At 42.3% G+C, this 47,888-nt stretch carries 45 protein-coding genes, 1 tRNA gene and 1 riboswitch; of the genes, 31 read left to right on the top strand and 15 right to left on the bottom strand.

What is annotated here, in order from left to right; all coding sequences use genetic code 11:
* The 4 genes from H3V11_RS11170 to H3V11_RS11185 all read left to right on the top strand — a co-directional run.
* A partial coding sequence (locus H3V11_RS11170) for a YadA family autotransporter adhesin (protein ID WP_370570188.1) occupies positions 1 to 1,676 on the top strand: 1,676 nt, incomplete at its 5' end.
* A 100-nt stretch (positions 1,677 to 1,776) separates the two neighbouring features.
* Positions 1,777 to 2,922: a DUF2827 domain-containing protein gene (locus H3V11_RS11175; RefSeq protein WP_110413709.1), complete on the top strand. Its 1,146-nt coding sequence runs from the start codon at positions 1,777 to 1,779 to the stop codon at positions 2,920 to 2,922.
* 3 nt (positions 2,923 to 2,925) lie between these two features.
* Positions 2,926 to 4,056: a DUF2827 domain-containing protein gene (locus H3V11_RS11180; protein ID WP_198190487.1), complete on the top strand. Its 1,131-nt coding sequence runs from the start codon at positions 2,926 to 2,928 to the stop codon at positions 4,054 to 4,056.
* Between the two features lie 106 nt (positions 4,057 to 4,162).
* Complete coding sequence (locus H3V11_RS11185) at positions 4,163 to 5,350, top strand: DUF2827 domain-containing protein (protein ID WP_198225031.1); 1,188 nt, start codon at positions 4,163 to 4,165, stop codon at positions 5,348 to 5,350.
* Positions 5,351 to 5,353: 3 nt separating this feature from the next.
* Here H3V11_RS11185 and H3V11_RS11190 read toward each other — a convergent pair whose 3' ends face one another.
* Positions 5,354 to 6,292 carry a D-2-hydroxyacid dehydrogenase gene (locus H3V11_RS11190; protein WP_198225033.1) on the bottom strand — a complete coding sequence of 313 codons (939 nt, stop codon included), beginning with the start codon at positions 6,290 to 6,292 and terminating at the stop codon, positions 5,354 to 5,356.
* A gap of 103 nt (positions 6,293 to 6,395) precedes the next feature.
* On the opposite strand from H3V11_RS11190, the gene H3V11_RS11195 reads away from it, so the two are divergent.
* Both H3V11_RS11195 and mnmE read left to right on the top strand, forming a co-directional pair.
* Positions 6,396 to 6,722, top strand: coding sequence for an FKBP-type peptidyl-prolyl cis-trans isomerase (locus H3V11_RS11195; protein ID WP_025329671.1), 327 nt, complete (start codon positions 6,396 to 6,398; stop codon positions 6,720 to 6,722).
* 72 nt (positions 6,723 to 6,794) lie between these two features.
* Positions 6,795 to 8,171 (top strand): tRNA uridine-5-carboxymethylaminomethyl(34) synthesis GTPase MnmE, encoded by a 1,377-nt coding sequence (gene mnmE / locus H3V11_RS11200; RefSeq protein WP_198225035.1) that lies wholly within the window; start codon positions 6,795 to 6,797, stop codon positions 8,169 to 8,171.
* 80 nt (positions 8,172 to 8,251) lie between these two features.
* Here mnmE and H3V11_RS11205 read toward each other — a convergent pair whose 3' ends face one another.
* Positions 8,252 to 8,461 (bottom strand): DUF1653 domain-containing protein, encoded by a 210-nt coding sequence (locus tag H3V11_RS11205; protein WP_198190489.1) that lies wholly within the window; start codon positions 8,459 to 8,461, stop codon positions 8,252 to 8,254.
* A gap of 166 nt (positions 8,462 to 8,627) precedes the next feature.
* Here H3V11_RS11205 and cysI point away from each other — a divergent pair, with 166 nt between their 5' ends.
* Positions 8,628 to 10,397 (top strand): assimilatory sulfite reductase (NADPH) hemoprotein subunit, encoded by a 1,770-nt coding sequence (gene cysI / locus H3V11_RS11210; protein WP_198225045.1) that lies wholly within the window; start codon positions 8,628 to 8,630, stop codon positions 10,395 to 10,397.
* A gap of 97 nt (positions 10,398 to 10,494) precedes the next feature.
* Here the strand turns inward: cysI and H3V11_RS11215 are convergent, their stop codons facing one another.
* Positions 10,495 to 11,514, bottom strand: coding sequence for a sulfate ABC transporter substrate-binding protein (locus H3V11_RS11215; RefSeq protein ID WP_078474561.1), 1,020 nt, complete (start codon positions 11,512 to 11,514; stop codon positions 10,495 to 10,497).
* 211 nt (positions 11,515 to 11,725) lie between these two features.
* Between H3V11_RS11215 and H3V11_RS11220 the strand changes: the two genes are divergently transcribed.
* Complete coding sequence (locus tag H3V11_RS11220; protein WP_025329676.1) at positions 11,726 to 13,018, top strand: MFS transporter; 1,293 nt, start codon at positions 11,726 to 11,728, stop codon at positions 13,016 to 13,018.
* A gap of 95 nt (positions 13,019 to 13,113) precedes the next feature.
* On the opposite strand, the gene secB is transcribed toward H3V11_RS11220, so the two are convergent.
* Entirely contained in the window at positions 13,114 to 13,578 is a 465-nt protein-coding gene (gene secB / locus H3V11_RS11225) for a protein-export chaperone SecB (RefSeq protein ID WP_084550590.1), read from the bottom strand.
* Between the two features lie 86 nt (positions 13,579 to 13,664).
* Positions 13,665 to 13,922, bottom strand: coding sequence for a glutaredoxin 3 (gene grxC / locus H3V11_RS11230; protein ID WP_084550587.1), 258 nt, complete (start codon positions 13,920 to 13,922; stop codon positions 13,665 to 13,667).
* A 143-nt stretch (positions 13,923 to 14,065) separates the two neighbouring features.
* On the opposite strand from grxC, the gene ftsE reads away from it, so the two are divergent.
* Together ftsE and ftsX are read left to right on the top strand one after the other, a co-directional pair.
* Complete coding sequence (gene ftsE / locus H3V11_RS11235; RefSeq protein WP_025329679.1) at positions 14,066 to 14,719, top strand: cell division ATP-binding protein FtsE; 654 nt, start codon at positions 14,066 to 14,068, stop codon at positions 14,717 to 14,719.
* Positions 14,710 to 15,627, top strand: a complete 918-nt coding sequence (gene ftsX / locus H3V11_RS11240) for a permease-like cell division protein FtsX (RefSeq protein ID WP_198225065.1) — start codon at positions 14,710 to 14,712, stop codon at positions 15,625 to 15,627. Before ftsE ends, ftsX begins: the two co-directional genes overlap by 10 nt.
* Positions 15,628 to 15,689: 62 nt before the next feature.
* Here ftsX and aroG read toward each other — a convergent pair whose 3' ends face one another.
* The gene (gene aroG, locus H3V11_RS11245; protein ID WP_084563994.1) at positions 15,690 to 16,745 is read right to left on the bottom strand and encodes a 3-deoxy-7-phosphoheptulonate synthase AroG; all 1,056 of its coding nucleotides are present in this window, start codon (positions 16,743 to 16,745) and stop codon (positions 15,690 to 15,692) included.
* A 270-nt stretch (positions 16,746 to 17,015) separates the two neighbouring features.
* Positions 17,016 to 17,060, top strand: a riboswitch (PreQ1 riboswitch).
* A gap of 6 nt (positions 17,061 to 17,066) precedes the next feature.
* Between aroG and queF the strand changes: the two genes are divergently transcribed.
* The 5 genes from queF (at position 17,067) to purB (ending at position 21,854) form a co-directional block, all read left to right on the top strand.
* Positions 17,067 to 17,537, top strand: coding sequence for a preQ(1) synthase (gene queF, locus H3V11_RS11250; RefSeq protein ID WP_025329682.1), 471 nt, complete (start codon positions 17,067 to 17,069; stop codon positions 17,535 to 17,537).
* Between the two features lie 100 nt (positions 17,538 to 17,637).
* Positions 17,638 to 18,297 carry a 7-cyano-7-deazaguanine/7-aminomethyl-7-deazaguanine transporter gene (locus H3V11_RS11255; RefSeq protein ID WP_025329683.1) on the top strand — a complete coding sequence of 220 codons (660 nt, stop codon included), beginning with the start codon at positions 17,638 to 17,640 and terminating at the stop codon, positions 18,295 to 18,297.
* Positions 18,298 to 18,427: 130 nt separating this feature from the next.
* Positions 18,428 to 19,532, top strand: a protein-coding gene (prfB, locus tag H3V11_RS11260; protein ID WP_096766013.1) for a peptide chain release factor 2 whose coding sequence is annotated in 2 segments (ribosomal slippage) — positions 18,428 to 18,508 and positions 18,510 to 19,532 — 1,104 coding nt in all. Because the reading frame shifts where the segments join, the coding sequence is not laid out codon by codon here.
* Between the two features lie 63 nt (positions 19,533 to 19,595).
* On the top strand, positions 19,596 to 20,369 hold the full coding sequence (locus H3V11_RS11265) for a glycosyltransferase family 2 protein (protein ID WP_198225047.1): 774 nt from the start codon (positions 19,596 to 19,598) through the stop codon (positions 20,367 to 20,369).
* 114 nt (positions 20,370 to 20,483) lie between these two features.
* Complete coding sequence (gene purB, locus H3V11_RS11270) at positions 20,484 to 21,854, top strand: adenylosuccinate lyase (RefSeq protein ID WP_084550571.1); 1,371 nt, start codon at positions 20,484 to 20,486, stop codon at positions 21,852 to 21,854.
* Between the two features lie 629 nt (positions 21,855 to 22,483).
* On the opposite strand, the gene H3V11_RS11275 is transcribed toward purB, so the two are convergent.
* From H3V11_RS11275 to H3V11_RS11295, 5 genes are all read right to left on the bottom strand, one after another.
* A complete protein-coding gene (locus tag H3V11_RS11275; RefSeq protein ID WP_198225049.1) occupies positions 22,484 to 22,870 on the bottom strand; it encodes a VOC family protein in 387 nt (128 codons plus the stop codon).
* A gap of 375 nt (positions 22,871 to 23,245) precedes the next feature.
* On the bottom strand, positions 23,246 to 24,535 hold the full coding sequence (gene hisD, locus H3V11_RS11280) for a histidinol dehydrogenase (protein ID WP_198225051.1): 1,290 nt from the start codon (positions 24,533 to 24,535) through the stop codon (positions 23,246 to 23,248).
* A 48-nt stretch (positions 24,536 to 24,583) separates the two neighbouring features.
* Positions 24,584 to 26,071, bottom strand: a complete 1,488-nt coding sequence (locus H3V11_RS11285; protein ID WP_198225053.1) for an NYN domain-containing protein — start codon at positions 26,069 to 26,071, stop codon at positions 24,584 to 24,586.
* 26 nt (positions 26,072 to 26,097) lie between these two features.
* Positions 26,098 to 26,751 (bottom strand): ATP phosphoribosyltransferase, encoded by a 654-nt coding sequence (gene hisG / locus H3V11_RS11290; protein WP_198225055.1) that lies wholly within the window; start codon positions 26,749 to 26,751, stop codon positions 26,098 to 26,100.
* A 109-nt stretch (positions 26,752 to 26,860) separates the two neighbouring features.
* Positions 26,861 to 27,511, bottom strand: coding sequence for an SCO family protein (locus tag H3V11_RS11295; protein ID WP_078474550.1), 651 nt, complete (start codon positions 27,509 to 27,511; stop codon positions 26,861 to 26,863).
* Positions 27,512 to 27,712: 201 nt separating this feature from the next.
* Between H3V11_RS11295 and H3V11_RS11300 the strand changes: the two genes are divergently transcribed.
* The 3 genes from H3V11_RS11300 (at position 27,713) to nfsB (ending at position 29,968) form a co-directional block, all read left to right on the top strand.
* Positions 27,713 to 27,797 (top strand) — tRNA-Leu (locus tag H3V11_RS11300).
* Positions 27,798 to 28,077: 280 nt separating this feature from the next.
* Complete coding sequence (locus H3V11_RS11305) at positions 28,078 to 29,004, top strand: nuclease-related domain-containing protein (RefSeq protein WP_198225057.1); 927 nt, start codon at positions 28,078 to 28,080, stop codon at positions 29,002 to 29,004.
* Positions 29,005 to 29,323: 319 nt separating this feature from the next.
* A complete protein-coding gene (gene nfsB, locus H3V11_RS11310) occupies positions 29,324 to 29,968 on the top strand; it encodes an oxygen-insensitive NAD(P)H nitroreductase (RefSeq protein ID WP_025329692.1) in 645 nt (214 codons plus the stop codon).
* A gap of 848 nt (positions 29,969 to 30,816) precedes the next feature.
* Here nfsB and H3V11_RS11315 read toward each other — a convergent pair.
* The gene (locus H3V11_RS11315; RefSeq protein WP_198210403.1) at positions 30,817 to 31,446 is read right to left on the bottom strand and encodes a 5-formyltetrahydrofolate cyclo-ligase; all 630 of its coding nucleotides are present in this window, start codon (positions 31,444 to 31,446) and stop codon (positions 30,817 to 30,819) included.
* Between the two features lie 193 nt (positions 31,447 to 31,639).
* Between H3V11_RS11315 and rpsB the strand changes: the two genes are divergently transcribed.
* The 13 genes from rpsB to lpxA all read left to right on the top strand — a co-directional run bounded on the left by rpsB (position 31,640) and on the right by lpxA (position 44,390).
* Positions 31,640 to 32,389, top strand: a complete 750-nt coding sequence (rpsB, locus tag H3V11_RS11320) for a 30S ribosomal protein S2 (protein WP_025329694.1) — start codon at positions 31,640 to 31,642, stop codon at positions 32,387 to 32,389.
* Between the two features lie 113 nt (positions 32,390 to 32,502).
* The gene (tsf, locus tag H3V11_RS11325) at positions 32,503 to 33,375 is read left to right on the top strand and encodes a translation elongation factor Ts (RefSeq protein ID WP_078474547.1); all 873 of its coding nucleotides are present in this window, start codon (positions 32,503 to 32,505) and stop codon (positions 33,373 to 33,375) included.
* A gap of 166 nt (positions 33,376 to 33,541) precedes the next feature.
* Positions 33,542 to 34,261: a UMP kinase gene (pyrH, locus tag H3V11_RS11330; RefSeq protein ID WP_025329696.1), complete on the top strand. Its 720-nt coding sequence runs from the start codon at positions 33,542 to 33,544 to the stop codon at positions 34,259 to 34,261.
* Positions 34,262 to 34,388: 127 nt separating this feature from the next.
* On the top strand, positions 34,389 to 34,946 hold the full coding sequence (gene frr / locus H3V11_RS11335) for a ribosome recycling factor (protein ID WP_025329697.1): 558 nt from the start codon (positions 34,389 to 34,391) through the stop codon (positions 34,944 to 34,946).
* Positions 34,947 to 34,977: 31 nt separating this feature from the next.
* On the top strand, positions 34,978 to 35,724 hold the full coding sequence (locus H3V11_RS11340; protein WP_084550617.1) for an isoprenyl transferase: 747 nt from the start codon (positions 34,978 to 34,980) through the stop codon (positions 35,722 to 35,724).
* 8 nt (positions 35,725 to 35,732) lie between these two features.
* The gene (locus H3V11_RS11345) at positions 35,733 to 36,542 is read left to right on the top strand and encodes a phosphatidate cytidylyltransferase (protein ID WP_078474546.1); all 810 of its coding nucleotides are present in this window, start codon (positions 35,733 to 35,735) and stop codon (positions 36,540 to 36,542) included.
* A gap of 7 nt (positions 36,543 to 36,549) precedes the next feature.
* Positions 36,550 to 37,752: a 1-deoxy-D-xylulose-5-phosphate reductoisomerase gene (gene ispC / locus H3V11_RS11350; protein ID WP_084585068.1), complete on the top strand. Its 1,203-nt coding sequence runs from the start codon at positions 36,550 to 36,552 to the stop codon at positions 37,750 to 37,752.
* Positions 37,753 to 37,766: 14 nt separating this feature from the next.
* Positions 37,767 to 39,107 carry an RIP metalloprotease RseP gene (gene rseP / locus H3V11_RS11355; RefSeq protein WP_078474544.1) on the top strand — a complete coding sequence of 447 codons (1,341 nt, stop codon included), beginning with the start codon at positions 37,767 to 37,769 and terminating at the stop codon, positions 39,105 to 39,107.
* A gap of 3 nt (positions 39,108 to 39,110) precedes the next feature.
* Positions 39,111 to 41,486 carry an outer membrane protein assembly factor BamA gene (gene bamA, locus H3V11_RS11360; protein WP_198225059.1) on the top strand — a complete coding sequence of 792 codons (2,376 nt, stop codon included), beginning with the start codon at positions 39,111 to 39,113 and terminating at the stop codon, positions 41,484 to 41,486.
* Between the two features lie 24 nt (positions 41,487 to 41,510).
* Positions 41,511 to 42,008: an OmpH family outer membrane protein gene (locus tag H3V11_RS11365; protein ID WP_025329703.1), complete on the top strand. Its 498-nt coding sequence runs from the start codon at positions 41,511 to 41,513 to the stop codon at positions 42,006 to 42,008.
* Positions 42,009 to 42,017: 9 nt separating this feature from the next.
* A complete protein-coding gene (lpxD, locus tag H3V11_RS11370; RefSeq protein ID WP_084562372.1) occupies positions 42,018 to 43,079 on the top strand; it encodes a UDP-3-O-(3-hydroxymyristoyl)glucosamine N-acyltransferase in 1,062 nt (353 codons plus the stop codon).
* A 4-nt stretch (positions 43,080 to 43,083) separates the two neighbouring features.
* On the top strand, positions 43,084 to 43,542 hold the full coding sequence (fabZ, locus tag H3V11_RS11375; RefSeq protein ID WP_025329705.1) for a 3-hydroxyacyl-ACP dehydratase FabZ: 459 nt from the start codon (positions 43,084 to 43,086) through the stop codon (positions 43,540 to 43,542).
* Between the two features lie 71 nt (positions 43,543 to 43,613).
* Positions 43,614 to 44,390 carry an acyl-ACP--UDP-N-acetylglucosamine O-acyltransferase gene (lpxA, locus tag H3V11_RS11380; RefSeq protein WP_198225061.1) on the top strand — a complete coding sequence of 259 codons (777 nt, stop codon included), beginning with the start codon at positions 43,614 to 43,616 and terminating at the stop codon, positions 44,388 to 44,390.
* Between the two features lie 715 nt (positions 44,391 to 45,105).
* Here the strand turns inward: lpxA and H3V11_RS11385 are convergent.
* The 3 genes from H3V11_RS11385 to H3V11_RS11395 form a co-directional block, all read right to left on the bottom strand.
* The gene (locus H3V11_RS11385; RefSeq protein ID WP_025329707.1) at positions 45,106 to 45,522 is read right to left on the bottom strand and encodes a biopolymer transporter ExbD; all 417 of its coding nucleotides are present in this window, start codon (positions 45,520 to 45,522) and stop codon (positions 45,106 to 45,108) included.
* A 2-nt stretch (positions 45,523 to 45,524) separates the two neighbouring features.
* Entirely contained in the window at positions 45,525 to 46,190 is a 666-nt protein-coding gene (locus H3V11_RS11390; protein ID WP_025329708.1) for a MotA/TolQ/ExbB proton channel family protein, read from the bottom strand.
* A gap of 83 nt (positions 46,191 to 46,273) precedes the next feature.
* Positions 46,274 to 47,047 (bottom strand): energy transducer TonB, encoded by a 774-nt coding sequence (locus H3V11_RS11395; protein ID WP_198225063.1) that lies wholly within the window; start codon positions 47,045 to 47,047, stop codon positions 46,274 to 46,276.
* Positions 47,048 to 47,888 lie beyond the last annotated feature (841 nt).

The following is a 47,888-nucleotide window of genomic DNA, read 5'->3' on the forward strand; positions in this document are numbered from 1 at the left end:
AGGATGCCCTGCAATGGAATGGCGGTATTAGTGCATATGATGCCAGTCATGGAAGTGGAAGTGCACAAAGAATTACCCATGTAGCAGCCGGTGATGTATCAGAAAATTCAACCGATGCAATTAACGGAGGTCAGTTCTTTGCTCTGTCCAGCTCAGTATCAACCGGTCTGAACAGTCTGCCAACAACTGTTTCATCAGCTGTTACTAGTCAAATCAATTCTATAAGCAGCTCTTTTTCCAGTAATTATCAAACTCTGTCAGGCACTGTAAGCAGTTTGTCAACTGCTTCCAGCAGTATGAAGTCAACTATGACTTATCTGAACGAGCATGCGCTCAAATTTACTGGAGATGGATTTGATGCAGGACAAATCAGCGGTGGTAAGACTCGTGCTTCTTCCGACGATCCCTATCACAAACTTATGAATCTGGCAGATGGTGTCGTTAGTGCAGATTCGCGTGATGCGATAAATGGCGGACAGTTATACAGGGTAAAAACTGATGTGACTGAGTATGGGATACGGTGGATATCTGATGGTATTGGTGCCGATGGGAAAGAACTGCCAACAGGTGCTTATTATGCTACTCGCTACTCGAAAGCACAGAAAATTACCGGTGTTGCCGAAGGTGATGATTCAAAAGAAAATTCTCTTGATGCAGTGAATGGTGGGCAGTTGTGGAAGGTAAAACAAAGTATCACTGCCCTGACAGATAATCTGTCAACCCTGTCATCAACAGTAAGCGGACTGCCTTCCGGCACTATTTCTAATGATCCTGCACTGACGAGTCTGTCAACTGTAATCAGTAGTCAGATTTCTGCTATAGCTGCCGGTTTGGGTAAGCCAAGCGGATATGATCCAGGTACAGGTCAGATTAATCCGCCTAAATACGATATTACTACGCCGTCGGGCAGTGTGGTGTCAGCCAATAATGTAAAAGATGCACTGGAAAATCTGGAAAATTATGGCACTAAATATGCAAAGAGTAACTCAGCAAAAGCAGCCTCAGTCGCACAGGGGGTTGATTCAGTTGCAATAGGCGGTGCATCAATGGCCAGCGGCACCTCAGCAGTTGCCATAGGTGATTCTGCCAGTGCATCGTCAGCCAATGGTGTTGCTCTGGGCAGTCAGGCGAAAGTAACTCAGAGCGGAGGCGTAGCACTTGGATCCGGATCGGTGGCAAATACAGCAGCCGGTAAAGAGGGCTATATACCGGTAACGGCAACGCAGCAGCAGGCAGCAGCAATCCGGGCAACGAAGAGTACAGAAGGAGCGGTATCTGTAGGAGATGCATCGAAAGGTGTATACCGTCAGATAACCGGGGTTGCCGCGGGTACGGCTGATACTGATGCAGTCAATGTGGCTCAGCTTAAGGGTGTGAATAATCAGGTTGGCATGATAAATGAATATGTTAACCAGATGAATGACAACATTCATCATGTTGAGCGTCGTGCCTATTCCGGTACGGCACTGGCCATGGCTCTGTCCGGTGCTTATCTGCCCTCCCTGAATGGTGGTGAACAGACCGTTGGTGTTGGTGTCGGTGCATATCGTGGCTATGGTGCTGTCGGCCTTAACTTTAAGGCAGCAAGTAAGAACGGCAAAGTGACATGGGGTGCAGGTGTTTCTACTACGGGCAAAGAGACAGCTGTTAATTCAGTACTTGGCTTTAAATGGTAAGAAAACCTGATTAAAAGCAGACTTCTGGGTTTTTCCTGTGAAGTCTGTAAATCTTATTTATTGATCACTAATTGTATTTTTACTAAGAATACGGATTAACATGCGTATCGGTATTTCTGTTATTACTCATGCCAATCAGAATATCTGGGAAAATGGCATGAGTCAGAATATTATATTTTTGGTTCAGAGCCTGAAGGCTATTCCGTTTGTTAAAGCAGTTGATCTGATTAATGTGGGCGGGCAGCCGGGAATGGCAGAGCAAATTGATTTAAGTCTGTTTGATTTGCATCTGATGTCGGAACAGGAAGCCACAGATGCTTTTGATGTCATTATTGAACTGGCCGGCGCATTAAGTCCGCACTGGCTGGCGTTGCAGCGGGCACGCGGGAAAAAAGTGGTATTTTATTGTGTTGGTCAGCCTTATGTTGGTCTGGCAGAATACAATGTCTTTGAAAAACCGACCAGTTTTCCGCCGGTAGACCGTTCTGATGAAGTATGGGTTTTGCCTAAAGATAAGGGCTATATTCCGATGCTGCGGACAATGTACCGTTGTCCGGTACATGTTACGCCCTATTTGTGGGATCCGATGTTTGTATCCAGACGTAAGCAGGAAATTTCTGAGCATGGTTTCTATTTTGGCTGGCGCGATAATTTTCAGGATGGTGTTAAAACGCCGTTGAATGTGGCTATTTTCGAGCCTAATATTTCAGTGGTGAAGACTTCATCCATTCCGATGCTGGCCTGTGATGAAGCCTATCGGGCAGAGCCGCAGTCAATAGGTATGATGCATGTGCTCAATACGCTGCATATGAAAGATCATCTGACAATGCTGTATCTGGCCAATTCACTGAATCTGGTAAAAGATCATAAAGCGTGTTTTTACGGCCGCCATGATATTGCCGGTTTTATGGCACAGCATGCCAATGCGGTGGTTTCGCATCAATGGTGCAATGACCAGAATTATTTGTATCTGGATGCACTGTATGGTGATTATCCACTGATTCATAATTCACCCTGGTTAAAAGAGTTTGGTGCCGGCTATTATTATCCGGATTTTAATGCTGCAGAGGCAGGCAGACTGCTTATTCATGCCTGGCAGCATCATGAGGAAAATCTGGGCAGTCAGCGGCAGGCTTCTCAGGCTTTGTTTAAGGCCACTTCACCTCTGACAGAAGCCAATATCGCTGCTCATGCACAATTATTAACTAATCTGTGTGCTGATCGTCCGGAATTATTAAGGAATTAACTCATGTCGTCGGTGTCTTCACTTCGTATCGGTGTTTCAATTTATGTGCGTAAAGGAGCACAGTCGCTGTGGGAAAACGGTATTTTTCAGAATTGTCTGTTTCTGGCGATGCTGTTACAAAAATCACCGGTTGTCAGTAATACTGTGTTGGTTGCCGGTTCCGGTGACGGTGACATGCAGGACGCAATGAATTTTCTGAAGGATTCACCAGTACCAGTAATTGACATGGCCAGTGCTCTGAACGAGCTGGATGTCATGATTGAAATGAGTGCTCAGCTATCCAAAGAGTGGATGATAAGTTTCAAGGCCCAGGGTGGTAAAGTGGTCAGTATGCGGGTAGGTAATGATTATGTGATTGATATTGAACGCATGCTGTTCAATAAACCTTCTGCATTGCTGATTACAGGTGCACCATATGATGAGGTATGGACATTACCTGAGTATGAGAAAAGCTGTATGCCCTATTTTGCCAGTACTTTTCGTACTCCGGTCAGAATTATGCCGCATTTGTGGAGTCCGGTTATTCTGAATAAGGCTTGTGAAAGACTGCCGGAAAATGAGAAGTTCGGATATCGGCCTGGCCGCAGACGCTGGCGTATTGGTATGTTTGAGCCGAATATGTGTATGGTAAAAACCAGTTATATACCTATGCTGGTCTGTGAAAATGCGCATCGTCTGAATCCGGATTTTATTGAACATATCTATGTTTGTAATACTCTGAATCTGAAAGAGCAGAGTGCTTTTAATCTATTTGCCCATAGTCTGAATATTATTCGTCATGGTCTGGCATCGTTTGAAGGCCGTTACCCGATCTGGCAGGTTGTATCACGCTACTGTGAAGCTATTGTTTGTCATCAGTGGGAAAATGCGCAGAATTATCTTTATTATGAAGCTTTATATGGCGGTTATCCGCTGATTCATAATTCGCATCTGATTGGTGATTGCGGGTATCGCTACCATGATTTTGATTGCGAAGAAGGCGGGCAGAAACTGGCAGATGCGTATAAGATGCACGATGAAAATCTTGCCGGTTATCGCGAAAAAGCAACAGCTTTTCTGGCAACTCTGGATCCGGAGGCAGAAAGTAATGTGCGCTGTTATACTAAAGCACTGAAATCTCTGTTTAAAGTATAGATTATCTTAAATTGATCGATATTTTAGTCTAATGTGTCCCTGCATAAAAGCTGCTGCTGATAAAACATATAAAACCGGTTGGTAGTGAAATATTTCCATAAAAAATATGAATTTATCTAATACATCAAATTTGAGTTCCGGCCATGTTCAGGATACCGGAGCCGCGCGCCTGCGTATAGGAATTACTATTGGTCTGAGTCACCCTGAAGAAACGCTGTGGAATAATGGTATTAAACAGAATGCTGTTTTTCTTGCTGAAGCATTGAAAAACTGTCCTAATGTAGATTCTGTGGTTCTGGCTAATACAACAGATGTGCCGATTACTTCACGCTTACCATGGGATTTGGAGAGATGGCCGACCAAAAGTTTTATTGAGGTCAAGGATCAGATAGATGTATTGATTGAACTGGGCGGGCAGATTAGTGCTGAACAAACGGCTTATATTAAAGACCGGGGTGTACACCTGATTTCTTACTGCTGCGGTTTTGAATATATCCATATGATGGAGTCGGTTTTGTTTGCCCGCAATATGGGCGGGGCCAACCTGTTTATTAATCAGCGTTATGATGATATCTGGATGATTCCGCAGGTAGCCAATTGCAGTCGGGCTTATTTTGAAATATTCCGCCGCCACGAAGCACGTGTCGTGCCATTTGTGTGGAGTCCGGTCTTCCTGAATCAGAAGACCGCAGCTATGCCTTTTCAGGGTTTATGGCAGGTTCCGGTATCCGGTAAAGGCTGGCGTTTGTCGGTTATGGAGCCGAATATCGATGTGGTTAAATTCTGCCTGTATCCGATTCTGATTGCTGAAATAGTCTATCGTGATAAACCGGAATCTATTGATATTTTGCAGGTTTGTAATGCTTTGCCGATGGCTCAGAAATCCATGGAATTCATTGCGCTGATGAATCAGCTGGATATTGTGAAAAAGCACAAATCAGTATTTCTGGGGCGTTATGATACACCGACATTTCTGGCAACCAATACAGATGCGGTAATATCTCATCAATGGGAAAATCCGCTAAATTATTTCTATCTGGAAGTGTGCTGGCAGGGATATCCTTTGATTCATAATGCTGAGCTGATTTCAGATCTTGGCTATTATTATCAGGGTAATGATGTGCAAGCGGGTGCTAAACAGTTGCTATCTGCGATGAATGAGCATGCTGATAACTCAGCTCATTATATAGATGAGCAGCGGCGGCAGATTGCCCGCTTTCTGCCGGATAATACTGATTTAGTGGCCGGCTATTCTGCGTTACTGACAGAACTGAAAGCCAGACCACTTCGCTAATTGCTATTTATTTTCCTGCATAAACGTATTGATATTATCCTCCAGCATGCTACAGATACGCTGTATGGCTTCTTCGCTGCCCCATGCCATATGCGGGGTAATAATCAGGTTAGGCAGGTGAGCTCGCAGTAACGGATTGCCATGTACCGGTGGTTCTTCGCTAAGTACATCTACGCCTGCTCCGCCTAACTGACCATATTTCAAAGCCGCAACCAGTGGCTGTTCTGCAACCAGACCACCTCGTCCGACATTAATCAGTACGGCTTGCGGCTTCATCATTTTTAATTCCGCTTCATCAATCATATTGCGGGTTTGTTCATTCAGCGGGCAATGCAGGGAAATTACATCAGCTTGTTGTAATAGCTGGGTAAATGGGGTATAGCCATCCCGGCAACTGCTGGCGTTTTTGTGTTCTCCCCAGAGAACATGCATTCCGAATGCTTGCGCCCGTGCAGCTAAAGCCTGTCCGATGCCACCTTTCCCGAAAATTCCCAGTGTTTTGCCGTTCAAATCATGTATAGGTGCACCGAAATGGCAGAAAAAAGGGCTGTTTTCCCATAAGCCGGCAGCGACATCGCGCTGATAAGCAGGTAACTGGCGCATCAGTGCCAGAATCAGCATCATGGCATGTTCGGCAACCGTATCGTTTCCATAACCGCGAACATTACGAATACCGACATTGTGTTGTTGTGCTGTTTGCCGGTCAATGTGATCCAGACCGGTAGCCGGAACCGCAATTAACTGTAAGTGCGGACTATTGCGAATAGCTTCAGCATTAATTCGCACTTTATTGGATACAACAATATTTGCCTGAGCAATCCGGCCGGCTACTTCATCCGGGTTGGTATGGCTATAGCTGGTAATGTGATGAGGAAATTTGAAGTTAAACGGATATTCGGGCAGGGTTGTACGGTCCAGAAAAACGATTTCGCTGGTAGTCATATTATCTCCTGTTAATTGAAAAGCCTGCTATGGACAATAACATGCATGGGTTGAATGTCTGTGTTACAGTGTACGCTAATTTATTAATCAAGGATGAATGAATATGGATCTGGTGATTGAAGATTTGCAGCAGGGTACGGGTACGGAAGCTCAAAAGGGTAAGGAGATTACGGTACATTATACTGGTATGCTGGAAGACGGTACGGTGTTTGATTCCAGTGTTACCCGTCAGCAGCCGTTAACATTTACTCTGGGTGCGGGTATGGTTATTGCCGGCTGGGATGAAGGATTTAATGGTATGAAAGTAGGCGGTAAACGCAAGCTGACTATTCCGCCGCATATGGCTTATGGCAGCCGGGGTGCAGGTGGTGTGATTCCGCCTAATGCCACACTGATTTTTGATGTGGAATTGTTGCAGGTTGATGATTAAGCTGTTGCACGCTGATTTTGCTCAGGCAGCTGTTTCAGGCTGCCTGAACTGTTTTAATAAGCAGGGATTCTGATGATGGAAACTAATCCGACTATTGCTGCCATTGCGACTGCTCCGGGACGTGGTGGCGTAGGCGTAGTACGTTTATCCGGTAAAAATCTGTTGTCTCTGGCACAAAAATTAAGTGGTGGAAAAACACCGGTGCCGCGCAAAGTGATGTATACCGATTTTGTTGATGAGCAGGATACGGTTATTGATAATGGTTTGTTGTTGTATTTTGCAGAGCCGGCCAGCTTTACCGGTGAAGATGTAATTGAGTTGCAGGGGCATGGCGGACCAGTGGTGTTGCAGATGCTATTGCAGCGCTGTCTGCAACTGGGTGCGCGGCTGGCAGAGCCGGGTGAATTTACTAAACGTGCCTTTTTAAATAATAAGCTGGATCTGGCACAGGCTGAAAGTGTGGCTGATCTGATTGATGCTTCCAGTCAGTCGGCCGCACGGATGGCGGTACGCAGTTTAAAGGGTGCTTTTTCTGAAGAAATTCACCGGCTGGTTGATGATCTGATTACTTTGCGTATGCTGGTGGAGGCAACTCTGGATTTTCCGGAGGAGGACATCGATTTTCTTCAGGTCGCAGATGCAAGCGGCAAGCTTAAGCAGTTACGTGACCGTCTGGACAAGGTATTACAGCACGCACAGCAAGGCGCACTACTGCGTGAAGGAATGAATGTGGTACTGGTGGGTGCGCCTAATGTAGGTAAATCAAGTCTGCTTAATGCACTGGCTGGCGACGATATAGCCATTGTTACTGATATCGCCGGTACAACCAGGGATACAGTAAGGGAACAGATTACTCTGGACGGGGTACCTGTCCATATTATTGATACAGCCGGTCTGCGTGAAACAGAAGATGTGGTTGAACGTATTGGTATTGAGCGCAGTCAGCAGGCTGTACAGCAGGCAGATGTAGCGCTGATATTGATTGACCAGCGTGAAGGACTCAATGCCACTACTGCGGCAATTCTGGCGCAGTTACCGGCCAGTTTGCACAAAATCGAAGTACACAACAAGATTGATTTAACAGGAGAAGCAGCCAGCTGTGTTTCACGTGAAACGGGAAAATTGCGGGCATTCACGGATGCCGGTCAGGTCATTGCTTTGTCGGCCAGAACAGGTGAAGGGCTGGACTTATTGCGTCAGGCTTTATTGCAGCAGGTAGGCTGGCAGGGTGAAAGTGAAGGGCTTTTTCTGGCACGAACACGCCACATTCAGGCGCTTGAACAGGCCAAAGAGGAGCTGTTAAATGCCAGTATGTGTCAGGAAAATCAGATTGAATTGTTTGCAGAGCATTTGCGTCTGGCGCAGAATGCATTGAATGAGATTACTGGTGAATTCAGTGCCGATGATTTGCTGGGTGTTATATTCAGCCGTTTTTGTATTGGTAAATAAATTTTACACAGTTATTATTACTAAATGAAAGCACTAACTATCAATTTTAACGGATAGTTAGTGCTTTTTTGCTTTACTGGTTAAAGAGGCTGTATTAAAGCAAATCTTGGCAGTAGTTGTCCGTTAACACTTATGGTTTCATTAAACATACTTTTGGGACGTACCCAGGTTGAATAATCGCCGTACAGGCACTGATAAATAACCAGTTCTTCTTCGGTTTCACTGTGGCGTGCTGTACCGGTAACCTGATAAAGCCTGCCTTTATAGTGCTGATAAATGCCTCGTTGCATAGATATTTCCTGCATAGTCAGATACTGCCGGAGAGCGCCGGCTGTCAGAGGTGTTATAACTAAAATCTCTTTAATTACAACTCGGTATTCTTTTGGCTGAAAGCCGATTAATTATACAATGGTTTGAATGAATTATAACAAGATGCCATATTAAGGAATACTGTAAATGAATAATGACCCGCGAGCCAAAATGCCAGATGCACCATTGGCCGACAATGAACGGCTGAAAGGTGAAAGTAATTATTTATACGGGCAGATTGCTGCCGATTTACATGACGGGATTACCGGCGGGTTTAATGGTGATGATTTTCAGCTGATTCGTTTTCATGGTATGTACGAGCAGGATGACCGCGATGTCCGTGCCCAGCGACAGGCAGCCAGGCTGGAACCGTTGAAAAATGTAATGATGCGCTGCCGTCTGCCCGGCGGAATTATTACCCCGAAACAATGGCTGGGAATTGATGAATTTGCTACTGCACATACACTTTATGGCAGTATTCGTCTGACTACACGCCAGACATTTCAGTTTCATGGCGTGCTGAAACCTGATATTAAACCGATGCATCAGTGGCTGCATCAGCTCGGTCTGGATTCAATTGCTACCGCCGGTGATATTAATCGTAATGTGTTGTGCACCAGTAACCCGATTGAAAGCAGCTTGCATCGTGAAGCCTATGAGTGGGCGTGTAAGATTTCTGAGCATTTACTGCCGCGAACACATGCTTATGCTGATATCTGGCTGGATGGTGAAAAGGTGCTTAGTTCAGAACCGGCTGCACCATTGTCAGATGGTGTGAGTAATGATGCAGTCGAACCGATCAACGGTAAGACTTATTTGCCACGTAAATTTAAAACTGCTCTGGTTATTCCGCCACTGAATGATGTGGATTTACATGCCAATGATTTGAATTTTGTCGCTATTGGTGAGGGCGGTCATCTTGTTGGTTTTAATGTACTGGTAGGCGGCGGGCTGTCTATTGATCATGGTAATCAGCGTACGTTCCCGAATACTGCTAAGGATTTTGGTTTTATTCCGGTAGAGCAGGCAGTGCGGTGTGCTGAGGCTGTGGTTACTACCCAGCGCGACTGGGGTAATCGCAGTGATCGCAAAAATGCACGTACACGTTACACTTTGCAGCGTGTAGGCGCAGAAGTATTTAAAGAGGAGGTTGAGCGCCGGCAGGGTTTTAAATTTGCTGCCAGCCGCCCTTATGAACTCACTGAGCGCGGTGATCGCATTGGCTGGGTACAAGGGGAAGACGAACGCTGGCATCTGACCTTATTTATTGAAAACGGCCGTTTACTTGACTATCCTGACCGGCCACTGAAAACCGGTATGCGTGAATTAGCCAGAATTCATAAAGGTGATTTCCGCCTGACAGCGAATCAGAATGTGATTATTGCCGGTGTGCATGCTGAAGATAAGGATGAAATTGAACGGATTGCCCGTAAATATAAACTCATTGACGATGAAATCACGGAACAGCGTAAAAACAGTATGGCCTGTGTGGCTTTTCCAACCTGTCCGCTGGCTATGGCTGAATCTGAACGGTTTTTATCCGGTTTCATTGATCAGGTCGATGCGCTTATGGCGCAATATGGTTTGTCTAAGGAGCATATTATTCTGCGGGTAACCGGTTGTCCGAATAACTGCGGCCGTGCGTTACTGGCTGAAATCGGGCTGATAGGCAAAGCAGTCGGCCGTTATAATCTGTACGTTGGCGGTAACCGGGCTGGCACTCGTATTCCGCGTTTGTTCCGCGAGAATATTACAGTTGATGAAGTGCTGGCTATCTTGCAGGATTGGATTGCGCGCTGGGCACACGGGTGTAATAATGCTGAGGATTTTGGTGATTTTGCTATTCGTACCGGTATTGTTAAACCGGTAGTGGATGCCGCAGTAGATTTCTGGGATGCAGATAAAGTTTCAGTGTAAATGATTAATCAGAAAAGAGAAATTTCTGTGATTTAATTAAATAGTCCGGATACCTGATAACAGGTCCGGACTATTTTTATGTATGGATGGTGTCAGATTATGGCTGCTGATTGGCATAAATCTGATCAAATATACCGCCATCGCTGAAAAAGCGTTGTTGAGCTTCTTTCCAGCCACCAAATTCTTGATCAATGGTCACCAGTTGCAGGCTGGGAAACTGGTGTCGGTATTCTGCCATGATTTTCGGATTTACTGGTCTGAAATAACTTTGTGCTATCAGACGCTGGGCACTGTCACTATACAGATATTGCAGATAGGCAGTGGCCAGCCGGCGTTTATCCGGGGTAAGAACATTACTGTCAACAACGGCTACCGGTGGTTCACATAAAATTGAAAGTGACGGTGTGACGATTTCAAATTCGTCAGGAGACTGCTTGAGTGCCAGTCTGGCTTCATTTTCCCATGCCAGTAATACATCGCCGAGCTGTCGGTGGGTAAAGGTGATGGTAGCGGCACGTGCTCCGGTATCCATCATGGGTACATGCCGGAGTAACGCTTGCAGATATGCCTGAGCACTGGCATCACTACCGTTTGGCTGATGCTTCGCCCAAGCCCATGCAGCGAGAAAATTCCAGCGTGCACCACCAGATGTTTTAGGATTAGGTGTGATAATCTGAACATTGTTACGGATCAGATCTCCCCAGTCGCGGATGTGTTTGGGATTGCCCTTACGCACCAGAAAAACAATGGTAGAGGTATAGGGGGTGCTGTTATGGGGTAAACGCTGCTGCCAGTCCGGTTGCAGTAATGTTTTTTTGCCACGGTTCAGAGCATTGATGTCTCCGGCCAGTGCCAGTGTCACCACATCGGCTTTAAGACCATTCTGTACAGCAATAGCCTGTTTACCGGAACCTCCGTTGGACTGGCGGATATGCACTTTCTGACCGGTTTGCTGATACCAGTAGTTTTCAAAATCAGTATTGTAGTGCTGATACAATTCACGTGTAGCATCGTAGGAAGCGTTCAGCAGAGTTGCTCTGCTGCCGGAGTTGTTATCGCAAGATGTCAGACCTGCAATTATTGCTGCCAGCAGACCGTAGCGCCAGAATATATTCATGCCGGAAAATAGGTTTTAGACGAGGTTTTAATGTAGCAATGCTGGTGCGGGTACGGAAATACTGTTTTTTTGTTTCTTTATAACCAAAAGCAAGATAGCAGTCTGATAATCAGATGGAATGTAAGTAGTGAGGGCTGTGAATTTGAAAAAGTTGGCTTAGGCTGTTATAAACCGCTTTTAATTTTTTTATCTGTTTAATTGAGAAAGTTACATGAAGAGCCGGAATGCGGATGTTGCAGCTGAACAAAAGCTGTTAACACGGGAAGATGTGCGTACGCTGATGCTGTCATCCTTTGGTGGGGCGCTGGAATTTTATGATTTTGTCATTTATGTTTTTTATGCCAAAGTGCTGTCTGAACTGTTTTTTCCGGCAGGTTTAAATCCATTCTGGGCGCTGCTGAATACTTACGGAATTTTTGCTGCCGGTTATCTGTTTCGTCCGCTGGGCGGTATTGTAATGGCGCATTTTGGTGATTTATTCGGGCGCAAACGTTTGTTTGCATTGTCTATTATGATGATGGCTTTACCTACGTTATGTCTGGGTCTGATGCCTACTTTTGCTACTATCGGCTATGCAGCTCCTATACTGCTATTAGTATTACGCATGATACAGGGTGTGGCTATTGGCGGAGAAATTCCGGCAGCCTGGACTTTTGTGTCTGAGCATGTACCTGAAAAACGTATTGGTATGGCAAATGGTTTTCTCACAGGCGGGCTGTCGCTGGGAATATTACTGGGCTCTCTGATTGCGCTGGGTATGGCAAAACTTTTCAGTAGTGAAGCTATTCTGAACGGAGCATGGCGCATACCTTTTATTATTGGCGGGCTGTTTGGGCTGCTGACTCTGTATTTACGCAGCTATCTGCATGAAACGCCGGTTTTCAAAGCAATGCAGCAACGCAAGGAGCTGGTAACGGAAATGCCAGTTAAAGTTCTGGTTTCTAAACATAAAACTGCTGTATCTATTGGCATGCTGCTTACCTGGTTTCTGACTGGCTGTATTGTGGTGATTTTGCTGGCTATGCCGCAGTTATTAACCGGCAGTTTCGGATTTTCCAGTACGCAGGCATTTGAAATGCAGAGTATGGCTATTGTGATGCAAATGCTGGGCTGTGTGATTTATGGTTTGCTGGCTGATCGGCTGGGTACTGGACGGGTACTGATTGGCGGAATTGTGTTTACAGGTGTAATGACAGCGCTATTTTATCCGGCACTGGGCAAATACAGTGATAGCCTGATTTTTATTCTGTACCTGTTGCTGGGACTGGCTGCTGGTGTGGCCGGTATTGTTTCAGCTGCCATGATACGAATGTTTCCGCCGGCTATACGGTTTACAGGGATTTCTTTTTCCTACAATGTGGCTTACGCTATTGTCGGCGGTTTAACCTTGCCTCTGGTGCAGTGGTTAAGCCGTTTTAGTCCGATTGGCGCAATGTATTATATTCTGCCTTTATGTGTAGTAGGTATACTGGCTGCCGGAGTATTTCAAAGTCGTTACCGGTGATGCTGTAGCTGCATCGTAACAGATATAAAAAAGCTGCTTTATCCGCAAGTATATATTGCATCGGGATAAAGCAGCTTTTTGTCTATAATTCTATATCAGGCATTGCCGGCGTTAGCCTGTTCAGCCTGATACATAGCTTCGAAATTGATCGGAGCCAGCAATACCGGCGGGAAGCCGGAGCGTGTAATGGTATTAGATACAGTTTCGCGTGCATAAGGGAACAGAATATTCGGAGCAGCTACAGCCAGCAGCAGCTCTACATCTTCATCCGGGATGTTGGCAATGCGGAAGATACCGCTTTGTGCCACTTCATTCAGAAACAATACACGTTCTTCAGTCATTTTTGCAGTAACGGTAACAGTTACTGTCACATTATAAAATTCATCTTCCAGTTTTTCAGAAGCAGAAGTAACACGCATTTCAATTTGTGGTTCTCCGCTTTCCAGAAAGATCTGTGGCGCATGCGGTACTTCCAGTGATAAATCTTTCAGATAAATTTTTTCAATACTGAATACCGGTTGTTGTGAGGTTTGTTCTGGTGTTTTTTCTTTTTTGCTCATGCTTTTCTTTCAACAAGGGAATAAAATTAATATTGCAGATTTCATCTGGTTGTACCGGATGAAAAGTGAAAAAAGATAGTACGTGCTTAACCTGCGAGCAGAGCGTCTAGTTTACCTGCTTGATTCAAAGCATTCAAATCATCAAAGCCGCCGACATGTACCTCACCGATATAAATCTGCGGAACAGTCCGGCGGCCGGTACGCTGCATCATCTGCTCTCGGATTTGCGCATCCGTATCAATCCGGATCTCATTGATATCGGTTACACCTTTTTGTTTGAATAATGCTTTGGCCATCTGGCAATAAGGGCATACCCCGGTGGTATACATGGTAATCGGTTGCATTGCAGTGTCCTTGGTTGCATACAGATATAGTTAGAAAAGGGTAGCATACCGCGAACTGGAGATACTGAACAGGTGCAGGCTTTCTTTGGCAGTATGCTGCGGTATAATTGGTTAATATTCATATAACAAACGGACATGTAGAGATGATTCGTTTTGAGCAGGTTTCAAAAACGTATCCCGGCGGTTTTACTGCCCTGAAAAACCTGAGTTTTTCTATCAGCAAAGGTGAAATGATTTTTATTGCAGGCCATTCCGGTGCGGGTAAGTCAACAATTCTTAAACTGATCAGCGGTATTGTTAAACCCACTAAGGGCAAGGTCTGGCTGAATAATCAGGATTTGGGGCGATTAAACGATAACCAGCTCGGTTATTTGCGTCAGCATATCGGTATCGTTTTTCAGGATCATAAATTATTATTTGACCGTAATGTGTTGCAAAATGTGATGTTACCTCTGCGTATCACCGGTTATGAGCGTAAACAGGCTGAGCGGCGGGCGCGGATAGCGATTGAAAAAGTTGGTCTGAGCGGACGTGAACTGGCTGATCCGATTACTTTGTCCGGCGGCGAGCAGCAGCGGTTGTGTATTGCGCGTGCTGTGGTGCATCAGCCCAGCCTGCTGATTGCAGATGAACCGTCTGCCAATCTGGACAGAGCCTATGCACTGGATATTATGGAACTGTTTAAAACATTTCATGAGGCCGGTACTACGATTATGGTGGCAGCACATGATGAAACATTAATGGCAGACTACGGACACCGTATTATCCGCTTACAGGAAGGCAGGTTATACGCATGATCCAGTTTATTTCTCTGCATAAAGAAGCGGCATGCAAGGCATTGCGTCAATTACTGCGTCAGCCGGTAGCAACCCTGCTGATTTTACTTATGCTGGCCATTGCCATGACTTTACCGCTGGCTCTGTATCTGGGTGTACAGAGCGGTCAGCAGGTACTGGGGCAGATGAATGAAGTGCCTACCATGACACTTTATATGCAGATTAATGCCACTGCCAGTGATAATCATACCGTTGAAAAAGCCTTAAAGGCCAATAAACAACTTGAAAAAGTAGTATTTGTGAGTAAACAGCAAGGGCTGGAAGAGTTGCAGCGCAGCATGGGTAATCAGGATTTGGTTTCAATGCTTGACAGTAACCCTCTGCCGGATGCATTCACGGTTACGCCGCAGGCAGGTTCGCCGGAAGAACTGACTGCCTTACAGACTCAGCTCGAACAATTACCTATGGTTGAAAGCGTAAAAATGGATGCTGAGTGGATGCAGACGCTGTATCAGATTAATCAGTTTATCCATCAGTTGTTGTGGTTTCTGGCCATTACACTGGGTTTGGCTTTTGCTCTGGTTGCTTACAATACTATCCGGTTACAAATTCTCAGCCATCGGGAAGAAATCGAAATTACCAAACTGCTGGGCGCTCCGGCATCATTTATCCGCCGGCCGTTTCTGTATCTGGCTATCTGGCAGAGCCTGCTGGCTGCGGCAATCAGCATTGGTTTGTGTTACTGGCTTAATTATCAGGCCCAGCCTTTACTCAGTGCGATTTTGCAGCCGTATGGCGTGCATGTTGTCTGGCGTTTTTTCAATCTATGGGAAATACTGGCTATTATGCTGGTAGTCTGCGGATTGGGTATGCTGGGCGCATGGCTGGCTACGCGTCAGCATTTGCTTAGCTTTAAATCAGTACGGTAAAAAATTATCCCCGCAAATAGCGGGGATAATTTTAAGGTATCACACATTAGTGTCGATACTGTTTACTTTTGCTGACGTGCCTGTGCAGCCTGTGCCAGTAAGGCAAGCATAGTTTCTGTTTCTTCCCAGCCAATACAGGCATCGGTAATACTCTGACCGTAATTTTCCGGGTTATCCTGTCGTCCGGCCATCAGATTACTTTCTACCATTACGCCCATAATGTGCTGTTCACCTGCCTGAATCTGTGCGGCAATATCCTGTGCTACCTCCATTTGCCGGCGGTAATCCTTGCGGCTGTTGGCATGGCTGCAATCGATCATCAGATTAGGAGTAACCTGATTTTTGTTCAGTTCATTTACCGCCGCCTGTACATATTCATGGCTGTAATTAGGCTCTTTACCGCCACGCAGAATGATGTGGCAGTCAGGATTGCCGCTGGTGCGTACAATGGCTGAATGACCGGCCTTGGTTACTGAAAGAAAATGATGCGGATGGCTGGAAGCACCAATGGCATCAATAGCAATTTTCAGATTGCCGTCAGTACCATTTTTGAAACCTACCGGACAGCTTAAACCTGAGGCCAGCTCACGGTGTACCTGACTTTCGGTTGTACGGGCACCGATTGCTCCCCATGAAATCAGGTCGGCAAAATACTGCGGAGTAATCATGTCCAGAAATTCAGTAGCTGCCGGCATCCCCATATTGTTTAATTCCAGCAGCAGTTTACGTGCCAGACGCAAACCATAGTTAATATCATAGGAACCATCAATATGCGGATCGTTAATAAATCCTTTCCAGCCTACCGTAGTACGCGGTTTTTCAAAGTAAACCCGCATAACAATCAGTAATTCTTGCGCATATTTTTCACGTAATACATTCAGACGCTGAGCGTATTCAATTGCAGCTGCCGGATCATGGATAGAACACGGACCGATAATCACCAGTAGACGTTTATCTCTGCCATGTACCAGATCAGCAATAGCATGGCGTGTATTGTGTACTACCTCAGAGGCCTGTTCTGTAATGGGCAATTCGTATAAATGAGCAATGGGTGGCAACAGTTCCTTAATTTCTTTAATTCTGACATCATCAATTGGGCGGGATGCTACCTGATTCATAGTAATTCCTGTCTGACTCTATTATTTTAAATTTTTCGTGATTTATCCATCAGGCTATAATGAATATGCTTAAAAAGCAAGGACAAAACTTTGGTAAAGATATATTATTGCTTAAATTCGGATTTAAATAACATTTAATTATTTTTTATGATGATTTTTTATAAATTATCGGAATAATATACCAATAATAACCATTATATTGTCTTTACGTAATAGAGCGGATTTTACTGATATAGTTTTGATTTCAGACAAATTTCAGGTACAATCGCCCACCCTGTGGTTCGTAAACCTCCCACATAAAAAAACTAGGAAATCAAATATATGCGTGCACAAAATAATCTGGGCACGGTGAGCCTGCTGGGTAATCAGCATACGGAATACCGTAGTGATTATGCCCCGGAGCTGCTGGAAGCCTTCGACAATCAACACCCTGATAACGATTATTTCGTTAAATTTATCTGTCCCGAATTCACCAGTCTGTGCCCGAAAACCGGCCAGCCGGACTTTGCTACCATTTATATCAATTATTTACCGCGTTTGCGTATGGTAGAAAGTAAATCGTTAAAACTGTATCTGTTCAGTTTCCGCAATCATGGTGATTTTCATGAAGATTGTGTCAATATCATCATGAAAGATCTTATTGCCCTGATGCAGCCTAAATACATTGAGGTATATGGTGAATTTACACCGCGTGGCGGTATCGCCATCCATCCGTATGCCAATTATGGTGAGCCTGATACACGTTATAGCGATATGGCTGCACAGCGATTACTTCAGTTTCAGGTGAAATAAGTCTTCTTAAAATGACACAAGTATCTCAGGCTGCCGGTTTACATCATCCGGTCAGTTTTACTGCCTGGCGCAGTTACCGATACGACTGATAGGAATAAATATGTATGAATTTTCTGATGCGCAACGCTATAAGGCATTGCGCTGGCTGACGTTCTGGCACATGCTGGTAATCGTAGCCAGTAATTATCTGGTACAGTTCCCTTTTACTTTATTTGGATTACACAATACCTGGGGTGCTTTTACCTTTCCGTTTATTTTTCTTACCACTGATTTAACGGTAAGAATTTTTGGTTCAGGTCTGGCGCGCCGAATCATTTTCTGGGTAATGCTGCCATCATTACTGTTTTCTTATGCCATTTCTGTCCTGTTTCAGGACGGGCACTGGATGGGCTGGGCGGCATTAAGCCATTTTGATTTATTTGTTGCCCGCATTGCCCTGGCCAGTTTTACAGCCTATGTGGTCGGTCAGCTGATGGATATTCTGGTATTTAACCGGCTGCGGCAGTGCCGGCGCTGGTGGCCTGCTCCCAGTGCTTCTGCTGTTTTAGGCAGTGCTGTAGATACATTGCTGTTTTTTGCTGTTGCGTTTTACCATTCGCCGGATGCATTTATGGCCGAGAACTGGTTACAGATTTCCCTGACCGATTATGCGTTCAAAATCAGCGTTGCCGCTCTGTTTTTCCTGCCTACTTATGGTATCGTACTGCGCTATTTATTATACAAACTGACTGCTTTGGCACCACGTACCGTAAACGGGTAAAAAGAATTATCAATCAACATCTGATTACAATTTATTCTTTATCATCAGGCCGCTTAAAAGCGGCCTGATTGACACACCGGCTTCTGTTATAATACGCGCCTATTTTCAAATACATGGCTAAGAGAACATCATGGAAGCGGAGCAGATTAATCAATTAAATAATATTCTGGATGATATGGCATCCCGTAGTCACGATTTACGGAGGTATCTTTGACTACGCTGGCAAAAAAGACCGCCTTGAAGAAGTAATTGGTCTGTCAGAAGATCCTGAGTTGTGGAATGATCCGAAAAAAGCTCAGGAAGTCGGTAAAGAACGCAAAGTGCTGGAGGGTATCGTACTCACACTGGATCATCTGCACAGCGGTATCGAAGATAACCGGATGCTGCTGCAGATGGCTGTGGAGGAAAATGATACAGACGGTTTTGAAGCGGTTCAGGCAGATATTACCGCGTTACAGGATGAACTGGCACAGCTTGAATTCAAACGTATGTTTAATCAGCCTGCCGATGTCAATAACTGCTTCATAGATATTGTTGCCGGCGCCGGCGGTACAGAGGCCGAAGACTGGGCTGGGATGCTGTTGCGCATGTACGTGCGCTATGGCGAACGCAAAGGCTTCAAAGTAGAAATACTTGAAGAAGATGAAGGCGAAATTGCCGGTGTGAATCGTGCTACCATCAAACTGGACGGAGAATACGCTTACGGATTGCTGCGTACTGAAACCGGTATTCACCGTCTGGTACGGTATTCACCTTTTGATTCAAATAATAAACGGCATACTTCATTTGCATCGGTATTTGTTTATCCGGAAGTCGATGACAGTTTTGAAATTGAAATCAATCCGGCTGATTTGCGTATTGATACCTATCGTGCTTCTGGAGCTGGTGGTCAGCACATTAATAAAACTGATTCAGCTGTACGTATTACTCATGAACCAACCGGTATTGTGGTGCAGTGCCAGAATGACCGTTCTCAGCACCGCAACCGCGAAGAAGCAATGAATATGCTTAAGGCAAAATTGTTCGAGCTGGAAATGCGCCGTCGTAATGAAGAAAAGCAGAATCTGGAAGCCAGTAAAGATGATGTGGGCTGGGGACATCAGATTCGTTCTTATGTATTCGACTCTTCGCGAATCAAGGATTTACGTACCGGCTATGAAGTCGGCAATATCAAGGCAGTTATGGATGGCGACCTTGATGGCTTTATTGAAGCCAGTCTGAAACAGGGTGTTTAAGAAACAGTCACGCGGCTGTCTGATGTATTCAGACAGCCTTAATTTTTTAAGGTGTGTAGCAGCATGAATTATATTGATGTCATTATTCCCTGCTACAACGCAGAAAATACACTGGGACGGGCTGTAGAAAGTGTGCTGGCGCAGCCGGAACTCGGTTGTCTGTGGCTGGTTGATGATGCTTCCACCGATAATACCGTCACCTTGATCCAACAGTGGCAACAGCGTTATCCGCAAAAAATTCGTGCAGAATATCTGGCTTCTAACCGCGGACCTGCGCTGGCGCGCAACTGGGGAGCATTACTGTCTGCCAGAAGCCATATTGCTTTTCTGGATGCCGATGACGCCTATCAGCCTTATGCCTTACAGGCAGCATGTGCTGTATTTCACTTTCGCCCGAACAGCGGTTTATTGCGCCTGCCGGTAACCGGATACAATATTCCGGAAAAATACTGTAAGCATGAACAGTTTAATCTGGCCTGGCGCACATTTGAAATGATTACCGCTACCAATACTGTTTTTAACCGTGCCTATTTTCTTGCCTGTGGTGGTTTTCCGGCTGACTCGCTGTTTCGGCAGCTGGGCGGGGAAGATGGTGCACTTGGTCTGGCGACAATAGAAAGCTGCATGGTCGCTACCCTTTTTGATAAAGCCGGCATGACCGACATCGGTGTCAATTTTTATGGTCATGACAGTATGTATGTATGTATGTATGTAAACTGCTGGATTCGATGCTGTTCGGACAGACTCATTCTGACTGTGATGAGTCTGCGTTGCAGCAAGCCAATGCTGTTACTCAGACTATTGTGCACCGTTTGCATGATTTGCGTCAGATACTGAATCATCCGAAACCGGGAAAGCAGGCACTACAGTTTTTTACTGATGAACCGGTTAATACCGAAACTTTGGATTAACTGAAAATTGTCTTTTGATAACTCTGGAAGTAGAAGAAACATGATAAATCCGTTATATGCGCTGTCTCCGCTGGATGGGCGCTATGCATCGTCTGTGGCTGATTTGCGCCCGATTTTTTCTGAATATGGTCTGATGCATGCTCGCGTACAGGTTGAGCTTGGCTGGCTGAAAGCACTGGCAGCCGAAGCTGGAATCAGTGAAGTTCAGCCATTCAGTCCGGCCACCATTGCAGAAATTGATCGTGTTATTGCTGAATTTTCAATAGCAGATGCCGAAGCAGTTAAAGCTATAGAAGCCACAACCAATCATGATGTGAAAGCTATTGAATACTGGCTGAAACAGCGTTTTGCCAATGTACCTGAAGTTATGGCAGTCAGTGAATTCATTCATTTTTCCTGTACCAGTGAGGATATCAATAATCTTTCACATGCTCTGATGCTGAAACAGGCTCGTGATGAAGTACTGCTGCCTAAGCTTAATGAACTAATAACTGTATTGCGCAATCTGGCGCATACTCATGCTGCTTTGCCTATGATGTGCCGCACCCATGGGCAGCCGGCTACTCCCAGTACACTGGGTAAAGAAATCGCCAATGTCGTGGCTCGTCTGCAAAGACAAATGGAATCAGTCCGGCAACAGCAGTTTCTGGGTAAAATCAATGGTGCTGTAGGTAATTACAACGCGCATCTGGTTGCCTATCCCGATATAGACTGGGAAGGACATTGCCGCCGTTTTGTCGAATATAATCTGGGGCTGACCTTTAACCCCTATACTATTCAGATTGAACCACATGATTATATGGCAGAATTTTTCCAGACGATTAGCCGTATAAACACCATTCTGATCGATTTTAACCGTGATATCTGGGGCTATATCTCTATTGGCTATTTCCGGCAGAAAGTTAAAGCCGGAGAAGTTGGTTCTTCTACCATGCCACACAAAGTCAATCCGATTGATTTTGAAAATTCAGAAGGTAATCTGGGTATGGCCAATGCTGTGCTGGGATTCCTTGCTGAAAAACTGCCGGTATCCCGCTGGCAGCGTGATTTAACCGATAGTACTGTATTGCGTAATATGGGGACAGGCTTCGGTTACACTATATTGGGACTGACAGCGCATTTGCGTGGTCTGAATAAGCTGGAAATCAATCCTGCTGCGTTTGCCGCAGATCTGGATGCAACATGGGAGCTGCTGGCTGAGCCGATTCAGACAGTAATGCGTCGCTATGGGATAGCCAACCCGTATGAGCAGCTTAAAGAACTTACCCGTGGTAAGCATGGAATTACTCCTGAAAGTTTGCAGACATTTATAAATCAGCTGGCTATTCCAGACACGGCAAAAGCACAGTTACTGGCACTTACTCCTGCATTATATGTAGGCAAGGCTCAGGAGCTGGCAGAACGAATCTGAATATAATGATTAACAGGGGAAAGCAGCGAAATTCTTTCCCCTTATCTTAAAGTAATTCAATAAACTGACTTTTAAATATTATTGTAAAAGTGCAAGATATATTATGGCATAGCTCAAAAAATATAATCACAGACAGCTTAGCCCGCTCAGTCAGATTAATGCAAATGACTTTTAACGAATAGAATTATAATTAGTCAATACTATAATAAAATTCAAAAATATATTTGATTTAAAATAATAAAAAGAATTTGTTAGCTATTACTATTATTAAAATGTAACTCAAACAAGTTAAGCTCAAGCTGTCAGTCACATTATTAGTTATGTCTTAAAATGTACTGGTAAATATTATTCGGACAACTTTGTCGTTGCAAAAATAATTCCTTAGCAAACATATGATTAATGATATTCAAAGAAGAGAAATTTGAATTTAATTAAACCTTCATACCATAGACATTAGTTTATTTCTATTTCATTTAGCAATTAATTGCAATTTAATAAACTACATTCGAAATGAACAACCTACCGGCAAAATAAATTAAAATAACTAAATTATTTTATCCTGACACTCAATAAGTATTTCATTATTTGGTTTGTATATTTTTTATTCGCATTAAATTATCCGGGTAAATTTATTGATTTGAATAATTCGATAATTCAATCAGATTATTATCCGGATCACGAATATAAATCGAAGTAATTTTTCCACAAGCTCCGGTACGAGAAGTTGGCTCTAGTTCTAATGGAATATTATGCTGATGTAAAACAGCCATTACTTCATCCTGAGTCTGCTCTACAATAAAGCACAAGTCAGCAGAACCGGGAGTAGGGTGTTTCGCTTTAGGTTCAAATTCATGTCCTTGCTGATGTAAATTAATCTTCATCTGACCAAAATGCAAAGCAGTACAATTATCTGCAAATGTACTTACCTGCATGCCAAGTACATCAGCATAAAAAGCGCAGGAGGCCTGAATATCTTTAACAGTTAATACCAGATGATCCAGTCTTTTAATCTGCATTATTAACTCCTTACTATAAAATTAGAATAGCAGTGTATTCATAATTCAGTATAAGCCCAGCTTACCAGAGTGCGTCAAAAGAGAAAAATGACGCTTACAAATAATTGTTTAAATTGACGTTTAGTATTGCAGTCTGAAAACATTCAGCATATAAAAATACAAAATATTTTTAGGTTTTTTATTTGAAAATTGTTTATTTTTATGATATTTGATTTAAATTATTATCGTATTATTAGAGTTTGTATTTTCAATTGTCTGGGTTCAGATTAAATACAGATTCCAGTAATAGATTAAAATCTGCATGAAATAGTTGGTCACACAACATAAATAAAAATGCCAATGCTATTGAAGCATTGGCACGTGTGAATAAAATCTTTATTCCATACGCAGTTCAGCAGACCTTGCGTGTGCAGTCAGGCCTTCACCATGTGCCAGAATGCTGGCAATTTGTCCTAACTGTCGGGCACCCTCAGCAGAAACCTGAATCAGACTGCTGCGTTTTTGAAAATCGTATACACCCAGCGGGGAAGCAAACCGAGCAGTACGGCTGGTTGGTAATACGTGATTAGGGCCGGCACAATAATCTCCCAGACTCTCACTGGTATATTGCCCCATAAAAATAGCACCGGCATGCCGGATTTTTGGTGCCCATTTTTGTGGGTCAGCTACAGAAAGCTCCAGATGCTCAGGGGCCAGATAATTGGCAATATCACATGCTTCATCCAGATTCTGAGCCTGAATAATGGCTCCGCGATTAGTCAGTGAAGCTTCAATGATATCCTTGCGTGGCATCTGTGCCAGTAACTCCTTCATCTGAGCTTCTACTTCCTGAGCATAATCTGCATTGGTTGTAATCAGTATAGCCTGTGCAATTTCATCATGCTCTGCCTGACTGAATAGATCCATAGCCACCCATTTGGCCGGAGTAGTACCATCAGCAATCACCAGAATCTCACTGGGGCCGGCAACCATATCAATACCAACAACACCAAATACCCGCCTTTTGGCTGCAGCAACATAAGCATTGCCGGGTCCGGTAATTTTATCAACCTGAGCAATACTTTGTGTTCCATAAGCTAAAGCTGCTATGGCCTGAGCGCCACCTATAGTAAAGACTTGAGTTACTCCGGCTACATAAGCTGCTGCCAGAACAATATCATTTCTCTCTCCATATGGCATCGGCACAACCATCACAATTTCAGCGACACCGGCTACATGTGCCGGCATAGCATTCATCATCACTGAGCTTGGATAAGCCGCTTTACCGCCAGGTACATAAATACCTACTCTGTCCAGAGCAGTAATTTGCTGCCCCAGTAAAGTACCATTTTCATCTTCATATTGCCATGATTGCTGTTTCTGGTGCTGATGATAGCTTTCAATCCGTTTAGCAGCAGTTTGTAAAGCTGTCTGCACATCTGCCGGCAGACGGGCAAATGCTGCAGCCAGATCTGTCTGACTTAATGTCAGATCAGCCATAGACTGAGCCTGTGTGTGATCAAAACGATTAGTATATTCAATTACAGCTGCATCACCGCGTTGCTGCACATCTGTACAAATAGCGGCTACAGCTACATCCACTTGCGGATCCTGTGCAGTTTCGAATGCCTGTAATGCAGTTAGCTGGGCTTTAAAATCAGCATCCAGCGTGGAAATATATTTCATGCCTATGTATATCGGGCAGCCTGAGCTGCCCGATCCTGATATCATTAATTAAAAATTGTTGCCGAAATTATCGTCATCTTCATCGATAACCGGTGTTTTTGATTTAGCGGCCAGTTCATGAGCCGGAATAGTATTACCATCTACTTCAATATCATAAGGTTTTACTACCCGTACCCGTAAGCCACGGCCGGCCTTACGGCTGTCTACCCACTCACTGCTAATTGCCGAGATAGCATTATTGGCATTGTCAAAACCATAGTCTTTAGCATTAAAGCCGCCATCGCTGGTTACCAGCTCGCGAGCAACTGAGCTCACTGTCGCCCAGCCTTCAATATCACAGGTTCTTTCAATGGCCTTTTGTACCATCGGCACCAGACGGTTCCAGTGGTGCTGGCTGGATGTTTCACCAGAAGAACGACCGGATTTGGATGAGCGGTTATTGAAACCGGATTTTGCCGGACGACCACGACCACGGCTACTTTCCGCAGGAGTTACCGTCGTTTCGAATACTGTTTTGCGAGGACGGCCACGGCCGCGTTTAGTCTGATCTTCCCGGCCCTTTTCATAACTGGTGAATTCCGGAGCTCTGGTTTCAATCTGTACCAGCACCGGTTCTTTAGCTTTGCTTTTTTCTTCCGGCTCTATGGTTACACTTACTTTTTCTGCCGGCATGGCTGTGCTGACTGCCGGAATGGTAATAACCAGGGGTGCATCATTATTCTGCTGGAAAGCTGTCGGCTCACTAACCGATGTGTAAGGTTTGCTTTCTGTTTTAGGCGCAAGGCTACTATTGCGTTTTTTCAGACGCAGCCATAAATGATTGCCGTGCATCTGAGTTTCAAAAATATCGATGGCACTGATCAGATAAGAGAGTTTGGTATAACCATAATTACGTGCATCGAAATCGGAATTAACCTTGTTGATATACTGACCGATAACACCCAGTGATGTCCAGCCATCATCATCTGCATGCTCCTTCACTGCATTGCGGAACAGATTCATCAGTGCAGTATCCTGTTTCAGCTCAGCCGGAGTTTTGCGTTTATTGCGGAAAATCGGTGTCTGAACTTTATCTTCACCGATATCTACTGTGGTATGGCTAAGTAAATTCTCAGTATAAATAAATTTATCACATGCTTTACGGAAAGATTCGGGCGTTTTTTTCTGCCCGAAACCATAAACAGTCAGACCATTTTCACGAATACGGGAAGCCAGACGGGTAAAATCACTGTCACTGGATACAATACAGAAGCCATCAAAAGTATTACTGTATAATAAATCCATGGCATCAATTACCATAGCCATATCAGTGGCATTTTTTCCCTTAGTATAGGCAAATTGCTGTACAGGGGTAATAGCGTGTGGTAACAGTGCATCTTTCCATTTGGACAGGCCGCTGCTCCAGTCGCCATAAATGCGTTTAACGCTGGCAATACCGTATTTGGCAATCTCTTCCAGTAAAGATTCAACAATACTGGCTGAAGCATTATCAGCATCAATAAGTACTGCCAGTTTGGCCGAATTTTCCGTAGTCATTTATAGAATTCCTGTTAATAAAAAATTTAAATTTCGTGATTTCGTGCACTAGTAAATACATTAATAATTGGTTGTATAGCTGCATATTTCAGCTTTAAGGCCGCCTTATTTACGACCAGCCGGCTGGAAATATCTACAACATGCTCTACAGCCTCTAGGTTATTTGCCTTTAACGTATTACCTGTCGAAACCAAATCAACAATTGCATCAGCCAACCCTACCAGAGGTGCCAGCTCCATTGAACCATATAATTTAATTAAATCAATGTGTACGCCTTTGCCGGCAAAATGTTCAGCCGCAATATTAGGGTATTTACTGGCTACGCGTAAACGGCAGCCGGGTTGTGAAGCTGCTGTGTAGTCAAACCCTTTGCGTACGGCTACCATCATTCTGCAACGGGCAATATTCAAGTCCAAAGGTTGATATAATCCGTCGCCATCATGTTCAATTAAAACATCTTTTCCAGCGATTCCAAAATCAGCTGCTCCGTATTGCACATATGTAGGCACATCTGTTGCCCGAACAATGATTAAACGGATATTGTTATGATTAGTATTAATAATCAGTTTACGTGACTCTTCCGGGTCTTCAATAGCATTAATTCCTGCCGCAGCGAGTAATGGCAGGGTTTCTTCATAAATTCGACCTTTAGATAACGCTATGGTTAATTGTACAGTCATTTTTTTGTCAGTGTTGAATAATATACATAAAAGCAAACTTATTAAACAATAAATTATTTTTGCAGAAAAATAAGTTTGCAGAAATTATAAAAATAATAATTAAATAATTTTAATCCAGTAATTGTTTTATGTCATGAGCCAATTGTGCCGCTGTCTGGCTGTGTGGTTCATAAACTACGGTACGGCCTTGTTTATCAATTAAATATGTTCCTGTGCTGTGATCCATTAAATATTCACCGGAACTACTGCCTGCTACTTTATGTACAGCAATTTTATACTGATTAATAACGTTATTAAGCTCTTGCTGATGTTGTTTATTTACAGTTAAACCAATAAAGTCAGGATTAAATGCCGGAGCATAAGCTTCCATAACCTGTGGTGTATCACGCAGCGGATCAACCGTAATAAACAATACCTGTACCTGTTTTCCCTGCTCACCTAGCTGATTTATTGCATCTGCGTAAGCAAGCAGATTAGTCGGGCAAACATCCGGACAATGGGTATAACCGAACACTAATACTACTATTTTACCCTGAAAATCACGCAGATGTACTGTTTTACCGTCAGAACCAAGCAAGGAAAAATCTTTACCACCCAAGCCGGCATCGCGTACATCACTGCCTTCAAAATTATACTGATGCAGTGGTTTGGCTGAATCAGCACTTGCTGGCTGAGCATTGTTAACTGCCGACTGAGGCTGGCAGGCACCCAATAAAATCGCGGATGTTAATACAGCCAGAAAATTTTGTATGTTAAGCATAAAGTTAATAATAATACAAAAATGAACTTTAAATAAATATTTAAAATTCAGAAATTTTTTAATTTTAAAATTAATAAGTAAAATATAAAAAAATCCAAAAATAAAATCAATATTTTATTCAGAATCAGTTAAAAAAATTTTTTACCATAAAAAAATTCTTTACAGCCATGGAAAATCCGTTATAATGCGTCTTCTTCGCTAGCCCAGGTGGCGAAATTGGTAGACGCAGGGGACTCAAAATCCCCCGCCGCAAGGTGTGACGGTTCGAGTCCGTCCCTGGGCACCAGATTTTGAAAACCGCTGATAACAGCGGTTTTTTTATTTTCGCAGTTAACAGCCTGTCAGACTAATGATATGCAGAAATTTATCAAACTTGATAGCTAAATCATGAGAAAAACATAATAGCTTATTTGGCATAATCAATATAGCTAGTGAGTCGTATTATTAAATATAATACGACTCTTTTTGGTTTCCGGTGGTTTTATCATTTACCGGACAATCATATAAAGCCCCATATCAGACCCAGACAGACGTCTATCACTAATTATTGCAATTGAATTCTAAAAATGATTTTTAAGCAGGCTGACAGTAAAGTAAAAGACATAGAAATACTCCACCAGCTATTGCAACGGTCTGATCTAACACAGCAGACGCGTCAGCAGATTGAACATCATCTGCGGTTAATCCGTTCAGGAATCAAAGGTGAAGCAGAATCTGCTTATCAGCTGCAGTTTCATTTTGGCAATCATTCCGAATGGGTAATTATTAATGATTTAAGATTAAAGTATCAGGGAAAAGTGGCACAAATTGACCATTTACTGATTAATCGTCATATGCAAATATTTGTATGTGAAAGTAAAAGAATAACTGGCAGTCTGATTATTAATGAGCAGGGTGAGTTTTCCCGTATATATGAAGGTAATGAACAAGGAATGTCTTCACCTCTTGAACAAAACCGACGTCATATCAGCCTGCTGAATAATTTATTACTTTCAGATAAAATTCAGCTGCCCAGCCGTTTTGGCAGAAAATTGCGTCCGTCATTATATAGCCTGATACTTGTCTCTAATGATGCCTGTATCCGGCGTCCCCGAAATCCAGTTTCCGGGTTGGATAGCGTAATAAAAAATGAGCAATTGCAAACAAAAGTACAGCAGTTAAGCAAACCTGCGGGTATCTTAAGTTTTATCCGTACGGCACCAATTGCCAGTATGCAAAAATTTGCCCGTCAGCTGGTGCAGTTGCATCAACCTGTACGATATGACTGGCCAAGTTATTTTGGTTTGAATAAGTTATCTGATCAATTGATAACAAAATCAGCTCATATAGCTCATTCACAAAATGAAAATTTGAGTTCAGCAACTTATTATTTTTGCTCCATGTGTCATAAAAATATCTCATCAGGCGTAGTCGATTATTGCCGGAATCATAAAAATATATTTGGCGGTAAAATATATTGTTATCAGTGTCAGCAAAAAATTAAACAACAATGAATAGTGATGATTTCAGTATGTTATTGAGAAGTTAGATACACTAAATATACTGGTTTAAAAGTAATGTATACCATGAACATTATTATTTTACTGAACAATTTTTTACATAAAATACTATTGGTAAAATTTTTCAGAAGTACCATATTCAAATATATATTAATGTAAGCTAATTGATTTATATAGCCGGTATATTATATATAGTGGTTATATATATTTTATGAGTATCCTTACCTATTTAATCAATATGATTATTATTTTTGAATTAAAATAATCAATTGAATTATTTAATAATTATTGAGAAACAACAGGAATCCAGACAATGAATATTACTGATATATCCAAACAGCGTTATACGACCAAACATTATGATAAAACAAAAAAAATTCCGGCAGAGCAATTGGCGCAACTATTTGAAGTTATCAGAAACAGCCCTTCATCAGTAAATTCACAGCCTTGGCATTTTTTTGTAGTGGATAATGACGATGCTCGTGCCAAAATCATGCCGGCAATTGTAGAAATGAATCATCCGCGGGTAGCTGATTCATCACATACCTTAATATTCTGTGCTAAAACCCCCCTGGATGAGCAGCATTTACAGAATGTACTGGCTCAGGAAGAAAAGGATGGTCGTTTCGAAGAAGGTGAAATCAAGGAAATGATGGATAAAGGTCGCCATTTTTATGTTAATAAAAATAGCGCGACACCACATAGCCAGCTTGAGTGGGAAAGCAGACAGTTATATATTGTATTGGGGCAGTTATTATTTGCAGCAGCTGCTATTGGTATCGATTCAACAGCAATTGAAGGCTTTGATGATCAGAAAATGGATGAAATTCTTGGTCTGCAACAGCAGGGGTTGAAAAGCGTACTGGTAGTCAGTCTTGGCTATCGTGCCGCTAATGACAGTAATGCTACCCGGCCAAAATCACGCCTGCCTGAAGAGCAGATATTTACTCGCTTGTAATTATTAGTTCCAGAATATTACCGATTATCGGGCAAAACAATAAATATACTGATATCCGTATTTTATTGTTTTGCCTTCTAAGAAAATTGTACTTATGTGCTGAATTATATATTTGTCGGTAGCACCTTCGAATATAAGACTTAGCTAACCTTATAATTGATTTGATTTAGTTTAAAATGGGATCTATTCAGAAATAACGAGACAGCTAAATTCCTGATTACTAAATGATAACAACGAAGAGAAAACTTGCTGAATAATATTGTTTAATAATGCTGAAGCTTAAAGAAAATAATCATTTAATTTTTATCTTTTTCTTTTAAATTTCTACGGAATAATAGCCAAAACTCTCACTTATAATATAAATGGTATATTTTGCATCAGCAGATAAAGTGTATTGTATTAACCAAGGTGATACTGGTAGTTTACGATTTCTAATTTTTACTTTGAATTGTGTTGATATTATTAATAATTAATACAGTTATCCTGTCTGGTTTAAGCATAATTAAATCATCTTTAAAATAAAAAAAAGCATAGAATAACTTATCTTGAAAAATAAAATTTGACAAGACTGGTTTATATTCAGATAAATAACCGTTTATTCCATGCCAAAACGTATTTTCTATTCTTTCGAGCAAATTTTTTATCTTTAGATAGTTCAATTAGCATATCATCAGGAAATCATAAGCCAAGCTCTAATAAATATATCCCGCAATATCTTCATTTAAAAATATTACTTTTGCATAATATTTTATTTTACAATCTATTTAAGATTTTTGAAATTAAATTTATCGCCTTATTTATACTTTTAAAAGTATCTTAAATACTAAAACCATTTTCTGTATAAATATTCAGCCAGATAATTTATTTATACCCAGCTTAAAGTGCACAACACCTTGTTCACAGACAAAATAAGGTATTTTGATATCATGCTTTTCAGTTTGAATTTCTTGTAACCGCTGGCAGGCAAAACCAGCCCCTATTAATTTCGGTTGCCAGGATTGTAATGCTGAAAGTGTGGCATCGTAATAACCCCCGCCCTGTCCCAGACGATTACCTTTTTGATCAATTCCCAGCAACGGCACAATCAGAGTATGTAAATAGCGAGCCCGAATCCGCTGACCATGAAATTGAGGAATTAAACCGCGCTTTTGTTTTAAACCGTACTGAGCCATAAAACGGGCTGTGGCTTGCTTACGAGAGAGGATAGGGCAGGGAGTAAACCATAATTGTCGTTGTCTGGCTGCAATATAAGGCAAATAAACTGTTGCTCCGCGTTTCTGAGCAGTAATAATAAATGACCACAGTGATAATTCACTGCCTACTGCCCAGTATACGGCTATCCGTTTTTTACGTCGGATCAGAGGATAGAGTAGGCGGTTAATTCGGGTAGTAGCATGCTGACGTATATCATCCTTTAACTGCTGACGCTGCCGGCGCAAATAACCACGCTGTTGTCTTTTATCTGTATGTATCTGCATAATTTGGCCTGTTAATACTCAGGCAGGATACCGTAAAGCTGCATACTTGCCGTAACTGCTTTTTTTCTGTATCATCTGAGTGTTTTACCTCGGTAAAAATAAACAACGCTCGCACTGTACGCGAAAGGGTGCTCTGTTGCAGAGTTCTATGCGTGGCAGTGTCAGGCTTTAACCCTTTTAAGGATAGATTATTATGTCACAAATTACTATGCGCCAGATGCTGGAAGCAGGCGTACACTTTGGTCATCAGACACGTTACTGGAATCCGAAAATGGCTGAGTACATTTTTGGTGCGCGTAACAAAATCCATATCATCAATCTGGAAAAAACCCTGCCGATGTTTGTAGAGGCTCAGGATGTAGTGCGTCGTCTGGCTGCCAATAAAGGAACTGTACTGTTCGTAGGTACTAAACGTCAGGCACGTGATATCGTTAAGGAAGAAGCTACCCGCGCCGGTGCTCCTTACGTTGATCATCGCTGGTTGGGCGGTATGCTGACTAACTACAAAACCGTAAAACAGTCTATTAAACGTCTGGAAGAAAAAACTGTTGCGCTGGAAAATGCTACTGAAGCCGGTTACGGTAAAAAAGAAGTATTGGAAATGCAGCGTGAAGTTGCTAAGCTGGAACGTTCTTTGGGCGGTATTAAAGATATGAAAGGCCTGCCTGATGCGATTTTCGTTATCGATACCGGTTATCAGAAAGGTACTTTGGTAGAGGCAGCTAAACTGGGTATTCCGGTTATCGCTGTGGTTGATACCAATAACAGCCCTGATGATGTTAAATATGTAATTCCGGGTAATGATGACTCAGCTAAGGCAATTCGTTTGTACTGCCGTGGTATTGCTGATGCCATTCTGGAAGGTAAAGCTCAGTCTTTACAGGAAGTGGTTCAGGCTGCTCAGGCCGCAGAAGAAAAACAGGCTGCAACTGCTGCTGAATAATTAGTTATCTCATATCTTTGTAAAAGAAGGGGACGTTAGTGCCCCTTTTTTTAAAACAATTTTTCAGCCTGATATCTGTCTGGCTGAGCATAATTAAGTTTAAGGAGTAAAACATGGCTGCAATTACTGCAAAAATGGTAGGTGATTTGCGTGCTGCTACCGGTTTGGGCATGATGGAATGCAAAAAAGCTTTGGTAGAAGCCGAAGGTAATATGGAAAAAGCCGAAGAAATTCTGCGCATTAAATCTGGTGCCAAAGCTGGTAAGCTGGCTGGCCGTACTGCAGCAGAAGGTGTAGTTGCTGAATACGTGGATGGCAAAGTAGGTGCAGTTGCTGAAATTAACTGTGAAACAGATTTCGTTGCCAAAGATGCCAGCTTTATGGCATTTGCTCAGGCTGTGGCTAAAGCTGTTGCCGTGCACAACCCTGCTACACTGGAAGCATTGGCTGAAGCCAAAACAGATGATGGCGTTACTGTTGAAGAAGCTCGTAAAGCTGTCATTGCTAAGCTGGGTGAAAATATCACTGTACGACGGTTTGAACGAATTGAAACTGATAACAGTTTAGTAACCTATATGCACGGTACCAAAATCGGTGTACTGGTAGAACACAAAGGTGGCGATGCACAAGCTATCCGTCAGGTAGCCATGCACATTGCTGCATCCAAACCACAATGCGTTTCTGCTGCTGAAGTGAACCCGGAAATTGTGGCAAAAGAACGCCACATTTATGAAGAGCAGGCTGCAGCTTCCGGCAAACCGGCAAATATCATTGAAAAAATGGTTGAAGGCCGGGTACAGAAATTCCTGGCTGAAGTAACTCTGCTGGGTCAGCAGTTCGTTATTAATCCTGACCAGACTGTGGAAAAATTCCTGAAAGAACAAAATGCTGAAGTAAGTCGTTTTGTTGCATTCCATGTTGGTGAAGGTATTGAGAAAAAAGAAGTGGATTATGCTGCTGAAGTAGCCGCTGCTTCTAAAGTATAAGGCTGTTTATGCCACGGGCACTCTGGATTCAGGCTCCTGAATCAGGGTGCTTTTTTTTGAGTTATCTGTTTACTCAGGTTGAGATAGCTGAAATAAAAGTTCCCATTTTTTTAAATTTATCGATCGCTGTTAAACATCTAATGGCAAACTGACAGAAAGAATGATCATGACCAAACCAGCAAAATACAAACGTGTATTATTGAAATTATCCGGAGAGTCCCTGATGGGGCCGGATGCTTTTGGTATCAATCGCGATACCATTATGCAAATCACTGCACAGGTTAAAGAAGTGGTCGATATGGGTGTAGAAGTGGCTATTGTTATTGGCGGCGGTAACATTTTTCGCGGAATGGCGCAATCAGCCAAAGGCATGGAACGTGCTACCGCCGATTACATGGGCATGATGGCTACGGTGATGAATGCACTGGCTCTGAAAGAAGCATTTGAAAGTCAGCAGGTTAAAGCCAGAGTGCAGTCAGCACTGAGTATGCAGCAGGTAGCAGAAACTTATGCACGCCCGAAAGCGATCCAGTATCTGGAAGAGGGTAAAGTGGTGATTTTTGCAGCAGGAACCGGCAATCCGTTTTTTACTACAGATACCGCAGCAAGTTTACGTGGAGTAGAAATGAATTGTGATATTATGTTAAAGGCAACCAATGTTGATGGGGTTTATACTGCTGATCCTAAAACCAACCCTGAGGCCAAACGTTATCAGCAAATTACTTTTGATGAGGCAATTAGCCAGAATCTGAAAGTAATGGATGCCACGGCATTTGCTTTATGCCGTGAACAGAAACTGAATATTGTGGTATTCGGCATCTTCAAACCGGGAGCACTTAAACGGGTTATCTGGGGTGAAGATGAAGGTACATTAGTCCATGTATAAACATCAGACTGCTTAACTAAACTTGTGGTGACGCGTATAACTGCGTTAGTATGCGCGTTTGCCATTTTCTGACAGCAAAAATTTGAGAAAATTGAAATAAATGCTGTCAGGCCAGACAGGAATATTCATGATTAACGAAATTCAACGCACTGCTGAAACCAAAATGCAGAAATCACTGGATGTATTGCGCGATAATCTGTCTAAAGTTCGTACAGGGCGCGCTCATACCGGTTTACTAGATCAGGTTGAGGTAGAATATTACGGAAGCATGGTATCTGTTAGTCAGGTTGCCAGTGTAACCTTGCTGGATGCTCGCACCATCGGGGTGAAACCCTATGAAAGTAAAATGGCTGCTGTTATCGAAAAGGCTATTCGTAACTCAAATCTTGGCCTGAATCCGGCTGCAATGGGTGATCTGATTCGCGTACCCATGCCAATGCTTACCGAAGAGCGACGCAAAGATCTGATTAAAGTAGTCCGTGGTGAAGCTGAAGATGGTCGGGTAGTCGTGCGTAATATACGACGTGATGCCAATAATGACCTCAAACGTCTGCATAAAGACAAAGAAATCAGTGAAGACGAAGTTCGTCGCGGTGAAGAAGGTATTCAGAAGCTTACTGATAAATACATTGCTGAAATTGATAAGATGCTGGCAACTAAAGAAGCCGATCTGATGGCAATCTGAACTATATAATTGCAGTAAAGGATGTATTTTGATTACTAGTAGTACTCAGAGTGTGCCCGAACATACCGAAATCCCGAGGCATATTGCCGTTATTATGGACGGTAACGGACGTTGGGCTAAAAAACGTCTGATGCCACGGATTATGGGGCATAAAAAAGGGCTGGAAATGCTGGAAGAAATGACAGCAAACTGCGCACGTATGGGTGTGGAGTATCTGACAGTCTTTGCTTTTTCTACTGAAAACTGGCGTCGTCCTATGGACGAAGTTAATTTTCTGATGGGGCTGTTTTTGCAGTCATTGCAAAAACGGGTACAAAAATTGCATAAAAATAATCTGCGTCTGCGTGTCATTGGTGATCGCAGCCGTTTTGCAGCAGAAATCGTACACGGGATTGAAGAAGCAGAAGCATTGACAGCAGCCAATACCGGGCTAACTCTGACTATAGCTGCTGATTATGGTGGTCGCTGGGATATTTTGCAGGCGGTTAATCAGGCTATTCAGGCCGGAGATACCAAACTGACTGAAACCAGCATCCTGCCATATCTGTCACTTGGTTATGCTCCCGAACCGGATTTATTTATCCGTACAGGCGGCGAAACCCGTATCAGTAATTTTCTTCTATGGCAACTGGCTTATACCGAGTTATATTTTACGCCAGTTCTGTGGCCGGATTTTGATGAATCTCAGCTGGCTAATGCTGTACGTTCCTATCAGGAACGGGAGAGACGGTTTGGCAGAACCTCGGAGCAGTTGCCACTTACCCAACAGCGACTCTAAATTTATTTATGCTCAAACAACGTATTCTTACTGCTCTGGTTTTACTGCCCTTAATGATAGGTATGTTGTTCGGGGCTAACAACAGTTTATGGGCTGCATTTAGCGGTCTGATTGCCTTACTGGCTTTATGGGAATATGCCCGTATTGCCCATTTCACTAACATACAGAATGCCCTCTATCTGCTGGTCAGCGCAGTAGGCGGTGGATGTCTTTATTTTTATTATCAGCAGACGGCATTACCACTCTGGGCACAGATAATGGTTTTGCTGTTCTGGCTGATTATCGTACCAGTCTGGTTAAAATTTAAATGGAAGATCAGAGCCAACTTGTCTGGTGTCATGATTGGCTGGCTATTAATGGTGCCCTTCTGGCAGGCATTAATTTCTTTGCGGCCGGATACTAAAGCTGCCGGTGCTCTTTTATCGATCATGGCATTAGTGTGGATTGCCGATATTGCTGCCTATTTTGTCGGAAGGGCGGTGGGTAAACGTAAACTGGCTCCAACTATCAGTCCGAATAAAAGCTGGGAAGGTGCTATTGGTGCGGTTATTTGCGTTGCTATCTATACAATTATCCTGCAACAGCAAGGCTGGTTACCCTTTATTCTGCCTTGGTGGCAAACCTTGTGTCTGGCTTTTGTTCTGACTGCAGTCAGTATCTGCGGTGATTTGCTGGAAAGCTGGTTAAAGCGTGCTGGTGGTGTAAAAGACAGCAGCCAGCTTTTACCCGGACATGGTGGTGTATTTGATCGGATAGATTCCCTGATTGCTGTACTAAGTGTTTATGCCGCCTTGATAGCCTGTTTTAGTGTAAAGTGATTTTTTGATGAGTGGTTATAATCCTACTTCTATAACTATTCTGGGAGCGACTGGCAGCATTGGTCAGAGTACTCTTGATGTTATTGGGCGCCATCCTGAACGGTTTTCTGTTTTTGCGTTAACCGCACACCAGAAAATTGATCGTCTGGCAGAACTGTGTATTCGTTATCATCCAGTTTACGCTGTGGTTGCTACCGCTGCGCAGGCGGATGTTCTGCGAGTACAATTACAGACTGCTGCTGTTACTACAGAGGTTTTATTTGGAGAACAGGCTCTGTGCGATGTTGCACAGGATAGTGAAACTGATGCTGTCATGGCTGCTATTGTCGGTGCCGCCGGCTTAAGACCTACGTTAGCAGCAGCGAAAGCCGGTAAGACTATTTATCTGGCAAATAAAGAAACCCTGGTAGTCGCTGGTGCCTTATTTATGCAGACTGTTCAGCAGTACGGTGCACGGCTGTTACCTGTAGATAGTGAGCATAATGCTATTTTTCAGGCATTACCTGATAATTATCAGGGAAATTTGGAGCATGCTGGCGTAGCATCGCTGGTTTTAACGGCATCAGGTGGTCCTTTTCTGCACACCGCACTGGCAGATTTTGTGGCTATTACCCCAGAGGCTGCAATACGCCATCCAAACTGGCAGATGGGTCGCAAAATTTCTGTTGATTCAGCTAGTATGATGAATAAGGGCCTTGAGTTAATTGAGGCTCACTGGATATTTAATGCTGCTGCTGAACAGCTGGAAGTGATTATTCATCCGCAAAGCGTGATACACAGCATGGTTCGTTACCGAGATGGTTCTGTACTGGCTCAAATGGGTAAACCGGATATGCGTATTCCGATTGCACATTGTCTGGGCTTACCAGACAGAATTGATTCAGGGGTTGAACAGCTGGATTTTACCAGTTTAAGTGGTTTACACTTTTTAGCACCGGATTTCATACGTTTTCCATGCTTGAAACTGGCTTATGATGTATTACACAGCAATAATCCGGCCAGTTCATGTGTGCTGAATGCAGCTAATGAAGTTGCCGTAGCTGCCTTTCTGGACAGAAACATTCAGTTTGTTGATATAGCGTCAGTAGTTGATAACTGTCTGCAATATTTTAGCGGGCAAACTGCGTCTTCTATAGAAGAACTCTTGCAACTTGATACACGGGTGCGTAGTGTAGCAAGTGCATGGATAGCTGGCCGGTCTGCCGGATGAGAACAGGATAAACCATGTTATTAACCATATTTGCTTTTATTGTAGCAATTTTACTGCTGGTAAGCTTGCACGAATTAGGCCATCTGGTTGTGGCTCGCTGGTGTGGTGTTAAAGTACTGCGTTTTAGTATTGGTTTTGGTAAACCATTTTTTTGTTTAAAACGCGGCAATATCGAATGGTGTCTGGCACCCATCCCTCTCGGGGGGTATGTCAAAATGGTTGATACCCGTGAAGGAGATGTCAGTGAAGCTGATTTACCTTATGCTTTTGATAAGCAGCATCCTCTTAAACGTATTGCAATCGTTGTTGCCGGTCCGTTGACGAACCTGATATTAGCTGTACTGCTGTATGCAGCAAGTTTCAGCATAGGTGGTATTACTCAAATTCGCCCCTGGGTGGGTATGGTTGAGCCAGCTACAGTAGCTGCTGATGCAGGTTTTCAGCAAGGCGACCGTATCAATAGTGTTAACGGACAGGCTGTCACAGACTGGACGGATGCTCAGGCTAAAATTATGCTTAATCTGGATAGCGGCAAAGTTCAGGTTGATGTTATCAATGCAGCCGGACAACCGCAGCAGCGGCAACTGAATATTGCCGGTACCGATGCTGCTGCTAATGTTGCCAAAACCGGTTATCTGGGTATTGCACCTTTCAAAGTCGTTAATCAGATAGGTATGGTTATACCGGATAGTGTCGCAGCTAAAGCTGGTCTGCGTACAGGTGATATTTTATTGACCATTAACGGACGCAAACTTACTGGCTGGCAGGATTGGGTAGACAGTATCCGGGCCAGTGCTGGTGCAAAACTTGACATTAGTTATCAGCGAAACGGACAGATTCTACAAACTAGCCTGCGACCGGAATCAGTGCTTGAAAAAGGAGCAATAATTGGTCAGGTTGGTGTAGGTGCCATGCGTGATAAAACATGGGATGCCCAGATTCGCCAGCATTATCAGCCCGGTTTTTTTGAATCCGCACGATTGGCTATGCAACGTACGTGGGATTACATTACACTTACTCTTTCCATGTTTGCTAAATTACTTACTGGTCAGGCATCGCTGCATTATCTTTCCGGTCCATTGACTATTGCAGATGTGGCTGGCAAAACTGCTGCTATGGGCTGGCAAAGTTATACAGAATTTCTAGCTCTGGTTAGCGTAAGTCTTGGCGTACTCAATTTATTACCCGTTCCCGTATTAGACGGGGGGCATTTACTGTATTATGCCATCGAGTGGATTCGTGGCAGACCCCTGAGTTTGCGTATACAGGAAATGGGGTTGCGTTTTGGTATTGCTGCCATGTTAATGTTAATGTTGGTAGCTTTCTTCAATGATATTACCCGTTTGTTTGGATGAATGATGAAATTAAAACAGATTACTGTCAGTTTAATGGCTCTGGGCCTGTCTTCACTGGCTTTAGCAGTCGAACCGTTTACCATAAAAGACATTCGGGTAGAGGGTTTACAGCGTACAGCTCCCACAACTGTTTTCAGTTACCTTCCGGTTAAAATTGGTGATACTTTTACCGATACGGAGGGTGAAGAGATTATCAAAAAACTGTATGCAACGGGTTTTTTTGATGATGTACGGGTTGAAACCATGGGTAATCAGGTCCTGTTAACTGTAGTGGAACGGCCAATTATCAGCAGCTTTGATGTTACCGGCGGTAAATCCATCAATAATAATGATATTAAGAAAAACCTGAGTGGTTTTGGTCTGGGGCAATCACGCGTATTTAATCCGGCTATATTAGAGCAGGCAATAGTAGGCTTGCAGGACGCCTATCGCCAGCGTGGTAAAAATGCGGTAAAAATTACTCCCAAGGTTACTAGGCTGGAACGTAATCGTGTTGCACTTGAGCTGAAAATAGATGAAGGTGCAACGACAACCATCAAATCAATTAATTTTAGTGGTAATAAACACTATTCTGCCCATACTTTGCGTAAACAGATGTCATTAAGCCAGAAAAGCTGGACAAGCTGGTTAACTAGGGATGATCGTTATTCAGATACCCAGTTACAGCAGGATCTGGATAAAATCAATAATTATTATCAGGATCATGGGTATCTGAATTTCCGTATTGCTGATGTTAAAGTAAACAGCAGTGATGATAAAACTGCTCAGATGATTAACATCACAGTAAATGAAGGCGAACGCTATCGCTGGGGTAATGTAACTGTTGGCGGTGATACCCGTGAAGTACCAGCAGAATCATTACAGCAACTGGTTAAAATCAAACAGGGAAGATGGTATAACCGCTCACAGATGATTAATATCATCAGAGCAATTCAGGACAAAATGGGTAGCTCAGGTTATGCTTTCTGTCAGGTAGATGTTCGCGCTGTACCCAATGAAAATACACATGTTGTCGATTTTGTACTAAACGTCGTTCCTGATCGTAAAGTCTATGTTAATCAGATCAATATTACAGGTAACAACAAAACCCGTGATGAGGTACTACGGCGTGAATTGCGGCAAATGGAACGCGCTCCCTATGATGTATCGAAAATTAACCGTTCCAAAGAGCGTGTTCAGCAATTAGGCTATTTTGATAATGCTCAAGTAGATGTTAAGCCTGTAGCAGGTACACCAGATCAGGTTGATCTGGATATGAGTGTCAAAGAGAGATCAACCGGTTCTATTAATGTTGGTGCCGGTTGGGCGCAGGATGACGGTTTGCTGCTGTCAGCAGGTATTGCACAGGATAATTTGTTTGGTACTGGTAAATCGGCTAGTCTGCAACTATCCCGCTCCAAGGTTAATCAGGTTGCGGCTCTTTCCTTTACAGATCCGTATTTCACTCCTGATGGTGTCAGTCTAGGGTATAACCTATACTATCGTGGTTATAATCCCAGCAAATCAGACAGTAACTCAATGGACTATAAAACCACGACCATTGGTGCAGCAATGACCATGGGCGTACCGATTACCGAGTATGACCGAGTTAATTTCAGTCTTGGTGCAGAGCATCTGGCCGTTAATTTGTATGGCGAATATGCGCCGCAGCGTTATGCTGAATTTGTTCAGAAATATGGTAAGGATAACTGGATATTAAAAGGTACTGTCGGCTGGGGTCGTAATACCACAGACAGTTCATTATGGCCTACTCGCGGCTACATAATGAATGCTAATATTAACAGTGGCTTACCCGGCGGCGATTTACAATATTACAGCATTAGTCATGACCAGCGCTGGTATTTCCCGATAAATAAAAACTTTACCCTTATGCTATACGGACAGCTTGGTTATGCGGACGGCTATGGAAAAACCAAGGATTTGCCATTTATGTATGCTTTTAATGGCGGTGGTTTAGGTTCAGTACGTGGTTATGAGTCTGGTACACTTGGTCCGAAATACTTTAACCGATACAGTGACGGTTCATATAGTAGTGATTCCAGCAGCTATGGTGGTAATTATATTGCTACTGCAACTGCAGAACTGTTGTTCCCGTTTCCGGGAATTAAAGATCAGCATACTGTCCGCCTCAGCATGTTTGCAGATGCCGGTAGTGTGTGGGATAACAAAACTTATAACTATTATGATGAAAAAAATCCTTATGGCGGCTCCAAAACACATAAATCAAGTATTGGTAACGAAGTACGCTATTCTGCTGGTTTAGCTGTTACCTGGTTGTCACCTATGGGACCACTGAAATTCAGTTATGCTTATCCAATTCATAAGAAATCGGAAGATCAGATACAACGCTTCCAGTTCCAGTTGGGAACTACGTTCTAATCGCAGCTAGATAAGGACAAATTTATGTTTAAAAAAATTGTTTTAACATTTGCTGCTGTGCTTTCCTGCTCTTTTGCATGGGCAGAAAGTATACAAAAGCTCGGCTTTATTGATACCAGCCGTGTTTATCAGCAATCTGTTCAGGCTCAGTCTATTCAGAAAGATCTTGATAAAGAATTTGCGCCGTTGCAGAAAAAACTGCAAGTCATGCAAGCTGAAGGGCTGAAATTAAAAGAAGCAATTGAATCAGGGAAAGTTCCGGCGGCCGAACGAGAAGCAAAAATAAAACAAATGCTGCAAATGGATGAACAATATAAAGAAGCAGCTGCAAAACTGGCAGAAGATTACAACCTGCGTCGTAATGAAGAGTTTGCCTCACTTCAGCAAAATGCCAATAAAGTTATTATCGAAATGGCACGAAAAGAAGGATATGATTTGATCATACAAGATGCCATATTTGTCAACAGTAAATTTGATATCACTGATGCTGTTATTAAAGCATTAAATGCACAAAAACAGTAAGGCAGAAATATGGCTGTAAACCAGATAACCGCTACCGCTTTAGTTGAACAGCTGGGCGGACAATTGCGTGGCAGTGATGTCATTGTTACCAGAATTACTTCATTACAACAGGCGCAAGCAAACGATATCAGCTTTCTCAGTAATCCGCGTTTGCGTGCAGAAGCATTGGCCAGTAAGGCTGGGGTACTGATTGTTACCGAAAAATCTGCCGAAGTTTTAACTGATCGTACACTGATTGTTACTGATGATCCTTATCTCTACTTTGCCCAAGTTGCCCGTTTGTTTCATCCTCGCATTCAGGCTAAAGCATCTATCCATCCCAGTGCAGTAGTTGCACCATCTGCAAAAATTGCAGCCAGTTGCGAAATTGGTGCTCATGTTGTTATTGGCGAGCGCTGTATCATTGGTGAAAACACACGCATTCTGGCTGGCGCTGTTATTGAAGATGATTGTACGGTGGGTAATGACTGTGTTATTCATGCTAATGTAACCATTTATCATGGTTGTATACTGGGTAACCGGGTAGAACTGCATTCGGGATGTGTTATTGGTGCTGATGGGTTCGGTTTTGCATGGGACAAACAGAAAAATGAATGGTTTAAAATTGTTCAGACCGGTTGCGTGATTCTTGGCGATGATGTCGAAATTGGAGCCAACACCACAATTGACCGCGGAGCAATTGAAAACACCATCATAGAAAATGATGCCAAAATTGATAATCAGGTGATGATTGGCCATAACGGCAAAATCGGTGCTCATGTAGCTATTGTAGCCTGTACAGGCATTGCCGGTAGTACAGAAGTTGGTGCTTATTCAGTTATCGGCGGTGCAGCAATGATTGGTGGTCATTTACACATTCCGCCGAAAACAACTATTGGTGCTGCTACAGCTGTCAGTCACAGTATTAAGGAAAGCGGATACTATGCTTCTATTTTTCCGTTACAAAAACATAGTGACTGGGTAAAAAATGCTGCCCATATTCGTCATTTACATGAAATGAGTCAAAAAATAAAAGCCTTGGAACATCAATTAGCCGAATTAAACGGCAATTCATCAAACCAACAGGATTAAAGCAATGGATTGGTCTTTACCTTTAGATATTCGTACCCTGCAGAAATTATTACCTCATCGTTATCCGTTTTTACTGATTGATCGTGTTATCGCTTACGACAGTGAAGCCATGACTTTGAGTGCAATTAAAAATGTCACAGCTAATGAACCCTTTTTTCTTGGTCATTTTCCTGATTTTCCGGTTATGCCTGGTGTGTTGATTATTGAAGCTATGGCACAGGCATGTGGAACACTGGCTATTTTAAGTCATGGTGGTCGTGACGATGATGAAATTTATTTTTTTGTAGGCATCGATAATGCCCGTTTCAAGCGTCAGGTTGTCCCCGGCGATCAGCTGAAATTCGAAGTTAAATTATTGGCAAACAAACGTGATATCGGTAAATTCAAGGCTGTTGCTTTAGTAGATAATCAGGTTGCGGCAGAAGCTGAAATCATGTGTGCCAAACGCAAGGTAGAAAAATAAAAAATACATCACTAAAAATATTAATCATCTATGATTAAACTAGTCGTTAACCACGACAGCAGGAAATATACATGACGCAGATTCATCCCACAGCCATTATTGATCCCAAAGCAGAACTCGATAGTAGCGTATCTGTGGGAGCCTATACCATAATCGGTGCAAACGTGCAGATTGGAGCCAATACCGATATCGGATCGCATGTTGTTATTGACGGGCACACTACTATTGGTGAAGGCAATCGAATTTTTCAGTTTGCTTCACTGGGAGCAATCCCACAAGATAAAAAATACCATGGGGAACCAACAAGACTTATTATTGGTAACCATAACACCATTCGTGAATTTACCACCTTCAATACAGGTACCGTTACCGGCATTGGTGAAACTCGTATAGGTGATGATAACTGGATAATGGCTTATGTTCATTTGGCTCATGACTGTGTTGTCGGCAATCATACAGTTTTTGCCAACAATGCATCGCTTGCAGGACACGTTGTTATCGGTGACTATGTAATACTGGGCGGTTTCTCACTTGTACATCAATTTTGTCAAATTGGCGATTATGCTATGACAGCTTTTGCTGCCGGTGTGCATAAAGATGTACCCCCGTATGTTATGGCTGCTGGTTATCGTGCCGAGCCAGCCGGACTTAACACTGAAGGTTTGCGCCGGCACCAATTTGCATCAGAACAAATTGCCAACATCAAACGTCTGTATAAAATTCTTTACCGCCAGGGATTGGCTTATGCTGATGCTAAAGCCAGAATTATTGCTGAAGCAGATTCAGCACCTGAGTTACATGTGTTTAAAGAATTTTTTGCACAATCAACGCGTGGTATTATTCGTTAGTTCAGGCGCAATACAACAGGTAGATAATCAATAATTAATCTACCTGTTTTACATTTAAAGATAGAAATCTAAATACAGATATTTAATAGATGGATTAATTAATAATCTAGAAAATTTTTACATGAAATTTACTACATAACAATATCTAAATTTTATAAGTTATTTTAATAAGTACCTCAGAAAAATCTGCTGAATAATAGACTCTGTTATTCCATAACTCTGGAAAGCAATATTGATATATTGCTTTTATTAATACTTATATCGTGAAAATTTCATTATAAATATAAAAGGGAGAATCAATCGTTTGAATGGTTATAAATATATTTCTTGAAATATTGGACATCATCAGTTCTGCACTTTTCTAAAAACAAATAAAAAAAGAAAAGGGCGGTGATAAAAGACTAAGGAAAAAATGACATCATGTATATTTTATTAGTGCCTATATTATCGATTATATGAATAGTCTCCACTCAGTAATATGATATTACTTCATATCCCACTAGAAATAATATACGCAACTATAGTGATATCAGTAATTATGAATAATTATTTAATACGTGCAAACGGAGACAAAAATAATTTAAGTATTTAATTATGATGTCAAATTTTATTGTAGTATTATTTAATTAATTATATTGCAATAACAATAATCTATTAAAAATGGACTTTCCTTGACAGAAAGTCCATTTAATAGAATTATATTGAGATATTTAATTTACGATTTATCTTCCGTAACAAAGCCAACTTTTACCAAACCTGCATCCCGAGCAGCGGCTAATACCTGAGCAACATGATCATAAGCAACGTGTTTATCAGCAGCTATCGCCAGTACTAGTTCTGGATCTGCCTGAGCCTTCAGATGTAAATCATTTTTTAATTGAGTTAGGGAAAGTGTTTGTTCACCTAATTTATATTGCCCGTCAGCACCAATCGATAAGCGTAATGGAGATTTTGGTTCTGTTTGCTCCGTAGGATTAGCGGTGGTAGGTAAAGTTAACGGGATAGAATGAGTTAATACTGGCATCGTAATCATAAAGACAATCAAGAGTACCAGCATTACATCAACCAGCGGCGTTACATTAATATCAGCTGATTCATGTACCTCATCATCACTGAAATGACCGAATGCCATCACTATTCCTCATTATTTAATAATTGTGCATGTAAATCATGAGCAAAACCATCAAGATCACGACTTAAATTTTTCTTGCTGCGTACCAGACCATTGTAAAACAGTAAAGCCGGAATCGCTGCAAATAAACCTATGGCGGTAGAAATTAATGCCTCACCTATAGGACCAGCTACAGCAGCAATACTCATCTGTCCGCTATGGCCAATATTAATTAAAGCATGATAAATACCCCATACAGTACCAAATAATCCGATAAATGGAGCACTTGAACTTATTGATGCCAATACAGTCAGTCCACTCTCATAGTGGCGCATAATCTGTTCCATACTATTACGAATCTGACTGGTAAGGTAGCGGTTAAAGGGCATGGCCGCAGCCAAAGAATGATTAGCTTTATCATGATAAAGCTTACTTGCGTGTAATGCATCACGAGTCAGTAAAGCCACCGGTGAATGGTTTTCAGCCAGTTCATGTTGCAATTGAACCAGATTCTCAGCTGTCTCAAAGCAATTTAAAGCTATGCGATTATCCCGCCTTGCGCACCATAAACTCCAGCATCGAACCAAAGCAATAATCCAGGTTATAATGCTCATCAAGACAAGAATAGCCAGAACAGTTAGCAAAATCCAACCGCTTTGAGCATAAATTGAAGCAATATTACCATCCATAAGAATAATTACCTTCAAAGTTAATAATGATTTAACTAAATCATTTAAAATACAAAAATTACATTACTTATCGTTATTTTTTATCAATCTGATATTTTGAATTTTATATTAAACTGATAGTTATAAGAGATTGGAATACCACCGCGCGTAGCTGGTTTAAAACGATATCTCAGTATTGCCTGCTTAGCAGCTCGGTCAAGACGGCTATAGCCACTACTTTTACTTATAGTGACATTAAGTGCTTTTCCGTCTGCACCTACATAAACCTTTATACCCACCACACCTTCTTCCCCATTACTCCGAGCGTCATACGGATAATCCGGGTTTAATGTAGCCAGATAACCTCCCTGATATTCTTTTGGCACAACTAAGCTACCAGCAGACTGATCACTGCTGCTTTTACCATTTGCAGATTTGGAATCTGATTTTCCGCCAGTATTTGCAGAAGTAGCATCTGGAACATTGTTGCTAGGTGCAGGCGCTATTGGCGATGATTTTGCTACTGCAGGTGTCAGCTTCGGTTCATCCTCTTTGGGTGGAGTAACTTTAAATTGACTTTGTACTTTGCTAGTTGCTACAGGTTTTATCACAGTTTTTTCAGGTAGCACTTTTCTAGGCGGTGTTTTTACCGTCTGTTTATGCACAACATGCTGTTGAGATTCGGGTTGTTGAGGAACATCGTCAGCAATCTTGCCAGCCATATCCGAGCTTATGCCTAAATCAACAAAATTCAGTGCTTGTATATTATTATCAACTTTAATCTGCTGTTCATTAAATGCTATTGTCCAAAATAAAATAGCATGCACGCCCAGCACTAGAATAACAATTAAAAAATTGACTTTGCGTTGGTTTTCCATATCATTGCATGATAATAGAAACCATTATTATTTGCAATATAACTTAACACTAAAACATAAGACTGCGTTAATCAGTCAGATTGAGCAATTTATAAGCTTGTTAAAGCGTAAACAGATCGTATTTAAAGCTTTAATACACCTATATATACAATTATCAAAACAATATAATTATGACTTGATTCTATACTTAATATTTAAAAACAAAATATAAGATTAATTAAAATAGAAAATTATCAGATTATCGGAATTTATTTAGAACTATTAATTAAAGGTAACAGAAAAACCGCTTTATCTTTATATATATCTGTATCTCTAAATTTGGCTAATACTATTCGACAAAATCAAAATATAAAAAAACAGCAACAGACTAAAGTTAGAAAAATAGCTATGGACACATCTATATACTATAGAGTTCATAAAGTACAAGATAAAAGTTAAGTTAATTATTTAATTGATATATTTTAACAACAAAAAAGTTTACTGAAGCTCTATATAGAAACAATAGCCTTAAATATAACTAAATTAAATTTGGTTTAATCAATAAAGCCAGAGTCGAAGTAGTCCACAATAATTTAAAGTGAGCATATAAAAGTGCCAAATACAAATATAAGAAGAGTCATCTAGTCACAAGTAAAAGGAAACAGAGGCTATAAACAAGTCATCATCCCTATCGGCAGATAGTGGAGTCAAATAAAACTGCAAAATTGAGTCAAAGGAGCAAAAAATAAACTTAGGAAAAACAGTTAAGTGAGGAGGAAGTCAAAAATAAATGCAGGCAGGAGTTGACAGGGGATTTGTGGAGGCGTATAGTTCGCCTTCTTCGCTGATGACGCGACACGAA

The organism is Snodgrassella sp. W8158, assembly GCF_016100435.1.
GTDB lineage: Bacteria > Pseudomonadota > Gammaproteobacteria > Burkholderiales > Neisseriaceae > Snodgrassella > Snodgrassella alvi.

Coding starts and splice junctions, on each gene's coding strand:
- H3V11_RS11175 (WP_110413709.1), top strand. CDS start 1,777: ATGCGTATCGGTATTTCTGTTATTACTCATGCCAATCAGAATATCTGG.
- H3V11_RS11180 (WP_198190487.1), top strand. CDS start 2,926: ATGTCGTCGGTGTCTTCACTTCGTATCGGTGTTTCAATTTATGTGCGT.
- H3V11_RS11185 (WP_198225031.1), top strand. CDS start 4,163: ATGAATTTATCTAATACATCAAATTTGAGTTCCGGCCATGTTCAGGAT.
- H3V11_RS11190 (WP_198225033.1), bottom strand. CDS start 6,292: ATGACTACCAGCGAAATCGTTTTTCTGGACCGTACAACCCTGCCCGAA.
- H3V11_RS11195 (WP_025329671.1), top strand. CDS start 6,396: ATGGATCTGGTGATTGAAGATTTGCAGCAGGGTACGGGTACGGAAGCT.
- mnmE (WP_198225035.1), top strand. CDS start 6,795: ATGATGGAAACTAATCCGACTATTGCTGCCATTGCGACTGCTCCGGGA.
- H3V11_RS11205 (WP_198190489.1), bottom strand. CDS start 8,461: ATGCAACGAGGCATTTATCAGCACTATAAAGGCAGGCTTTATCAGGTT.
- cysI (WP_198225045.1), top strand. CDS start 8,628: ATGAATAATGACCCGCGAGCCAAAATGCCAGATGCACCATTGGCCGAC.
- H3V11_RS11215 (WP_078474561.1), bottom strand. CDS start 11,514: ATGAATATATTCTGGCGCTACGGTCTGCTGGCAGCAATAATTGCAGGT.
- H3V11_RS11220 (WP_025329676.1), top strand. CDS start 11,726: ATGAAGAGCCGGAATGCGGATGTTGCAGCTGAACAAAAGCTGTTAACA.
- secB (WP_084550590.1), bottom strand. CDS start 13,578: ATGAGCAAAAAAGAAAAAACACCAGAACAAACCTCACAACAACCGGTA.
- grxC (WP_084550587.1), bottom strand. CDS start 13,922: ATGCAACCGATTACCATGTATACCACCGGGGTATGCCCTTATTGCCAG.
- ftsE (WP_025329679.1), top strand. CDS start 14,066: ATGATTCGTTTTGAGCAGGTTTCAAAAACGTATCCCGGCGGTTTTACT.
- aroG (WP_084563994.1), bottom strand. CDS start 16,745: ATGAATCAGGTAGCATCCCGCCCAATTGATGATGTCAGAATTAAAGAA.
- queF (WP_025329682.1), top strand. CDS start 17,067: ATGCGTGCACAAAATAATCTGGGCACGGTGAGCCTGCTGGGTAATCAG.
- H3V11_RS11255 (WP_025329683.1), top strand. CDS start 17,638: ATGTATGAATTTTCTGATGCGCAACGCTATAAGGCATTGCGCTGGCTG.
- H3V11_RS11265 (WP_198225047.1), top strand. CDS start 19,596: ATGAATTATATTGATGTCATTATTCCCTGCTACAACGCAGAAAATACA.
- purB (WP_084550571.1), top strand. CDS start 20,484: ATGATAAATCCGTTATATGCGCTGTCTCCGCTGGATGGGCGCTATGCA.
- H3V11_RS11275 (WP_198225049.1), bottom strand. CDS start 22,870: ATGCAGATTAAAAGACTGGATCATCTGGTATTAACTGTTAAAGATATT.
- hisD (WP_198225051.1), bottom strand. CDS start 24,535: ATGAAATATATTTCCACGCTGGATGCTGATTTTAAAGCCCAGCTAACT.
- H3V11_RS11285 (WP_198225053.1), bottom strand. CDS start 26,071: ATGACTACGGAAAATTCGGCCAAACTGGCAGTACTTATTGATGCTGAT.
- hisG (WP_198225055.1), bottom strand. CDS start 26,751: ATGACTGTACAATTAACCATAGCGTTATCTAAAGGTCGAATTTATGAA.
- H3V11_RS11295 (WP_078474550.1), bottom strand. CDS start 27,511: ATGCTTAACATACAAAATTTTCTGGCTGTATTAACATCCGCGATTTTA.
- H3V11_RS11305 (WP_198225057.1), top strand. CDS start 28,078: ATGATTTTTAAGCAGGCTGACAGTAAAGTAAAAGACATAGAAATACTC.
- nfsB (WP_025329692.1), top strand. CDS start 29,324: ATGAATATTACTGATATATCCAAACAGCGTTATACGACCAAACATTAT.
- H3V11_RS11315 (WP_198210403.1), bottom strand. CDS start 31,446: ATGCAGATACATACAGATAAAAGACAACAGCGTGGTTATTTGCGCCGG.
- rpsB (WP_025329694.1), top strand. CDS start 31,640: ATGTCACAAATTACTATGCGCCAGATGCTGGAAGCAGGCGTACACTTT.
- tsf (WP_078474547.1), top strand. CDS start 32,503: ATGGCTGCAATTACTGCAAAAATGGTAGGTGATTTGCGTGCTGCTACC.
- pyrH (WP_025329696.1), top strand. CDS start 33,542: ATGACCAAACCAGCAAAATACAAACGTGTATTATTGAAATTATCCGGA.
- frr (WP_025329697.1), top strand. CDS start 34,389: ATGATTAACGAAATTCAACGCACTGCTGAAACCAAAATGCAGAAATCA.
- H3V11_RS11345 (WP_078474546.1), top strand. CDS start 35,733: ATGCTCAAACAACGTATTCTTACTGCTCTGGTTTTACTGCCCTTAATG.
- ispC (WP_084585068.1), top strand. CDS start 36,550: ATGAGTGGTTATAATCCTACTTCTATAACTATTCTGGGAGCGACTGGC.
- rseP (WP_078474544.1), top strand. CDS start 37,767: ATGTTATTAACCATATTTGCTTTTATTGTAGCAATTTTACTGCTGGTA.
- bamA (WP_198225059.1), top strand. CDS start 39,111: ATGAAATTAAAACAGATTACTGTCAGTTTAATGGCTCTGGGCCTGTCT.
- H3V11_RS11365 (WP_025329703.1), top strand. CDS start 41,511: ATGTTTAAAAAAATTGTTTTAACATTTGCTGCTGTGCTTTCCTGCTCT.
- lpxD (WP_084562372.1), top strand. CDS start 42,018: ATGGCTGTAAACCAGATAACCGCTACCGCTTTAGTTGAACAGCTGGGC.
- fabZ (WP_025329705.1), top strand. CDS start 43,084: ATGGATTGGTCTTTACCTTTAGATATTCGTACCCTGCAGAAATTATTA.
- lpxA (WP_198225061.1), top strand. CDS start 43,614: ATGACGCAGATTCATCCCACAGCCATTATTGATCCCAAAGCAGAACTC.
- H3V11_RS11385 (WP_025329707.1), bottom strand. CDS start 45,522: ATGGCATTCGGTCATTTCAGTGATGATGAGGTACATGAATCAGCTGAT.
- H3V11_RS11390 (WP_025329708.1), bottom strand. CDS start 46,190: ATGGATGGTAATATTGCTTCAATTTATGCTCAAAGCGGTTGGATTTTG.
- H3V11_RS11395 (WP_198225063.1), bottom strand. CDS start 47,047: ATGGAAAACCAACGCAAAGTCAATTTTTTAATTGTTATTCTAGTGCTG.